The following is a 57,671-nucleotide window of genomic DNA, read 5'->3' as shown; positions in this document are numbered from 1 at the left end:
GCTTTGGATGCTATGATTTCTTACTTTAATGGTGTTGCGCAACTGAGACAACACATTAAGAAAGGTCAACGTGTGCATGGTGTCATTCTTGATGGAGGTAAAGCGGCAAATATTATACCTGACTTTACACATGCACGATTCTATACACGTGCGAGAACGCGTAAAGAGTTAGATGTGTTAACTGAAAAAGTCAATCAAATTGCTAGAGGTGCTGCGATTCAAACAGGATGTGATTATGAATTTGGACCTATACAAAATGGTGTGAATGAGTTTATTAAGACGCCTAAACTCGATCAACTTTTCGAAAAATATGCGAATGAAGTAGGCGAAGATGTAAGTCATGATGATTTTGGTTTCGGTTCTACAGATACGGGTAATGTCAGTCATATAGTACCTACGATTCACCCTCACGTGAAGATTGGGTCTAGAAATTTAGTTGGTCACACGCATCGATTTAGAGAAGCAGCTGCAAGTGTTCATGGTGATCAAGCATTAATTAGAGGTGCTAAAATAATAGCTTTAATGGGCTTAGAATTAATTGAAAATAAGGGATTGTTTGATGATGTTGTTCAGCAGCACTCTCATATAAAGGGGCAAATCAAATAATGACAGAGAACACTAAAAGACCTATGTTGACGTTAAGTGATTTATATGATGAAAAAATTGTGTATAATTCAAGACCTTCATATATAGCAAATCCGTGGCTTAAGCCTGAAGAACATCAATCTAATTTTTTAACGGGAAGAGAAATGATTATTGCGAATAAGATGCCGATGATTGTTCATGAAGCAAGTGTTACGGATAAATTACAACAATTGTTTGATCTTATTGGGAAATCTATTCCTAAACATATTTATAAGTTTCATAATCATGAAACTTATGAACATTTATTAAATGAAATTGCTGAAGATAAAGATAAAAAGATTTATTTCCAATATGTTCATAGTGATGATGTGATTGATGAAGAGAAGTATGCTGTGAATAAAGAGGTATTTATCGCATTAAATAACAAAGCGCGTATATCAGAATGGACAAACAATAAATATTTACCAGATCGTGAAATTGTAGCTATTAACGATTTTAAAGCACGTATCAAAGATTGGTCATTTCCGTTTGTTATTAAACCAGGTGATGAGTTACCGACTGCTGGTGGATATGGCGTAATGATTTGTTATAACGAAGAGGATTTAGAAAAAGCAACAAAACGCATTTTTGATGCGACTGATGCAACGGATAATTTAATTATTGAACAAAAAATTGAAGCGGTTAAAAATTACTGTGTGCAATTTGCTTATTCAAAAGAATTAGGGATTAAATATCTTGGTACAGCACATCAAATTACAAATGAATATGGTTTTTATGCAGGGAATGAAAATGTTCATGATGTACCCCAAAATGTGATTGATGCTGGTCGGGAGATTATGGAAAAAGGTGTAGAACTAGGGTTCTTTGGTGTAGCAGGGTTTGATTTATTATTAGATAAAAGTGGCGATGTCTTTGCTATCGACTTGAATTTTAGACAAAATGGTTCTACAAGCATGCTCTTACTACAACATGAGTTAAACCCTAATTATCAGAAGTTTTATAGTTATTTCTCTCGAGGAGATAATGAACACTTCTTTAATGTCATTCTTAAATATGTGAAAAAAGGTGTGCTTTATCCATTATCTTATTACGATGGAGAATGGTTCACTATAGATAAAGTAAAATCACGTTTTGGTTGTATTTGGCATGGTGATTCAAAGGAAGAAGTGGAAGAATTAGAAAAAGCATTTATAGCAGAACTTGAGCAATCAGAATTATAAGAATATTCGAACTTGCAGATTTATAATAAAAACGTTCTAGAAAAAATTTCTTTTCTAGAACGTTTTATATTTATTCTCCTAAATATAATGCCCCTAATGCACCTGAAAATGCGCCATGCTCAATATAAAAAGGTTTGCATCCTCTTAAAACAGTGTAATCTTCAATCACTTCACGTAATAAAGAATTGTTATTGAACGATGAACCAATGTAAACTACGTTCTCAGTTTTATATTCACGTGCTACTGTAATCGCCATTGTTGTAATAACTTCTCCTACTACGCCGACAACTGATGCTAATTTATTAGACGCAGTGAAATCTACATCCATATTATGAAGTACGTTACCAAAGTTAGCTGCTGTAAGCTCTCCAGAAATAGGAGGTTCAGTGTCTTTATAAATATGTTTAACTTTAAGATCTATCGTATCTCGATCACCAGCTTGAGCAAGATTTGTTAACTGCTCATAATCTGAAATTTGAGTTAAAAGATAGCCTAAACCTTGAATCATACCTCCGCCAGTACCAATACCACCAACACGTTGTTGCTGTTGACCATCAAAATAGTGTAAAGAGGTTCCCGTACCAACATTCGCGAAGATATATTCTGTAATATCGTGACCTTGTTCTTTAAGTAATATGCCAAGGCCTTTAGATGAAGCGTCAAATTCCACAAAAGTATTAGAGGAAGTATTTAAATTTTCAGCAATCACGCCTGCGTTTCCGCCAGTTAAACTAATTGCTTCAAACGTTTCATTATTTAACCATGTGATAACTTTATGTATATCAGTAGTAAGTTCAGTATGGTAAGTACGTTCATTATCTTGTTCTTGAACGATTTTTATTAACGTACCTCCTGCATCAATACCTACTTTCATTTTATTCACCTCGTGATTTTATATGTCATACTAATAGTAAATGAAATTTGCCGAATTACAATAGCTTAATTTTAAAAAAATAATAGTTCAAAAAGTTATATCTAAATAGAATATGATAAAAATTGGAATAACTAAGGAAAACATCTATAATAATATGTAACTTAATTGGAAGATTTAGGGGAGAAAACATGACTATTAAAAAGAAGTTTGAAAATATTGAAATTCAAGAATTTGAAGAGAAATATCGCCAAGATGTTATGAATTTTGAATTGAGCGAACGTCAACAAATTTATTCATCATTACCTAAAACAGTATTGGAAGAAGCGTTAAATGATGATAATAGAATTGCGAATATTGCAATAAATGAAGAGGGAGATGTCGTAGGGTTCTTTGTGTTGCATCAACATTATCAACATGAAGGATATGATACCCCGGAAAATGTCGTCTATGTGCGTTCATTATCAATTAATGAAAAGTTCCAAGGACATGGCTATGGCACAACAATGATGATGTACTTACCTAAATATGTCCAAGCACTGTTTCCAAATTTCAATCATTTATATTTAGTGGTAGATGTTGAAAATAAAGGCGCGTGGAATGTTTATGAGCGTGCAGGATTTATGCTTGCCGCTACGAAAGAAGAAGGACCTATCGGAAAAGAAAGGTTATATTACTTAGATTTAGATTCAAAGCATGTCTCATCACTACGATTAGCTGAGAATAAAGATTCAAGTATTGCTTCTTATAAAGTTGTAGATTTATTAAAAGACAACCAAAAAGCAGGATTCATTGCGCTTGAACAACATGAAGATCGAGTGAATATTGCGGCAATTGAAGTTAACAAAGATCAGCGTAAAGAGGGAATAGCTGAGAGTGCACTGCGTCAATTACCTACATATATACGTAAACATTTTAAAGGTATTAAGACAATTGTCATCACATTGTTCGGTGAAAATAATGAATTAAAATCTTTATGTATTAATAGTGGATTTGTTGAAATGAATCAATGTGAGGATTTAGTGATTTTTGAAAAATATATTAATTACTAAGATAATAGCAATTGCGAAATCACTTGTTGTCATTTATAATTTATCTTTGTTACTATTAATTAATGAAAATTAACGAGTTATTATAAAATCCTTCGAAAGGAAGTTAAGTTATAATGAAAATTCAAGATTATACTAAAGAAATGGTTGACGAAAAATCATTTATCGATATGGCTTATACTTTGTTACATGACAAAGGTTCAACAATGAACTTATATGATATCATTGATGAATTTAAAAACTTAGGCGATTATGAATATGAAGAAATCGAAAATCGTGTAGTACAATTCTACACTGATTTAAATACTGACGGACGTTTCTTAAATGTTGGTGAAAATCAATGGGGTCTTCGTGACTGGTATTCAGTAGATGACATTGAAGAAAAAATCGCGCCAACAATTCAAAAATTCGACATCCTTGATGATGACGATGAAGAAGATAAAAATCTTAAATTATTAGGCGATGACGAAATGGATGATGACGATGATATTCCAGCTCAAACGGATGATCAAGAAACGTTAAATGATCCAGAAGATGAAGAAGTTGAAGATGAAATCAATGACTCTGATATCGTGATTGAAGAAGACGATGATGAAGACCTCGATGAAGAAGAGGAAGAAGCATTTGAAGAGGAAGAAGATTTCAACGACTAAATTTTAGTTTTGATTGACTTTTATTAAAAAGATGTTAAAATTTTATTCGGGCTCCTTTAAATAGGACACGTGTATAAATTTTATACGCTCCCCTTGCATCTATGTGAGAGGGAGCGATTTTTTTATTTTATTAACTTTTAAGTATGAGTAATTGTTTAGTAAGGAAGCATCCCTTTATTAATTAGGAGGTCAGGAAATGACAAAATTTATTTTTGTAACAGGCGGAGTAGTGTCATCATTAGGTAAAGGTATCACAGCCGCTTCTCTAGGAAGATTGTTAAAAGATAGAGGTCTTAAAGTAACGATTCAAAAGTTTGATCCATATTTAAACGTAGACCCAGGTACAATGAGTCCTTATCAACACGGAGAGGTATTTGTTACAGACGATGGCGCTGAAACTGACTTAGACTTAGGACATTATGAACGTTTCATAGACATTAATTTAAATAAATATTCAAATGTAACAGCTGGTAAAGTTTACTCTCACGTATTGAAGAAAGAACGTCGCGGTGACTACTTAGGTGGTACTGTACAAGTTATCCCACATATTACTAACGAAATTAAAGAAAGATTATTATTAGCTGGAGAAAGTACAAATGCTGATGTAGTAATCACTGAAATCGGTGGTACAACTGGTGATATCGAATCATTACCTTTCATTGAAGCGATTCGTCAAATTAGAAGTGACTTAGGTCGTGAAAATGTTATGTACGTGCACTGTACATTATTACCATACATTAAAGCAGCAGGCGAAATGAAAACGAAACCTACACAACATAGTGTAAAAGAATTACGTGGATTAGGTATTCAACCAGACCTAATTGTCGTACGTACAGAATATGAAATGACGCAAGACTTAAAAGATAAAATTGCTTTATTCTGTGATATCAATAAAGAAAGTGTTATTGAATGTAGAGACGCTTCTTCATTATATGAAATTCCATTACAATTAAGTGCACAAGATATGGATGACATTGTTATCAACCGTTTAGATTTAGATGCTAAATACGAAACACAATTAGATGAATGGCAATATTTATTAGATACAGTCAACTCATTAGATGGCACAATTACAATTGGTTTAGTAGGTAAATACGTAAGCTTACAAGATGCTTATTTATCTGTCGTAGAATCATTAAAACATGCAGGTTATCCATTGAAGAAAGACGTTGTCGTTAAATGGATTGATTCTAGTGAAGTTACAGATGAAAATGTAGAAAGCTACTTAAGCGATGTAGACGGTATCTTAGTGCCTGGTGGTTTCGGATTTAGAGCAAGTGAAGGGAAAATTTCAGCGATTAAATATGCGCGTGAAAACAACGTACCTTACTTCGGTATTTGCTTAGGTATGCAATTAGCAACAGTTGAGTATGCAAGAAATGTATTAGGCTTAAAAGGAGCACATTCAGCAGAGTTAGATCCAAATACACCTTATCCTATTATTGACTTACTTCCTGAGCAAAAAGACATTGAAGATTTAGGCGGTACATTACGTTTAGGATTATATCCATGTGCTATTAAAGAAGGCACTTTAGCACATCGTATTTATGATGCTACTAATATTGAAGAAAGACATCGTCATCGTTATGAATTTAACAATGAATACAGAGAGCAACTTGAAGAGAAAGGTATGGTATTCTCAGGAACTAGCCCAGATGGTCGTTTAGTAGAAATGGTAGAAATTCCTGAAAATGACTTCTTCGTAGCTTGTCAATTCCATCCAGAGTTCTTATCAAGACCTAATAGACCGCAACCAATCTTTAAAGCATTTGTAGAAGCGGCTTATCAACATCAAAATCAAAAGTAATATTTAGATTTAAAAAGCACCTCCTTTCTTAAACGTGAGAAAGGAGGTGCTTTTTTCGTTACAGTTATAGTTCTAAATCGCGTGTCATTTCAATCATTTGCGTATAAATCTCATAATAAATGTAATTAAAAGCCATAGTATGAGGTTGAACGATCTTATCATAATCTTCTGTATAGACAATTGGACGAGGTGTAGCTAAATTAACAAAGTGCAGAAGATGTTCAGGGAAATCTTCTTGTTTAGGACGATTACAAATTAAAACAAAATCAATATCTTGAGCGAGTAATTCATGCACATCTTTAGCGACTTCCTCTGTATAAAAAGGAGAAAAGAGTAAAACACGATCTGTAGAATCAATGTCAGAAATAGAATTTATACTAGATAGTCGCTTTGAAGATTTTAAGTGTTCTTCACTTTCTAAGATAAAGGGCTCAAAGAAATTTAAATCTCCATAACCTTTAATATAAACATAGCCTTCACCGCCAATTGCTTGTATTAAACATTGTGCTGCCATTTGAATATCTAATGCTTGATCTTCTAAACGATTAAATATACCAGTTAATTGTGTATGTAATATTTTAGACATGTTTATCCTCCATTTCATAAGTATTGTAATGAAATGAGTGAGGTTATGCAATTGTCTGAAATGACAATTTTGCTTACTAAATAATGTTCTTTAATGATTTATATATTTGAACGAGTATAAACATGCATTTAAAATTCTTTTCTGATATAATGATTTTGAAAAATTAGTGCAATTGCACCCAAGGAGGAACTTTCATGCCATTAGTTTCAATGAAAGAAATGTTAATAGATGCAAAAGAAAATGGTTATGCGGTTGGTCAATACAACCTAAATAACTTAGAATTTACACAAGCAATTTTAGAAGCTTCACAAGAAGAAAATGCTCCAGTAATTTTAGGTGTATCAGAAGGTGCTGCTCGTTACATGAGTGGTTTCTATACAGTAGTAAAAATGGTTGAAGGTTTAATGCACGACTTAAATATTACTGTACCAGTAGCAATTCACTTAGACCATGGTTCAAGTTTCGACAAATGTAAAGAAGCTATCGATGCAGGTTTCACATCTGTAATGATTGATGCTTCACATAGCCCATTTGAAGAAAACGTTGAAATTACTTCTAAAGTAGTTGAATATGCACATCAACACGGCGTATCAGTAGAAGCTGAGTTAGGTACAGTAGGTGGACAAGAAGATGACGTTGTTGGCGGAATCATCTATGCTGACCCTAAAGAATGTCAAGAATTAGTAGAAAGAACTGGTATCGATGCATTAGCACCTGCATTAGGTTCAGTACACGGTCCTTACAAAGGCGAACCTAAATTAGGTTTCAAAGAAATGGAAGAAATCGGTGCTTCAACTGGTTTACCATTAGTATTACATGGTGGTACTGGTATCCCTACAAAAGATATCCAAAAAGCAATTCCTTATGGTACTGCTAAAATTAACGTAAATACAGAAAACCAAATTTCTTCTGCTAAAGCAGTAAGAGAAGTTTTAAATAACGACCAAGATGTTTACGATCCTCGTAAATATTTAGGACCTGCTCGTGAAGCAATCAAAGAAACAGTTAAAGGTAAAATTAGAGAATTTGGTACATCAAACCGTGCTAAATAATTAAACTTTTAATACGTTGACTAAATAATTTAAATGGAGTGGACTTGAATTCATTATCGAATTCAAATCCACTCCATTTTTTATTTATAGCAATTATGAATTAATAAATTTTTGAAAATGATTTATAATACTATTATACATAATATCTTTTAAAGGTTTTATACGATTACCGGATATTATTTTTGAAAATTATTTTTACTTAAATAACTAAGTAATTAACGTTTTACAAATAAATAAAATGTAATTTATAATACTTATAATGTACAATTTGAAAAATGACAAACAAAGGAGATAAAACTTATGACTCAAGAGGTAATAAAAATCCGTGGTGGTCAAACGCTTAACGGTGAAGTCACAATAAGTGGTGCTAAAAATAGTGCAGTAGCTATTATTCCAGCGACGTTATTAGCTCAAGGCCAAGTAAAGCTAGATGGGCTTCCACAAATTTCTGACGTCGAAACATTAGTAAGTTTATTAGAAGATTTAAATATTAAAACAAATTTGGATGGTAAACGTCTAGATGTTGATACTACTGATATACAAAATGCACCATTACCAAATAATAAAGTAGAATCTCTTCGTGCGTCTTATTATATGATGGGAGCGATGTTAGGTCGCTTTAAAAAATGTGTCATTGGTTTACCAGGCGGTTGTCCACTAGGGCCTCGACCAATTGATCAACACATTAAAGGATTTAAAGCACTTGGTGCTGAAATCGATGAGTCTAGTGAAACATCTATGAAGATCGAAGCTAAAGAACTTCATGGTGCTAATATCTTCCTTGATATGGTAAGTGTAGGAGCAACTATTAATATTATGTTAGCAGCCGTGCATGCTAAAGGCCAAACGATTATTGAAAATGCCGCAAAAGAACCTGAAGTTGTAGATGTGGCCAACTTCTTAAATAGTTTAGGAGCAGATGTTAAGGACGCAGGTACAAGCACACTAAAGATTAACGGTGTAGAAACATTACATGGTTCTGAATACCAAATTATTCCTGACCGTATTGAAGCAGGCACTTATATGTGTATAGCTGCTGCTTGTGGTAAAGAAGTAACGATTAATAATATCGTACCGAAACACGTAGAAGCATTAACTGTAAAATTAAAAGAATTAGGCGTAGATATCGATATAAATGACGATGCAGAAAAAGCGACAATTAGAGGTCATAAAGATTATAAAAATGTAGATATTAAAACATTGGTATATCCTGGCTTTGCCACAGACTTACAACAGCCAATTACACCATTATTATTTATGGCAGATGGTCCTTCATTTGTTACTGAAACAATTTACCCAGCTCGTTTCAAACATGTAGATGAATTAAAAAATATGGGTGCTGATATTGAGGCAGACATGTCGACTGGTACAGCTACTATCAAACCATCTTCATTACAAGGTGCTGATGTTTATGCAAGTGACTTGCGTGCAGGGGCATGTTTAATCATTGCTGGATTAATTGCTGAAGGTGTAACAACAATTTATAAAGTTAAACACATTTATCGTGGATATACTGATATCGTCAAACACTTAAAAGAATTAGGTGCAGATATTTGGACTGAACAAGCGTAAAAATATTTGGTATAATAATTATATTAAAGACAAAAAGTAAATGAAGTATAGTGTAAATTCAAGCTACTTCATAGCCTGTAGCATTCCATAGATAAGGCTACAGGCTCTCTCTTTTTGTAAAAGATGTTTGGATTAGAGGTGAAGACAATGGAAATCTGTCCATATCTTGAAGAAACCTTTAAAATTGTTGGTAGAAGTTGGAACGGTTTAATCATTAACTACCTATCTCGATGCACTGATTATACTGCACACTTTTCCGATATGAAAAGGGATTTAAAAACGATTACCCCTCGTGCTTTGAGTATTAAATTAACAGATTTAGGTGAATGGGGATTAGTAGAAAAAAAGATAGTTTCAACTAGTCCGGTTTCAATTATTTATGAATTGACAGAAAAAGGAAGAGCTCTAGCTGAAGCTTTAAAACCAATGGAAGATTGGGCTAGAACTTATATAGAGCTTGAAAATGAAGTTAAAGCTAAATAATAAAGACAAGGTTCTGCGATAATGCATTATGACGTAAATAATGTAAAGCAGAACTTTTTTTATGTTAAAAAGGCTATGTTTAAATTTTTCTAAAAAGGATAAACAGTAGACAGATGTAATAACGATGATTAAGGAGTGAATCATTGATGAGAAATTATACTCAACAATATATCAATGGTGAATGGATTGATAGTGAAAGTAACGAAACAATTGATGTAATTAATCCTGCAACTGAAGAAGTTATCGGTAAAGTAGCTAAAGGTAACGAAAAAGACGTAGATAAAGCTGTAGAAGCTGCTAATGACGTATATTTAGAATTTCGCCATAGCTCAGTAAAAGAAAGAAAAGAATTATTAGATAAAATCGTTGAAGAATATAAAAATAGAAAACAAGATATCATCGAAGCTATTACAGATGAATTAGGTGCACCACTTACTATTTCTGAAAATGTTCACTATGAAATGGGCTTACAACATTTCCAAGAAGCTAGTAAAGCATTAGATTCATTTGAGTTTGAAGAACGCCGTGGAGATTCACTAGTAACAAAAGAAGCAATTGGTGTCACTGGGTTAGTCACGCCTTGGAACTTTCCAACTAACCAAACTTCATTAAAACTTGCAGCCGCATTTGCAGCTGGTAGTCCAGTAGTACTTAAACCATCTGAAGAAACACCATTTGCTGCAATTATCCTAGCTGAAATCTTTGATAAAGTTGGCGTACCTAAAGGTGTATTCAACTTAGTTAACGGCGATGGTGAAGGTGTAGGTAATCCATTAAGTGAACATCCTAAAGTGAGAATGATGTCATTTACTGGTTCAGGACGCACTGGTTCTAAAATCATGGAAAAAGCTTCTAAAGACTTCAAAAAAGTATCACTTGAATTAGGTGGTAAATCACCTTACATCGTATTAGATGATGTAGATATTAAAGAAGCAGCAAAAGCTACAACAGGTAAAGTAGTTAACAATACTGGTCAAGTTTGTACTGCAGGTACTCGTATCTTAGTACCAGAAAGCATTAAAGAAGAATTCCTAACAGCATTAAAAGAAGAATTCAGTAATGTTAAAGTGGGCGATCCACGTGAAGAAGGTACACAAGTTGGACCAATTATTAGTAAAAAACAATTCGATACAGTGCAATCATATATTGATAAAGGTATTGAAGAAGGCGCTGAATTATTCTATGGTGGCCCAGGTAAACCAGAAGGATTAGACACTGGTTACTTTGCAAGACCAACTATCTTTATTAATGTAGATAATGATATGACAATCGCTCGTGAAGAAATCTTTGGTCCAGTAGCATCAGTTATCACTTATAATGATGTAGATGAAGCGATTAAAATTGCTAATGATACAGAATACGGCTTAGCTGGTTATGTCATTGGTAAAGATAAAGATACGCTTCAAAAAGTAGCGCGCTCAATCGAAGCTGGACGTATCCAAATTAACGAAGCAGCAAACACACCAGACTTACCATTCGGTGGTTATAAACAATCTGGTATCGGTCGTGAATGGGGCGATTACGGAATTGAAGAATTCTTAGAAGTTAAATCAATCGCTGGTTATTTCATTTAATTTAAAAAATTAATTTAATTATGATTTATAACAGTGCATGGGACTTTTATAGTTCCATGTGCTGTTTTAATTTTTGAAATTTAATAAAATCATTTTGTAATTAAAATGAAAATTTGCTATATTAATTCTAGTATTTAAGACTCACAATTTTTTGATAAAATCATTTATGATTTATTTGGTGCTGCATTTTCAGAAAAGCAGAAAATAAAACAAATTAATAAACTATGTTAAAAATGAGTCTTCATAAAAATATAAGAAATGGGTGCAGTTTATGCCTGAAAGAGAACGTACATCACCGCAATATGAATCTTTTCATGAATTATATAAGAATTACACAACCAAAGAGTTAACGCAAAAAGCTAAATCTTTAAAACTTACTAATTATAGTAAATTGAATAAAAGTGAATTAGTCTTAGCCATCATGGAAGCTCAAATGGAAAAAGATGGCAATTATTACATGGAAGGTGTATTAGATGATATTCAGCCAGATGGTTACGGTTTCTTAAGAACTGTTAACTATTCTAAAGGTGAAAAAGATATTTACATCTCTGCTAGTCAAATTCGACGTTTCGAAATTAAACGAGGTGACAAGGTCACTGGTAAGGTACGTAAGCCTAAGGATAACGAAAAATATTATGGTTTATTACAAGTAGACTTTGTAAATGATGAAAATGCTGAAGTAGTCAAAAAACGCCCTCACTTCCAAGCTTTAACACCTCTTTACCCTGAGGAAAGAATTATATTAGAAACAGATCCTCAAAACTACTCAACGCGTATTATGGATTTAGTTACCCCAATCGGTTTAGGTCAACGTGGACTTATCGTAGCTCCTCCAAAGGCTGGTAAAACTTCATTACTTAAAGAAATCGCTAATGCAATTAGTATAAATAAACCTGATGCAAAATTATTTATTTTATTAATTGGTGAGCGACCAGAAGAAGTCACAGATATAGAACGTTCAGTTGAATCTGCAGAAGTGGTACATTCAACGTTTGATGAGCCACCTGAACATCATGTAAAAGTGGCGGAATTATTACTTGAAAGAGCGAAACGATTAGTTGAGATTGGACAAGATGTGATTATCTTAATGGATTCTATTACGCGATTAGCACGTGCATATAACTTAGTGATCCCTCCTAGTGGTAGAACGTTATCAGGTGGGTTAGATCCAGCCTCATTACATAAACCGAAAGCATTCTTTGGGGCAGCACGTAATATTGAAGCGGGCGGAAGTCTTACAATCCTCGCGACAGCGTTAGTTGAAACAGGTTCACGTATGGACGATATGATTTATGAAGAGTTCAAAGGAACAGGAAATATGGAGTTACACTTAGATCGTAAGTTATCTGAGCGTCGTATCTTCCCAGCAATTGATATTGGTAGAAGCTCAACACGTAAAGAAGAATTATTAATTAGTAAATCTGAGTTAGATTCATTATGGCAACTGAGAAATATGTTTACAGATTCAACAGACTTTACGGAACGCTTCATTAGAAAATTAAAAAAATCTAAAAATAACAAAGAGTTTTTCCAACAACTTCAAAAAGCAGCCGAAGAGAGTACTAAAACTGGTAAACCGATAATTTAATGAATATCAGTTTTAGGGTTGCGTTTTATAGTTATAACTATTATAATTGCTAAGTATTGGGTAAAAACTCACAAATAACTCTGTTCCAGATGGTTCAGGGCAAAGGAGCTGAAAATAATGAAACAAGGAATTCATCCTGATTACCACAAAGTTATCTTTTTAGATACTACAACAAACTTTAAATTCTTAAGTGGTTCTACAAAAACATCTTCAGAAACTATGGAATGGGAAGATGGAAATGAATACCCAGTTATTCGTTTAGATGTATCTTCTGATTCACACCCATTCTATACTGGACGTCAAAAATTCGCTGCTGCGGATGGTCGTGTGGAACGTTTCAACAAAAAGTTTGGTCTCAAATCAAACAACAACAACTAATTGTAAGTTTAAACTGTCTGCCTAATCTATGCTATATAGAGTTAAGTAGGCAGTTTTTTTATATTATTAAATCGAGTAAGTGTCATACTAAATAAAGTATGGGGGCTAAATACTTAAAAATTATGAACATTCTAGATATACATAAAGTCGTTTATAAACAATTAAAATATGATATAATTAAGCGATTATGTTTTGAAAAAGGTGGAACTTATAATGTATGAAACTTACCATTCTGGTTGGATTGAATGCATTACTGGAAGTATGTTTAGTGGCAAATCAGAAGAATTAATTCGTCGATTGCGCCGAGGTCTGTATGCTAAACAAAAAATAGTAGTGTTTAAACCGGCTATAGACAATCGTTACCATGATGAAAAAGTTGTATCTCATGATGGAAATGAATTAGAAGCCATTAATATTACCACAGCACGAGATATTTTATTACAAGATTTATCACATGTAGATGTGATTGGCATTGATGAGATTCAATTCTTTGATAAAGAGATTGTTAATATCGTTGAAAAACTTGCTGAAGAGGGCCATAGAGTTGTAGTTGCTGGATTGGATATGGACTTTCGTGGAGAACCGTTCGAACCTATGCCTCAACTTTTGGCAGTCAGTGAACAAGTAACTAAGTTACAAGCGGTATGTGCTGTTTGTGGTTCATCTTCAAGTAGAACCCAACGATTAATTAATGGACAACCAGCTAAAATAGATGATCCTATTATTTTAGTGGGAGCGAATGAAAGTTATGAACCTAGATGTAGAGCACATCACATTGTTGCACCGAGTAATAATGAGAAGGAGGAAATGTAGTGTTTGATCAATTAGATATTGTTGAAGAAAGATATGAACAATTAAATGAAATGTTAAGTGACCCTGAGGTTGTTAATGATTCAGATAAATTACGTAAATATTCTAAAGAACAAGCTGATTTACAAAAAACAGTAGATGTTTATAGAGATTATAAAAGCAAAAAAGAAGAAATCGATGAAATCGATGAAATGTTAAATGAAACAGATGATAAAGAAGAAATTGAAATGTTAAAAGAGGAAAGTACTAGTCTTAAAAGTGCTATTCCTGAATTAGAAGAACAACTTAAATTCTTGCTTATCCCTAAAGATCCTAATGATGAAAAAGACGTTATCGTTGAAATCAGAGCAGCAGCAGGTGGAGATGAAGCTGCAATTTTTGCAGGCGATTTATTAAGAATGTATACCAAATATGCAGAATCTCAAAACTTTAAAACTGAAATTGTAGAAGCAGCTGAAAGTGACCATGGTGGTTATAAAGAAATCAGCTTTTCAGTTTCAGGTAGCGGCGCATATAGTAAATTAAAATTTGAAAATGGTGCACACCGTGTCCAACGTGTGCCTGAAACAGAATCAGGTGGTCGTATTCATACTTCAACTGCTACAGTAGCTGTATTACCAGAAGTTGAAGATGTTGAAATTGAAATTCGCAATGAAGACTTAAAAATTGATACGTACCGTTCAAGTGGTGCTGGTGGTCAGCACGTAAATACTACAGACTCAGCTGTACGTATTACTCACTTGCCAACAGGTGTAATTGCTACATCTTCTGAAAAGTCTCAAATTCAAAACCGTGAGAAAGCATTAAAAGTGTTGAAAGCACGTTTATATGATATGAAATTACAAGAAGAACAACAAAAGTATGCTGCACAACGTAAATCAGCTGTCGGTACAGGTGACCGCTCTGAGCGTGTAAGAACATACAATTATCCACAAAGCCGTGTAACAGATCACCGTATTGGTCTAACATTACAAAAGTTAGATCAAATCATGGAAGGTAAATTAGACGAGATTATCGATGCACTTACACTTTCTGAACAAACTGAAAAACTGAAAGAATTAAATAATGGCGAGCTTTAAGGATAAATTAACTGAAGCCATTCAACTAGCAAAGAATAAAGGTTTCGAACAATCTCGTGCAGAATGGTTAATGCTTGATTTATTTGGTTGGTCTAGAACGGATTACCTTATGCATATGTATGATGAAATGAATGAAGCTGAGGAAGCTAGATTTTCATTGGCTGTTGAACGCATGCTACTAGGTGAACCTATTCAGTACATTGTAGGTTTTCAAATGTTCTATGGTCTTCAGTTTCAAGTCAATTCACATTGTCTAATTCCTCGACCAGAAACCGAAGAAGTAATGCTTCATTTCTTGGAACATGTGAAAGAGGGAGCGACAGTTGTAGACATTGGTACAGGAAGTGGCGCGCTTGCTGTATCACTTAAGAAATTAAATCCTAAATTGAACATTATTGCGACTGATGTCGTTCAAGAAACCATAGATTTAGCTAAGGATAATGCCTATCATCATAATGCTGATATTGAATTTATGCATGGAGATGCTTTAAAACCATTGATTAAAAATAATATTAAAGTAGATGGTCTCATTTCCAATCCACCTTATATAGACTATGAAGAGGTTCATAGTATGGCGGATACAGTCGTGAAATATGAGCCTCATGTTGCCCTGTTTGCGAAAAATAAGGGCTATGCAATATATGAATCTATATTAAATGATTTGCCAAAAGTCCTTAATGAAAATGCATATGTTACATTTGAAATAGGGTATAATCAAGGCGAGATATTAAAGGAACTAATTTTAAAAAAATATCCGAATTTATTAGTTAATGTAATCAAAGATATTAATGGAATAGATAGGATCGTGTCATTTGAATGGCAATAAGCGATGGGGGAGGCTGAGACATATTATTTTGTCCCAGCCTCTTTATCACTCATCATCACGATAATTAAAGGAAAGGTGTGAGGTGAATGGAGAGTAAAATATGGGATATGCGCAACTATAGTGAAGCGCCACTATCATTTCCTAAAATGAATGAAATAAAAACAATATTTGAACAAGGTGGCTTAATCGCTATTCCTACTGAAACTGTATATGGTCTTGGTGCAAATGCAAAAGATGAAGAAGCGGTTTCTAATATTTATAAAGCCAAAGGACGTCCCTCTGACAATCCTTTAATCGTGCATATTCATAGTTTAGAACAATTAAATGAGTTTGTTACTCATATACCTAATGAAGCCAAAGTACTAATGAATGCCTTTTGGCCTGGACCGATTTCATTTATCTTACCTCTAAAAAAAGGTTACCTGTGTGATAAAGTGAGCGGTGGTCTAGATTCAATTGCAGTGCGTATGCCGAGTCACACGTTAGGACGCGCTATTTTACAATATGTAAACTTACCTATAGCTGCACCAAGTGCTAATTTAAGTGGACGTCCATCACCTACAACGTTTCAACATGTCTATCATGATTTAAATGGTAAAATTGACGGCATTGTCAACGGGGATCAAAGTGAAGAAGGCTTAGAAAGTACCGTGCTTGATTGTACGCAATATCCCTTTAGAATCGCTCGTCCAGGCGCCATTACTCAAACCATGTTGAATGAGGTGCTTCCTGGTAGTGTCGAGCATTTTAATTATAATAATGTCGAAAAACCCATTGCTCCGGGTATGAAATATAAACATTATTCACCAGAAACACCAGTAACGATGCTAAAAGATTTAACCAATCCTATTGCAAATCATAAAGATTGGTCAAATGCTGCTTTTATTGTGCCAGAAAGTTTACAGTCACTTGTTCCTGATAGCTCATGGTTTATTCCTTTATGTCAAGATGAAGATGATATTAAAGGAGCAAATCATAATTTATATGCCATTTTGCATGATATTGACAAGAATGAAATGATTAATGAAGCATATATCTATGCTTTTGAAAATGCAGAATCCGCGGAAGCCGTGATGAATCGAATGTCCAAAGCAACTGCTAATCGTATCATTAGAGGTGAAGAGTTATGAAAATAATATTTGTATGTACGGGTAATACATGTCGTAGTCCTATTGCAGAAAGCATAGGTAAAACAATACTTCCAAACGATACGATTGAATCGAGAGGGTTATTTGCTGTAAATGGCCAATCAGTGACACCAGAGTCTCTAGAAGTTATTTTAGAACATGATTTACCAGAGCCAACTTCAGCACAGCAATTCAGTGAGAGTGATCTTGACAGTGATTTAATTTTAACAATGACGCAGTCTCATAAAGCACAACTTATCAATGCATACGGTGAAAACATTCCTGTTTATACTTTAAGTGAATATGTTGGGGAAAATGAGGAAGTGGACGATCCATTTGGTGGCAGTATTGATACGTACCGATATACGTTTAATCAACTTTATAGTCTCATCCACAAATTGCAAGGCTTTTCATAAAACGAAAATATTACATTTAGTATAAGTTATGAATTAAATACGTTATAATGAAGAAGTATAGCTAGTTTGCTATGCTTCTTTTAATTATGTAAGTAAGGTGGAGATTTCTATGCAAGAACTTACAACTTTATTAGATGAATTGAAAGCACAATCATTCTTTAAAAAAGGTGAAATATGCATCATTGGTTGTTCAACATCTGAAGTTATAGGAGAAAAAATAGGTTCTGTAGGTTCAATGGACGTAGCTAAAGATATTTTCACTACCTTAGAAAAGGTACAACAAGAAACAGGTGTATCATTTGCATTTCAAGGTTGTGAACATATTAATAGAGCGGTCACAATTGAAAGAGAACAATTTAATCCTTTAACAATGGAAGAAGTGACAGTCGTACCAGATGTTCATGCAGGTGGGAGTCTAGCAACTTATGCTTATCGACACATGAAAGATCCAGTAGTTGTAGAGCATATTACTGTTCCTAAAGGTATTGATATTGGCCAAACATTAATTGGCATGCATATTAAACATGTTTGTGTACCGATTAGAACTAGTGTCAAAAAAGTTGGAGAAGCAATAGTAACAATTGCTACTTCAAGACCTAAAAAAATCGGTGGTGAACGAGCTAAATACGAATAGGTTTGAAAGGAAGAGGGGATTTTAATGTCATATATCCAAAATCAAGATAAAGCTGTCTATGAAGCGATTCAAAATGAATATAATAGACAAAATAATAACATCGAATTAATTGCATCTGAGAATTTTGTTTCTGAAGCTGTTATGGAAGCTCAAGGTTCTGTAATGACGAATAAGTATGCGGAAGGTTATCCTGGACGTCGTTATTATGGTGGATGTGATTATGTAGATGTGACTGAGACAATTGCTATCGAACGTGTTAAAGCATTATTTGGCGCTGAACATGCTAATGTTCAACCTCATTCTGGTTCACAAGCTAACATGGCTGTTTATTTAGTAGCACTTGAAATGGGTGATACTGTATTAGGAATGAATTTAAGCCATGGTGGTCATTTAACGCATGGTTCGCCTGTTAACTTTAGTGGTAAATTTTATAATTTTGTTGATTATGAAGTGGATAAAGAAACAGAGAAGATTGACTATGAAGCAGTTCGTAAATTAGCACTTGAGCATAAACCTAAATTAATTGTGGCTGGTACTTCTGCATATTCAAGAGAACTTGATTTTAAAAAGTTCAAAGAAATCGCTGATGAAGTAGGCGCAAAATTAATGGTAGATATGGCGCATATCGCTGGTTTGGTAGCAGCAGGTTTACATCCTAATCCAGTAGAATATGCAGACTTCGTTACAAGTACAACTCATAAAACTTTGAGAGGACCACGTGGTGGATTAATCCTGTGCAAAGAAGAATATAAAAAAGATATAGACAAAACAATCTTCCCTGGCATTCAAGGTGGTCCATTAGAACATGTGATTGCTGCTAAAGCCGTTGCTTTCGGTGAAGCGTTAGAACCAGAATTTAGAGCGTACCAAGAACAAGTAGTTAAAAATGCTAAAGTTTTAGCAGAGACGCTACAAGAAGAAGGCTTTAGAATCGTTTCTGGTGGTACAGACAATCATTTAATAGCCGTTGACGTTAAAAACTCAGTGAATGTGACAGGTAAAGAAGCCGAATCTACACTAGATTCAATTGGCATTACTTGTAATAAAAACACTATTCCTTTCGACCAGGAAAAACCATTCGTTACAAGTGGTATTCGTTTAGGTACACCTGCAGCCACTACTAGAGGCTTTGATGAAGAAGCATTTAAAGAAGTTGGGAAAATTATTAGCTTAGCGCTTAAAAATCCTAAAGATCAAGCTAAATTAAAAGAAGCAAGTGAAAGAGTAAGTAAATTAACAACAAAGTATCCACTATATGAGTAATTTTTAATTAAACTGGAGGAAATAGATAATGAGTAAAGTACACGTATTTGATCACCCTTTAATTCAACACAAATTAAGTTATATTCGTGATATGAATACAGGAACAAAAGAATTTAGAGAGCTTGTTGATGAAGTAGGTATGTTAATGGCTTATGAAGTAACAAGAGATTTAGAACTTCAAGATGTCGAAATTCAAACACCAGTTACTAAAATGACAGCGAAAAGATTAGCAGGTAAAAAATTAGCTATCGTACCTATTTTAAGAGCAGGTTTAGGAATGACTGATGGTGTATTAAGCTTAGTTCCTGCAGCACGTGTAGGTCACATTGGATTATACCGTGATCCTGAAACATTAAAAGCTGTTGAATATTTCGTGAAGTTACCTCAAGATATTGATGAAAGACAAATTATAGTTGTAGATCCTATGTTAGCAACAGGGGCATCTGCTATCGAAGCAATTAATTCATTGAAAAAACGTGGCGCTAAAAATATTAGATTTATGTGTTTAATCGCAGCTCCTGAAGGCGTTGAAAAAATGCAAGAAGTGCACGATGATGTAGATATTTTTATAGCTGCTTTAGATGAAAAATTAAATGATAAAGCATACATCACACCTGGTTTAGGTGATGCTGGGGATAGACTATTTGGTACTAAGTAGTTGAGAAGTTTAAAGTTAGTTCGTTGTAGGAGTAAATAATATGAAAAAAATTATGACAGTCTTTGGTACAAGACCAGAAGCGATTAAAATGGCACCCTTAGTTAAAGCACTTGAAAATGACGACGAATTAGAGCCAATGATTGTTGTAACTGCTCAACATCGAGAAATGTTAGATTCAGTTTTAAAAACATTTAACATCCAACCACACTATGATTTGAATATCATGAAAGAAAATCAAACATTATCTGAAATTACGTCTAGCGCTATGATACAACTTGAAAATATCATCAAAGATGAACAACCAGATATGGTACTTGTGCATGGAGATACTACTACTACATTTTCTGGTGCTTTAGCTGCTTTTTATAATCAAATAGCTGTAGGTCATGTAGAAGCAGGGTTGAGAACTGGCGATAAATATGCGCCATTTCCCGAAGAAATTAATCGACAAATGGTAAGTAATATTGCCGACTTGCATTTTGCACCTACAATAAATGCGGCTGAAAATTTAATCAAAGAACAAAAAGATAGAGATTCTATTGTTGTAACTGGAAATACAGCTATTGATACGTTGAATCTTACGATTAAAAATGACTACATGTCAGATATTTTAAATAAGCACGAGAATAAAAAAATAATTTTATTAACAATGCATCGTAGAGAAAATATAGGTCTTCCTATGAGAAATGTTTTCAAAGCGATAAATAGAATTGTTAGTGAATATGAGGATGTAGTAGTAGTTTATCCTCAGCATTTGAATCCAAAAGTTAGAGATTTAGCTAGTGAATATTTTAGTGACCAAACGCAAGTGGAAAGAATAGAGCCCTTAGATGTGATAGATTTCCACAACTTTGCCAATAAGGCACATTTCATATTAACGGATTCTGGCGGTGTTCAAGAGGAAGCACCTTCGTTAAATAAACCGGTCTTAGTACTAAGAGATGTTACAGAGCGACCTGAAGGGGTGGCAGCTGGAACGTTAAAAGTGATAGGCACGGAAGAAGATAATGTTTATACTGAAATAAAAACGCTTTTAGATGACTCAACAGTATATAAAAAAATGGCATCAATACAAAATCCTTATGGAGATGGAATGGCGTCATTAAGAATATGTGAAAGTATAAAATACTATTTTGGTTTAATTATTGAAAAACCAAAAGAATTTAAAATGTGAATATTTTGTGACAAAATTGTATGGATTTTTTACAACAATTTGAATAGAATTGACACGATATATACGCTATATTATTATTAAAATTGTATGAGTGGAACGGTTTACATGATACTCATAAGTAATTTTGGAGGCACTATGAATGAAGCGTTTTAGTATTATTTTCAAACAATTCATTCAATATTATATCTATTTTTTAATTTTGTTAAGTGTTTTGTACATTATTAAACCTAATCCTTTTACTTTAGGATTAATAATAGGAACGTTTGGCGCTTTAATTAATACATATATCTTTGAATTTTATTTATCTCGGGCAAAGCAACCAGATAATATACATATTTCTACGGGCAATATCTGGAGGTATTTAGTCGCTATTGTTGCGTGCTTGATTTGGTTTTTCTTTAAAGAGTATGTAAACATTATAGGAATAATGATAGGCCTTATGATTTCTTATGTACTAATCATCATACGTCCTTTATTACAAAGGGAGTAAAATTTTCGAAAAGAAAGAGGTGAGTACATGGATCACAAATCCCCACTCAGAAGTTGGAATGTATTTGGTTTTGATATCGTTTTCAACTTATCAAGTATCTTGATGTTAGTTATTACTGCAATTATTGTTTTTTTAATAGCTATTATTTGTACGCGTAATCTAAAGAAAAGACCTACAGGTAAACAGAACTTTATTGAATGGGTCTTTGATTTTGTAAGAGGCATCATTGAGAGTAACATGGCTTGGAATAAAGGTGGTCAATTTCACTTCTTAGCAGTAACATTGATTTTATTTATCTTTGTAGCCAATATGTTAGGCTTACCATTTGCTATAGTGACAAAAGATCATTACTTATGGTGGAAATCACCAACAGCTGATGCTACTGTGACATTAACATTGTCAACAACAATGATTTTATTAACACACTATTATGGTGTGAAAATGCGCGGTACGAAAGCTTACATAGGTAATTACTTTAAACCGTTCTGGCCATTAGCTATCATTAATGTATTTGAGGAATTCTCTTCTACATTAACGCTTGGTCTACGTTTATACGGTAATATATTTGCCGGTGAACTATTATTATCACTATTAGCTGGTCTGTTCTTCCAAAATGGATGGGGCTGGATAATTAGTATTCCAGGTTTAATTGTATGGCAAGGTTTCTCAATCTTTGTTGGTTCTATCCAAGCATATATCTTTATTATGCTTTCAATGGTTTATATGTCCCATAAAGTAACGGACGCACATTAATTTAAATAAAAATTTTAGGAGGAAATATTAATATGGGTTTAATCGCAGCAGCAATTGCAATCGGTTTATCAGCACTAGGTGCAGGTATCGGTAACGGTCTTATCGTTTCTAGAACAGTTGAAGGTGTAGCACGTCAACCAGAAGCACGTGGTCAATTAATGAGTATTATGTTCATTGGTATTGGTTTAGTTGAGGCATTACCAATCATCGGTGTTGTAATTTCATTCATGACTCTTTTCAGATAAGAAATGTTTTGAGGCGAAGTCTCTTTGATCTTCGCCGTTCGTTTTATTTAATGCAAATATGATGATTAATAATGAAAGGAGTGTCGAATGCCAGTGAATGCATTAGCTAATTCATATGTTTTGGGTGCAGCAGCCGGTGGTGTTGAGTGGGGAACAGTTATTGTTACTGTTGTAACATTTGTTATCCTCTTAGCATTATTGAAAAAATTTGCTTGGGGTCCATTGAAAGAAGTAATGGATCAACGTGAAAGAGATATTAATAGAGATATCGATGAAGCGGAAGAAGCAAAACTTAATGCACAAAAACTTGAAGAAGAAAATAGAAAGACACTTAAAGAAACACAAGATGAAGTTCAACGTATCCTTGAAGATGCTAGAGTTCAAGCTCGTAAACAACATGAAGAAATCATTCATGAAGCTAACGTTCGTGCAAATGGTATGATTGAAACTGCTCAAAGTGAAATTAACAGTGAAAAAGAACGCGCACTTGCAGATATTAATAATCAAGTTTCTGAACTATCAGTATTGATTGCTTCTAAAGTACTTCAAAAAGAAATTTCTGAACAAGATCAGAAAGCATTAGTTGATAAGTATCTTAAAGAGGCAGGCGATAAATAATGGCAGATGTAGCAAAAAAATATGCTAAAGCATTATTTGATGTTTCTATTGATAAAGATAGATTAGATTTAATGTATGAAGAGTTAAAAGTAGTAAATGATGCTACACAACAATATCAACAAGAATTAAAAGCTATTGATTCAAATCCTAGCAAACCTGCTTCTGAAAGACGTAAATTTGTAGGAATTGTATTCGGTGAGGCAAATTATTACTTAAAAAATATGTTAATGATTTTAGCAAATAACCGTCATTTAGCGTTAATTAATTCTATCTTCAAAGAATTTAATGACTTTTATAATGCCCATTATAATCAAGATACGGCAATAGTAGAGTCAGTATATCAATTAACTGAAGAAGAACTAGAAAGAATTAGAAATCTAATTATTAACCAAACTAAGTTGTCAAATGTACATATTATTACGAAAATTAACCCTGATTTAATTGGTGGTTTCAGAGTTAAAGTAGGCACAACTGTATTAGATGGCAGTGTTAAGAACGACTTAGAACAAATTGAACGTAAATTTAGAAGAGTTAACTAAAATAAGAGGAGTGACATAGATGGCCATAAAAGCTGAAGAAATCAGTGCATTACTTCGCTCACAAATTGAAAATTATGAGTCTGAGATGTCTGTAACTGATGTTGGTACTGTACTTCAAATCGGTGATGGTATCGCATTAATTCACGGATTAAATGACTGTATGGCTGGTGAGCTTGTAGAGTTCCCTAATGGTGTTCTTGGTTTAGCACAAAACCTTGAAGAATCAAATGTGGGTGTAGTTATTTTAGGACCTTACAGTGAAATTACTGAAGGTGACGAAGTAAAACGTACTGGTCGTATTATGGAAGTTCCAGTAGGTGAAGAACTTATTGGACGTGTGGTTAACCCACTAGGCCAACCTATTGATGGTCAAGGTCCAATTAATACGACTAAAACACGTCCTGTTGAACAAAAAGCTACAGGTGTAATGGCTCGTAAATCAGTTGATGAACCATTACAAACTGGTATTAAAGCGATTGATGCCTTAGTACCAATTGGACGTGGACAACGTGAGTTAATTATCGGTGATAGACAAACAGGTAAAACTACAATTGGTATCGATACAATCTTAAACCAAAAAGGTTTAGACACTATTTGTATCTACGTAGCTATTGGTCAAAAAGAATCAACAGTACGTGCTAATGTAGAAAAATTACGTCAAGCTGGTGCATTAGATTATACAATCGTAGTATCAGCGTCAGCGTCTGAACCATCACCATTGTTATATATTGCACCATACTCAGGTGTAACAATGGGTGAAGAATTCATGTTTAATGGTAAACATGTACTTATTATTTATGATGATTTAACTAAACAAGCTGCCGCTTATCGTGAATTATCATTATTATTACGTAGACCTCCAGGCCGTGAAGCTTATCCTGGTGACGTATTCTACTTACATAGTAGATTATTAGAAAGAGCAGCGAAATTAAACGATTCATTAGGTGGCGGATCTATTACTGCCTTACCAATCATCGAAACGCAAGCGGGAGATATTTCAGCATACGTTCCAACTAACGTAATTTCAATTACAGATGGACAAATTTTCTTACAATCTGATTTATTCTTCTCAGGTGTTCGACCAGCGATTAATGCGGGACAATCTGTATCACGTGTAGGTGGTTCAGCTCAAATTAAAGCTATGAAGAAAGTTGCTGGTACACTTCGTTTAGACCTTGCTTCATATAGAGAATTAGAATCATTTGCGCAATTTGGTTCTGATTTAGATGAATTCACAGCTAGAAAATTAGAACGTGGTAAACGTACTGTTGAAGTTTTAAAACAAGACCAAAACAAACCGTTACCAGTTGAAAACCAAGTATTAATCATTTACGCATTAACTAAAGGATACTTAGATGATATTCCTGTAGTAGACATCACTCGTTTCGAAGATGAATTAAATAGTTGGGCTAAATCAAATGCTTCTGAATTATTAGGTGAAATCAGAGAAACTGGTGGTTTACCTTCTGATGACAAATTTGATAGCGTAATTAACGAATTCAAGAAAAGTTTCAGTAAATCTGAATAATTAAACTTTAAATCGAAAAGGTGGTGAGATAATGGCTTCTCTAAAGGAAATAGATGGTCGTATAAAATCGACGAAAAAGATGAAACAGATTACCAAAGCAATGAACATGGTATCTAGTTCAAAATTACGTCGTGCTGAAAAGAATACTAAGCAATTCGAACCTTATATGGAAAAAATGCAAGATGCTATTACAGCAATTGCAGGTGCTAGTAAAAATTCAAGCCATCCTATGTTAAGACCAAGACAAGTTCAACGTAGTGGTTATTTAGTTATTACAAGTGATAAAGGTTTAGCTGGCGCATATAGTTCCAATGTGCTTAAAAAATTAATCAATGACATTAAAGAGAAACACTCTAGTAACGACGATTACAGTATTATAGTATTAGGTCAAACTGGTGTTGATTTCCTTAAAAATAGAGGTTATGAAATAGAGAATTCACTTGTTGATGTTCCTGATCAACCTTCATTTAAATCAATACAAGCTATTGCAAAATATGCCATTGACTTATTTAGTGAAGAACATATTGATGAATTGAAGATTTATTATAGTCACTATGTTAGTGTTCTTGAAAATAATCCGACGACTAAACAAGTTCTTCCATTATCTCAAGAAGATTCTAGCCAAGGCCAAGGCCAAATGTCTTCATATGAATTTGAACCAGATAAAGAATCTATCCTAAGCGTTATACTTCCACAATACGTTGAAAGTTTAATTTACGGAACGATTCTAGATGCTAAAGCTAGTGAACATGCAGCTCGTATGACTGCAATGAAAAATGCTTCTGATAATGCAACTGAACTTATTGATGATTTATCATTACAATACAATAGAGCAAGACAAGCTGAAATCACTCAACAAATCACTGAAATTGTTGGTGGTTCTGCAGCGTTAGAATAATATTTTAAAGGAGGAAACAACATGAGTAATGGCCGTGTAACTCAGGTTATGGGTCCTGTAATCGACGTTCGTTTTGAACATAATGAAGTACCTGAAATTAATAACGCCCTTATCATTGAAGTCCCTAAAGAAGATGGAACTTTCGAATTAACACTTGAAGTTGCTTTACAATTAGGCGATGACGTCGTACGTACAATTGCTATGGATTCAACTGATGGTGTGCAACGTGGTATGGAAGTACAAAATACTGGCAAAGACATTAGTGTTCCAGTTGGTGAACAAACATTAGGACGCGTATTCAATGTTTTAGGTGATACTATCGATTTAAATGATAAATTAGATAGCTCAGTTAGAAGAGATCCTATTCACCGTGAAGCACCAAACTTTGACGAATTATCTACTGAAGTAGAAATTTTAGAAACTGGTATTAAAGTAGTAGACTTATTAGCACCTTACATTAAAGGTGGTAAAATTGGTCTATTTGGTGGTGCTGGTGTAGGTAAAACCGTTTTAATCCAAGAGTTAATTAACAACATTGCTCAAGAACATGGTGGTATCTCAGTATTCGCGGGCGTTGGTGAACGTACACGTGAAGGTAACGACTTATACTATGAAATGAGCGATAGTGGCGTAATTAAAAAGACTGCAATGGTATTCGGTCAAATGAATGAGCCACCTGGTGCACGTATGCGTGTAGCTTTATCAGCATTAACAATGGCGGAATATTTCCGTGATGAACAAGGTCAAGACGTACTTTTATTCATTGATAATATCTTCAGATTTACACAAGCTGGTTCTGAAGTGTCAGCGTTATTAGGACGTATGCCTTCAGCCGTTGGTTACCAACCAACATTAGCAACTGAGATGGGTCAATTACAAGAACGTATTACATCTACGAATAAAGGTTCTGTAACATCTATTCAAGCCGTATTCGTACCAGCCGATGACTATACTGACCCAGCTCCAGCAACTGCTTTCGCACACTTAGATGCGACAACAAACTTAGAACGTAAATTAACAGAAATGGGTATCTATCCAGCGGTAGATCCATTAGCATCAACTTCTAGAGCGTTAGAACCATCAATCGTTGGTCAAGAACACTATGAAGTTGCGCGTGATGTTCAATCAACACTTCAAAAATATAGAGAATTACAAGATATCATTGCTATTCTTGGAATGGATGAGTTATCTGAAGAAGATAAACTTACTGTAGAACGTGCACGTAGAATTCAATTCTTCTTATCTCAAAACTTCCATGTAGCTGAACAATTTACTGGTCAAAAAGGTTCTTATGTACCTGTTAAAACAACAGTATCTGATTTCAAAGATATCTTAGATGGTAAATATGATCACATTCCTGAAGATGCTTTCCGTTTAGTAGGAAGCATGGAAGATGTAATTGCTAAAGCTAAAGATATGGGTGTTGAAGTCTAAACTAATTAGGAGGAATAGATAATGAGTACTTTAAATCTTGATATTGTCACTCCTAATGGTTCAGTCTACGAAAAAGATGACGTTGAACTGGTTGTTTTTCAAACGACAGCTGGGGAAATGGGTGTCATGAGTGGACATATTCCGACAGTTGCCGCATTAAAAACAGGCCATGTTAAAGTAAATTATAAAAATGGTTCTGAGTATATAGCTGTTAGTGGTGGCTTTGTTGAAATTAGACAACAAAAAGTATCTGTAATTGTACAAACAGCTGAAGCTGCTAGTGAAATTGACGTTGAAAGAGCTAAATTAGCTCGTCAAAGAGCGCAATCACATTTAGAAGATGAGGATAATAGTGATATTAACCGAGCTAAACGTGCATTAGCAAGAGCAGAAAACCGCTTACGCGTAGCTGAATTAAAATAAAATGATAAAGGTGAAACTGACTTGGTTTCCAAACCTTTTTTTATGTTTATAATGATTATCTTGAGTATCATTCTATACATATTTAATGTACAATATAATACAGTAATCTTTAAGGAGAGTTAGTTATGGACTATATAGGTCAATTTGCAGTTATACATTTAATATTACATGTCATTTGTATTTGTATTGCTTATTGGGCATTAAACTCTCTTAGATTAGATAACCTATTTAAAAAAGGTTATGCTACTCAAGTTCAAGTTTGCCTGATATTTATGGCAATTTTATTAGGAACTGCAGTAAGCAACTTTTTAATTGATTTATTACAGTATTCAACACAAGTAAAATATTTGTTTTAATAAATCAATATCTGTTAATTAATTTGAAAAGTAGATATAATTAATAAATAAAACAATTTGAAATAGGGAAATGATGAAAATAGTTGGAGTTTAAAGTGGAGGATTAAAATGGATAAAATAGTTATAAATGGAGGCAATCGCCTAACTGGAGAAGTTAAAGTAGAAGGAGCAAAAAATGCAGTATTACCTGTACTTACTGCTTCATTATTAGCTTCTGAAGGACAAAGTAAACTAGTTAACGTTCCAGATCTAAGCGATGTCGTTACAATTAACAATGTCTTATCAACATTAAATGCTAAAGTTGACTACAATAAAGAAGAAGGCGCAGTAACAGTAGATGCGTCATCTACATTGAATGAGGAAGCACCTTATGAATATGTAAGTAAAATGAGAGCTAGTGTCTTAGTTATGGGACCTTTATTAGCTCGTCTAGGTCATGCTATTGTAGCGCTACCTGGTGGTTGTGCAATTGGAGCACGCCCTATCGAACAACATATTAAAGGATTTGAAGCGTTAGGAGCAGAAATCCATCTTGAAAACGGTAATATCTATGCTAGTACTAAAGATGGGTTAAAAGGTGCCGATATTCACTTAGATTTCCCAAGTGTAGGTGCAACTCAAAACATTATTATGGCGGCTTCACTAGCTAAAGGGAAGACTGTTATTGAGAATGTTGCTAAAGAACCTGAGATCGTAGATTTAGCTAATTACATTAATGAAATGGGTGGTAAAGTTACTGGCGCTGGTACAGATACTATTACTATTCACGGTGTTGAGAAACTTAAAGGTGTAGAACACTCAATTATCCCTGATAGAATCGAAGCAGGTACATTAATCATTGCTGCGGCGATTACAAGAGGGGATGTCTTTGTGCGTGATGCAGTTAAAGAACACATGACAAGCTTAATCTACAAATTAGAAGAAATGGGTGTCAATCTTGATTTCCAAGAAGATGGTGTACGCGTAACTGCAGAAGGTGAATTAAAACCAGTAGATGTTAAGACTTTACCTCATCCTGGTTTCCCAACTGACATGCAATCTCAAATGATGGCTTTATTATTAACAGCTGAAGGTCATAAAGTCGTTACTGAAACTGTCTTTGAAAATAGATTCATGCACGTAGCAGAATTTAGAAGAATGAATGCTAATATCACTGTAGAAGGTAGAAGCGCTAAAATTGCTGGTAAGAGTCAATTACAAGGTGCGCAAGTTAAAGCAACTGACTTAAGAGCAGCAGCTGCATTGATTTTAGCAGGCTTAGTAGCTGATGGTACGACTCAAGTGACTGAATTAAAACACTTAGATCGTGGTTATGTTAATTTCCATGAAAAGTTAAAATCACTTGGTGCAGATATTGAACGTATCAATGACTAATTTTTAACATCAAATGATAAATTATTGCTGGAGGTAGTTTCAAATGGAAACAATCTTTGATTACAATCAAATTAAACAAATTATCCCACACAGACAACCGTTCTTATTAATTGACCGAGTGGTTGAATATGAAGAAGGTAAACGTTGTGTAGGTTTAAAACAAGTTTCAGGAAATGAACCATTTTTCCAAGGACATTTTCCAGACTACGCTGTAATGCCTGGTGTATTAATTACTGAAGCATTAGCTCAAACAGGCGCAGTAGCTATGCTTAATAGTGAAGAGAATAAAGGTAAAATTGCCTTATTCGCAGGTATTGATAAATGTCGCTTTAAAAAACAAGTGACACCTGGTGATACTTTATTATTAGAAGTTGAAATCACTAAAATTAAAGGGCCAATCGGAAAAGGTACAGCGAAAGCAACTGTTGATGGTCAACTTGCTTGTAGTTGTGAACTTACTTTCGCAATTCAAGATGCATAGCAATAATCGGTAGAGATAAAATGTGTTAAAAGGGAGTGGGACAGAAATTAAATAAATTTCGTCATCCAACCCCAGCTTGCTTTATTAGTGGAATTTCTTTATGAAATTCTCTGTGCTGGGGCCCCGCTCCCCGGCAAGGATGACTAGATTTGAAAAAGCTTGATTCAAGCGCATTTTCAAACCAGTCAGCTACTGCCAATATATTAGTAAAGGCTGAGACATTTTAATTTGTCTCAGCCTCTTTTAATATATATTCATCTATGAAGGAAACGTAGTTCATAATTAAAGTAATAGTAATAATAGAATAGGTAGAAAAATGACTATAAAAATCGTAGATAAACAACCCATTAGACAACCGCTGCCATTTTTAGAACTTCTTTGACTCATTACTACTAACCTTCAATTTAACTATTAAAGTAGGCTCAAAGTTTCTTAATCTTTATTCGTCTCTGTCAAATTTTTCTTCCTTTAATTTAGGTTTAGATTGCATCATACGATTAAATGTAACTTTTAATTCTTCACCAGATAAGCCTTCATCAATTAATTGTTCCAATAAACTTTCGGCATATACTTGGCGTAAAGTATAAATATGGCATTCGAATACAATAGACATGGTAGTATCAAACGTTTTAATACTTTTGATTGTCGCATCAAATAGAGCAGGATCATTCGAAGGTCTAGTAATTACGACACGAATATCTAATAACGTTTGATCATCATAATATTTTTTCATAGTCTCATGATGAGCATTAGAAATAACGACTTCTAATAACCAACCTGTTCCACTATTTTCTTTATTAATAATAACGCCGTCTTCTAATTCAAATTCTGTAATTCCACCATTTTCATTCACAATTTGAAAACGCACCGCTTTAAAAGTCTTCACCTAATCACATCCTAAAAATTTTGAAAATATGCAATAAATTAGAAATTATTTAATTGAACATTCAAGTTTTAACTATTTTCTTTAAATATAACAAATTTTGATTATAAATAGTAAATTTTTATTAAAAATGGCGTTTTGACGTACATATGAAATGTGATTAAGATAGTTTTTGAAGGAGGTGACACATGCTAAATAAGATAGTTATCGTGGGTCGTATGACTAAAGATGCACAAATCTATGAAAAAGAGGAGGTGAAAATTGCTACCTTTAGTGTTGCTACTGAACGTAATTATAAAGACGACAATAATGAAATCGCTTGTGATTATATTTTTTGTAAAGCTTTTGGCAAAACAGCAACGAATATCGAAAAATATACCAGTCAAGGTTCATTGGTAGGTATAACAGGACAAATGCGTTCACGTAAGTATGAAAAAGAGGGACAAACGCATTTTGTAACAGAATTATATGTAGAAACAATTAAATTTATGTCCCCACAATCAAAAAACAACGAAATTCTCTCAAATAGCTCATTTATGGAAGACACTTATCCCCTAGATAATTTAGACATTATTAATATCAATTAAAATTAAATCAACTCTCTAAACTTTAACTCCAATCTTCTCTATTTTATATATAACATCTTTCAATTATACTCAGAATCTCTCTTTATTAATTCAAATTAATGGGGAGAGGTTCTTAATTTTTAAGATAAATATCTGAAAGATTTCAAGAATATTACATACATAACAAGCTAACGTAAACACTTTAAAACTGCCATGAAAGGGTTGAATGAATATTTTGAAGTAATTTAAGGTCTCATTTCTTGTAATTTCCATGTAAAAAAGAGGCTTCTTTTTTTATTTGGCTGTAACCTGCGACGCTTTTTCAGATGTTAGAGTATTACCTGTAATTAATTTGATTAGGAAAAAAATTAAACAGGAGGACTTTTAAACTATGAAAAAGACTATTATTGCTTCAACATTAGCAGTAGGCTTAGGAGTAGTAGCTGGTAATGCAGGTCACGCAGATGCAAGTGAGTCACAAATTAATAAAGCTGAATTAGCACAATTAGCTCAATCAAATGATCAATCATTAAATAATAGCCCTATCCAAGAAGGCGCTTATAACATAACATTTGATTATGATGGTTTCACTTACCATTTTGAATCAAATGGTACGCATTGGGTTTGGAACTATGCTCAAACAGGTCAAACAACTGGTCAATCTACACCAGTAGCTCAAACATCACAAGCAACTCAAACTGAGCAACCACAACAACAAAATGTTAGTGAACAAGCTTCAGCTTCTAACAACCAAACATCAGCTGAAACAGTAGCTTCACAACAACAATCTAATCAACAACAACCAGTTCAAACTCAACAAGCACCACAAACTGAGCAAACTCAACAACCACAACAAGCATCAACAAGTAACAACAACACAGCTTCAAGTGGTTCTTCAGTACACGTAAATGGTCATTTACAACAAATTGCTCAACGTGAATCAGGTGGCGATATTCACGCTATCAATCCAAGCTCAGGCGCAGCTGGTAAATATCAATTCTTACAATCTACATGGGATTCAGTAGCACCTGCTCAATATAAAGGTGTATCACCAGCGCAAGCACCTGAACACGTTCAAGATGCTGCAGCTGTAAAACTTTACAACACTGCTGGCCCATCACAATGGGTAACTGCATAAATTAATATTTACTGAGATGTTTCGATTAATGAAACATCTCAGTTTTTTTAATTGAAAAATAATATACTGTTTGATAATGTAAAATTAATAAAATAAAACTACTAGGGGAGCCAAAAACTATGGCTGAGATGATTTTTTCAGACCCTTATAACCTGATTTGGTTAGTACCAACGTAGGAAAGTAGTTATGTAATTTTACATACCTTCTATTGAGGATGACTACATTTCTGCGTTGATACGTTGAAATGTAGTTTTTTTAATTTAAGGAGGAATTATAATGAGCTTTTCAACTGAGTTAAAAGAAGCAGCACAACCTATTATTGAACAAATTTATAAAGATGGATTTATTCAAGATTTATTAAAAGGTCAATTATCTAAACAAGCAGTTCGTCAATATCTACGTGCAGATGCTTCATATCTAAAAGAATTTACTAATTTATATGCACTATTAATTCCTAAAGCGCCTACTATGACAGATGTAAAATTTTTAGTAGAACAAATTGAATTTATGTTAGATGGTGAAGTAGAAGCGCATGAAATTTTAGCAGATTATATAAATGAACCGTACGTAGAAATCGTTCGCGAAAAAGTATGGCCACCAAGTGGAGATCATTACATCAAACATATGTATTATCATGCTTATGCTCATGAAAATGCGGCATATACAATCGCAGCAATGGCGCCATGTCCATATGTGTATGAAGTAATCGCAAAAATGGCTTTAGAAGATCAAAATTTAAATAGAGATGTCATTACTGCTCGATGGTTCGATTTTTATAGTACTGAAATGCGTCCTTTAATTGAAGTATTTGATCGTATGTTAGATGAACTAACTGAAAATTGTACTGATCAAGAGAAACATGAGATTAAAGAAAGTTTCTTGCAAAGTACTATCCATGAACGTAATTTCTTTAATATGGCTTACATAAACGAACAATGGGACTTTGGAGGGAAAGAACATGAATAAACCAAAAATTGCATTAACAATCGCAGGTACCGACCCATCAGGCGGTGCTGGAGTAATGGCAGATTTAAAATCATTTCACGCTTGTGGTGTCTATGGCATGGCTGCTATCACGAGTATTGTGGCTCAAAACACTAAAGGTGTTCAACACATTCATAATTTAGAAACAAGTTGGGTTAAAGAACAACTTGATAGTGTATTTGATGATGAATTACCACATGCAATTAAAACAGGTATGATTGCTACGCATGAGACAATGGAACTTGTACAAGAATATTTAAAACAACATTCTGATATTCCATACGTGATAGACCCTGTTATGTTAGCTAAAAGTGGTGATTCATTAATGGATGATGCTACTAAAAAACATTTACAAAGCACGTTATTGCCATTAGCTGACGTTGTCACACCTAATATTCCTGAAGCAGAAGAAATTACTGGTCTAAAAATTGATACTGAAGAAAGTATTCGTAAAGCAGGGCACATCTTTATTAATGAAATTGGTAGTAAGGGTGTAGTAATTAAAGGTGGACATTCAGCTGATTTAAATAACGCTAAAGACTTCTTATTGACTAAAGACGACGTTTATACATTTGAAAATAAACGCTTTGATACACCACATACGCACGGTACTGGTTGTACATTTTCAGCAGTAATAACTGCAGAACTTGCTAAAGGTAAATCAATTTATGAAGCGGTTAAAAAGGCTAAGGAATTTATTTCACTAAGTATTGAATATACACCTGAAATTGGTCAAGGTCGTGGTCCAGTGAACCACTTTGCTTATATGAAGAAAGTAGGATTAGATGATGAATAATTTAGAGAAATTAAGAAATGAAAATCCATTAGTTGTTTGTTATACCAACGATGTCGTAAAAAACTTTACTGCTAATGGTCTATTGAGTATTGGCGCAAGCCCAGCAATGAGTGAAGCACCTGAAGAGGCTGAAGAGTTTTATAAAGTGGCAGGTGCATTATTAATAAATATTGGTACATTAACTAAAGCTAATGAAGAAGATATTCTAGAAATTGGGAAAATCGCTAACCAACAAGGTACGCCAATTGTATTTGATCCAGTAGCAGTTGGAGCTTCAACTTATCGTAAACAATTTTGTCAAAAATTCTTATCTGAAGTTGAAGTGGCAGTAATTAAAGGAAACGCTTCAGAAATTTTAACGTTAGTTGATGCGAATACAACAATGAAAGGTACAGATGGAGACGCAAATCTAGATTCTATTACTATCGCTAAGAAAGCATATGAGAAGCTAAACACAGCGATTGTATTAACCGGCAAAGAAGATATCATTGTCCAAGATAATAAAGTTGTACAGTTATCAAATGGGTCACCGCTTTTAGCGAAGATAACTGGAGCAGGATGCTTATTGGGTGGTTTAGTAGCAAGTTTCTTATTCCGAGAAACACATCCTTCACTACAAGTTCTTGAAGAAGCAGTAAGTTTCTATAATATTGCTGCAGAAATTGCTGAAAAGGATGAACAAGTTAAAGGGCCAGGCACATTTTTACCTCATTTATTAGATGAAATGTATCAATTAGAGTATTCAACTTATGAACAACACGTTAAACGTTTAGAGGTGAAATAAATGTTTAAAGCTAGTGATTTAAATGTTTACTTTATATGTGGAACACAAGATGTGCCAGAAGATAATGATATTCAAACGATTTTAAAAGAGGCACTTGAAGCGGGAATTACTTTATTCCAATTTCGTGAAAAGGGGCCAAATGCACTAATAGGTGAAGATAAAGTCAAATTAGCACAACAATTACACGCATTATGTCGTGAATATAACGTGCCATTTTTAGTTAATGATGATGTTGATCTAGCAGAACAAATTGACGCTGATGGCATACATGTCGGTCAAGATGATGCTAAAGTTGCTACATTTGCTCAACGCTTTAATAAAAAGATTATTGGTTTAAGCGTAGGGGATGAGGAAGAATACAACCATTCAGATTTAACTCATGTAGATTATATTGGTGTAGGTCCTATGTATGCTACACCTTCTAAAGTAGATGCTAGTGAGCCTGTAGGACCAGAAATGATTAAAACATTAAAAGAGCTAAATCCATCGTTACCTATGGTGGCTATCGGTGGTATTACTGAAGATAACGTGGGTGAAATCGCAGAAGCAGGCGCAGATGGTATCTCTGTTATTTCGGCAATTGCACGAAGTCATAATATTGACAAGACTGTTACCAAATTTAAGAGTTATTTCAAATAAATATTAGTTTTTTTCTTTTTTTGTTTTCTAGTACACTCTGATTATGATAAAATAAGCCCTATGTGAATATATCAATAGAGGTGTAAAAATGAAGAAGAAAGCGTTACTACCTTTGTTATTAGGGGTAATGGTCTTTTTAGCTGGATGTGATTATTCTAAATCTAGTAATAGAGATGGATTTTTCTATAACACATTCGTAGAACCAATGTCTAAAGTGTTACATTGGTTAGGCCATTCAGTATTTAATGATGATTATGGTATTGCCATCATCGTGTTAGTATTAATTATCCGTATTATCTTATTACCTTTCATGCTTTCAAACTACAAAAATAGTCATATGATGCGTGAAAAAATGAAAGTTGCTAAACCTGAAGTAGATGGCGTACAAGAAAAAGTTAAACGTGCGCGTACTCAAGAAGAAAAAATGGCAGCTAACCAAGAAATGATGGAAGTTTATAAAAAATATGATATCAATCCTATGAAGAGTGCTTTAGGCTGTTTACCTGTACTAATTCAAATGCCAGTCGTAATGGGATTATACTTTGTATTGAGATATCGTATTGGAGGCGGAATTGCCGAACATCCTCACTTCTTATGGTTTAACTTAATACATCCTGATATTTGGATTACGATTATTGCCGGTATTTTATACTTTATCCAAGCATGGGTTTCAAGTAAACAAATGCCACAAGAACAACGTCAAATGACGTACATGATGATGATTATTTCACCAATTATGATTATTTGGATTTCATTAAGTTCAGCTTCAGCATTAGGTTTATACTGGTCAGTCAGTGCGGCGTTCTTAATTGTCCAAACGTTCTTTGCGAACATGCATTATGAAAAGGTAGCAAAAAGAGAAGTTGCGCCAATGATTGAGAAATTTGAACAAAAAAATGACTCAAACAAAAAAGGCAAAAATACTCAAGTTGTTTCTAAAAACAACAAAAAGAAAAAATAAATATACTAGCATTTAATCAAAAGAGGTTGAACAAAAATATTGTTCAACCTCTTTTTAGATGTTATTAATTTGAAATATGCCATTCACTATAAAACTGATTTAAAAATTGTTCCATAAAATCATGACGTTGTTGTGCAAGTTCTCTACCAGTAGCAGTATGCATTAAATTTTTTAACTTTAATAATTTATCATAAAAATGACGAATTGCTGATGGAGGTAGCGAAGGGATTGTTTCTATTGCTGGTGCATTATCTATTGGAGATTCTGTCCACATTGGCTCATCGAAATGACCAGCAAATTGAAATGCTCTTGCAATACCTATTGCACCAATGGCATCTAAGCGATCAGCATCACGAACGATCTGACCTTCAATAGATAATTCAATATTATTATTTTTACCATTGCGGTAACTTAAGTTTTGAATGATATATAGAATGTTATTTTGAGTATTCTCATCTAATTCCAGTGTGTTCAAAAATTCTAACAACTGTTGAACCGCTTCATCTTTATTAGTTAATTTATCATCTATAACATCATGTAGAAGAGCAGCTAATGTAATCGTTAATTCATCACCTTGTTGTTCTTGTTCTCTGATACGTTGGGCAAGTAGTGTTACTCTTTCTACATGAGCAATATCATGACCTGAATAGTCATCCTTATGAAAGTTCTGCATATATTTTCGGGCTAGGGTAACTGTTTGATGATAATCCATAATTGACCTCTTTTCAAAAATAATAAAATAAGAGGCTAGGAAACCTAAGCCTCTAAAATATAAATACTAAAGTATTGGAGAAAGTAATTGAGAAATACCTTCTTTAAACTTAATCCAAGTACTTCGTTTAGCATAAAGCTCTTTAGTTAAGCGATAAGACACTTTCATATCTTGGATAAACGCTTCTTTTAATTGACGTGCTACTTCATCATCGTAAACAAAAGCATTAACTTCAAAGTTTAAAACGAAACTACGATTATCCATATTTGCAGTTCCTACTGAAGCTATTTCATCATCAATAATGAGCGTCTTAGAATGTAAGAAACCATTATCATATTGATAAATCTTAACGCCCGCATCTAATAAAGAAGCTGCATTCTTTAATGTAGCCCAATAGACAAATGGGTGGTCGGGCATACTAGGAATCATTAAATTAACTTCTACGCCACCTAACGCTGCAATCTTAATTGCGTCAAGGAAAGCTTGGTCAGGAATGAAATAAGGAGATTGAATATAAATGGATTCTCTAGCAGATGAAATCATTTTTAGATATCCATATTTAATTTGTTCCCAATCTTCATCAGGGCCACTTGATGCAATTTGCACCCCAATAGAGCCACCTGAATCCACATCAGGGAAATAACGATCCTCATATTCAATAGAGTCACGACTTGATTGTGAATTCCAATCTAAAATAAATCTTAACTCAAGCGCGTTGACTGAGTCACCTTCAAGACGTAAATGTGTGTCTCTCCAATATCCAAATTTCTTATCTTTCCCAAGATATTCGTCACCTACGTTAAATCCACCGACGTATCCAATTTTACCGTCAATAATCACGATTTTTCTGTGATTACGGTTGTTCATTCGTAAATTGATTAAAGGCAACTTAGAAGGGAAGAAAGATTCCACATGCGCACCCTTTGCTCTAAAATGTTTGATATCTTTCTTACGTAATGTTCGAGATCCCATATCATCGTACAACATTTTAACTTCAAGGCCTTCGTCAAGTTTAGCTTCAAGCGCAGAAAGTACACGACGACCTAAACCATCACTTTTAAAAATATAGTACTGAATATGTATATAATCTTTGGCATTTTTAATATCATCAATTAGTGCATCGAATTTGTCATGTCCATCTGTAAAAATTTTAACGTGATTATCTGTCGTTAAGAATGCTGCATTATTAAATAATAGCATGCGCACCATTTCTTTAAACTTAACAATTTGATGATTACCTTTTGAAAAATCAGCTTTTTCTAAAGCGTCGATTTGTTCATCAACAATCATTGCTAATCCTTTGCGGTCTTCTTTATCCAATTTGAAAATTTGTTTTTTTTGAATTTGACGTCCTAATAATAAGTATAATATGAAGCCGATAATTGGCAGAAATACTAAAACTAGAAGCCATGCCCAGATAGAACCAGCAGTACGGCGTTCCATAAAGATGATAATGAACGCGAAAATTAAGTTTAAAAGAAAGGCAGAAATTAAAATTATATTAATAATAAAAGTTGAATGTGCAAAAGCCATTGAAAAAAGTTCTAACATTATGTGCCTCCCTTTATAATTTCTATTCTTGTAAAAAGTATAAGTTTTTTATTACTTTTCTTAATAAGTATTGTATCATGCAGAATTCAAAATGACACAATCAATTTTAAGGTATATAAGTTAATGCATTTGACGAAAAGTATCGTTAAACTATACGATATTATAGAATAAAAGAAAGGGTGAACGACCTTGTCGAGTGAAATGCATGCACACCATTCTGAACAGATGAAATTGAATTTAAAATCAAGACTCAACCGCATCGAAGGGCAAGTGAGAGCAATCAATCGCATGATTGAAGGCGATGTATATTGTGATGATGTGCTGACTCAAATAAGAGCTACAAGATCAGCACTTAATAGTGTTGCGACGAAATTGTTAGATTATCATATGAAAAGTTGTATTATGGATAAAGTTAACAACGGCGCGCAAGAAGAAGCAATGGAAGAATTATTAGTGACTTTTCAAAAGTTAATGAAAGATTAGGAGAATTAAAATGGCTAAAAGTACTATAAATATTGAGGAATTAGAAACAAATGAACAAGCTTCTCAATTACACCATCGCTTATCTCAAATGATTGGTGTGAAAGAAGTTGAAGTAAGTGCAAAACATAAATCTGTAATAATTGAATATGAAACACCTACAAATTTAAATACTATTGAAAAAGAAATTTATGATGATGGATTTAAAGTGTTAAATTAATTTACGAATTTCTTAATAAAAAATTAAAAATTATTTTTAAAATTGTATGGTAAACTTAATTTAATTGGGGTAGTATAACCTTGAAAGTCAAAAAACGAGGTGATTACCAATGAGTAAATCGGATAAGATACAAAATGTAGTCAAATTATTATCATCTTTAGGTGTGAATATTAAAAAAACAAAATCTCGTTTAGACATCATCAACACTTTGCCTACATCATCACAAGTACGACACGAACTAAAATAGTTTAAACTAAAAGACGCTTAATCATAAAATGACATGATTAAGCGTCTTTAATTTTTATATTATTTATTAGGCAAGGTTTGACGTTGATGATAGTGAATAGAAAGTACGATACCTATACCTACCATTAAACTCCATAATGAACTCCCACCATAACTTATAAATGGAAGTGGAATACCTGTAATCGGTAAAAGTTGAATGGTCATACCAATATTTTGAAGAATATGGAAGACAAGCAATGAGATATAGCCAACGATAAAAATTTTACTGAATGGTGATTCCACTTTAGTAGCTAGTCTTATAAGATGGAAGATTAAAGCTAAAAAGATGAGCAATAAGACAACTGCGCCCAGGAATCCCATTTCCTCTCCGATAACAGAGAAAATAAAGTCTGTATGATTCTCTGGTATATAAACTTCACCGTGATTATATCCTTTACCAAATAATTGTCCAGAACCAATCGCTTTTAATGATTCTGTTAAGTGATAGCCATCTCCATTACTATATGAATATGGATCTAACCACGAATTAATACGACCCATTTGATACATTTTAACGCCTAATAAACTTTCAATTAAGCTAGGTTTATAAATAATAGCTAAAATAATGCTACCACCAATTACTGCTGCAGCAATTAGCATTGGAGCAAGTAAACGCCAAGTGATACCACTTACTAACATAATCCCTAAGATAATGGCACAGATGACTAATGTAGTACCTAAGTCATTTTGTAATAAAATTAATGCCATAGGTAAGATAGAGACACCAATAATTTTTAGGATTAACATTAGATCAGTTTGAAGTGACTTATTAAAAGTAAAACGATTATGATTTGCTACAGTCTTAGCAAGCGCAAGTATTAATATTACTTTCATAAACTCAGATGGTTGAATACTTACTGGACCAAAGGAATACCAACTTTTAGCGCCGTTAATAATTGGCGTAAAAGAAGATTCAGGAAGGATTAATAATCCTACGAGTAAGATACATAAAAAGATATATAATATGTATGTGTTATTTTTAATTTTTTTAGGTGAAAACAACATGATGATTAAAGCAATGATAGCGCCTAATATGTAGTAAATAATTTGGCGAATGCTAAAATTGGCACTATATTGGCCGCCACCCATAGCTGAACTAATAGTTATAACGCTTATAATAGCTAAGATAGTCAATAATGCTATGAGTACCCAGTCGATTTTTCGTAGCCAATGTTTTGGAGGCTGTTGACGGGATGAATATTTCATAAAAAACTCCTTAAAAACTGTAATATCACGATTCTTAATATATATCGATTTTACATGACTTTATGTGAATTTGCTAGAGAATAACTAGGGAGTTAACTAATTTGAATTTTCTAAAACCAAATATAAAGTAATGAAAATCAGCAAAAAAGAAGTCGGTATTTTACTTGTTGAGAAATGCAAAAATAGCACATACTGTGATAATATTGATTTTTAGGAAGAACTAAATAAACTACATAAAAATAATAAATGTTTAATCTAAAACTTAAAATCAGTGATTAATCATATTATAATATGATGAAAGAGACTAAGGCATTAACAATTTATATATTAAGAAACTTTGAATTTTTGAGAAATTAAAATTCTTGAGAATAAAAGTATTATTTAAATTTATAACGCTTTTGTTCTAATCTTTCTCAATGGAGGAAATTGAATATGGTAAAAGAAAATATTTGTATCGTATATGGTGGTAAAAGTGCTGAACATGATGTTTCGATTTTAACTGCGCAAAATGTATTAAATGCGATAGATAAAGATAAATATTTAGTAGATATTATTTATATCACTAATGATGGACAATGGAAGAAAAAAGATAATATAGTTGAAAAAATTGAATCGGTAGAAGAGCTTCATTTATCAGATGTAGATGCTGGAGAAATCACATTATTACTAAAAGAAAGTAGTAATGGCAACGACTATGACGCTGTATTCCCATTATTACATGGTCCTAACGGTGAAGATGGTACAATCCAAGGTTTATTCGAAGTGCTTGACTTACCTTATGTAGGAAATGGTGTATTAGCCGCTTCAAGTTCTATGGATAAATTAGTAATGAAACAATTATTTGAACATCGCGGTTTACCTCAATTACCTTACATTAGCTTCTTAAGAAGTGAGTATGAAAAATATCAAGGTAATATTATCAAACTTGTTAATGATAAACTTACATATCCTGTCTTCGTTAAACCAGCTAACCTTGGTTCAAGTGTAGGTATTAGTAAATGTAATAATGAAGAAGAGTTAAAAGCAGGTATTGCTGAAGCATTCCAATTTGACCGTAAATTAGTCATTGAACAAGGTATCAATGCACGTGAAGTTGAAGTAGCCGTTTTAGGTAACGATTATCCAGAAACAACATGGCCTGGAGAAGTGATTAAAGATGTCGCTTTCTATGACTATAAATCTAAATATAAAGATGGCAAAATTTCATTACAGATTCCTGCAGAATTAGATGAAGAAGTTCAAACAACTTTACGAAATATGGCACTTGAAGCTTTCAAAGCTACAGATTGCTCTGGTCTAGTGCGTGCAGATTTCTTTGTTACTGAAGATAATCAAATTTTCATCAATGAAACAAATGCAATGCCAGGTTTCACAGCATTTAGTATGTATCCAAGTCTTTGGGAGAATATGGGCTTATCTTACTCAGACTTAATCACTAAATTAATCGACTTAGCTAAAGAGCGTTACGAAGATAAAAAGAAAAATAAATACACAATCGATTAAGAGAGGAATTCACTTATGATAGAAGTTTCATTAAAAGATATTCAAAACTGGATACCTTGTGATATTGATGACCAATATTTAAATCAAACTATCAAAGGTGTCACAATCGATTCACGTGCGATTAAAGAAGATATGCTATTTATCCCATTTAAAGGAGAGAACGTTGACGGCCATCGTTTTGTTGCACAAGCGTTGCAAGATGGTGCCGGAGCTTCTTTTTATGAAAAAGGGCATGACATTGACGCCAACATTAGTGGACCAATTATTTGGGTGGAAGATACATTAACTGCGTTACAACAATTAGCGAAAGCTTATTTGAAACATGTTAATCCTAAAGTTATCGGGGTTACAGGATCAAATGGTAAAACAACTACGAAAGATATGATTGAAAGTGTGTTGCATACTGAATTTAAAGTTAAAAAGACACAAGGTAATTATAATAACGAAATTGGTTTACCATTAACTATCTTAGAATTAGATAAAGATACAGAAATTTCAATTCTAGAGATGGGTATGTCAGGATTCCACGAAATCGAATTGTTATCTACGATAGCAGAGCCAGATATCGCTGTGATTACCAATATTGGAGAATCACATATGCAAGATTTAGGATCACGCGAAGGTATTGCTCAAGCTAAATCAGAAATCACGATTGGCTTAAAAGAAGGCGGTACATTTATCTATGACGGTGATGAACCACTGTTAGCGCCTCATGTTGAGAAAGTTAAAAATGCAAAATTAATTAGTATCGGCTTAAATTCGGATAATGTATTAGTGTGCGAAGTGAAAAATAGCAAAAATGATGGTATCGCATTTGATATTAATGGAGATGAACATTACGAACTACCTATTCTAGGTATCCATAATATGAAGAATGCTGCAATCGCCATTGCAATAGGGCATGAACTTGGATTAAATTACGAAACGATTCAACGTAATATTAATAACGTTCAACTTACTGGTATGCGTATGGAACGTCACGTGACAGATAATGATATCACAGTAATTAATGACGCTTACAATGCGAGCCCTACAAGTATGAAAGCTGCCATTGATACATTGAGTAATATGGATGGACGTAAAATCTTAGTGCTTGCTGATTCATTAGAATTAGGTGAGAATAGCCAACGTATGCATGAAGAGGTTGGTGCGCACCTTAAAGATAAAGGTATTCATACTTTACTTACTTACGGCACAGATGCCCAATATATTAGTGACGTAGGTGGGCAGTTTGTTGAAAATGTGGCACACTTCTCAAACAAAGATGAATTGACAACGTATTTAAAATCTCATTTAGTTTCTCAAGACAAAGTCTTAGTTAAAGGCTCAAGAGGAAATAAACTTGAAGAAGTTGTAAATCAAATTATTTAATCAACTCTATATATTTATAAATTAACTTGCAAGCCATTGTGTATGTTTAAATCGCACAATGGTTTGTTTTTTTATGCCCTTTTCCCAAAAGAGAAGCTAAATAATGTAAACGCTATTATATAGTAATTAGCTGGATATTGGAGAAAAGTAAGAAATTGCTTTATTGCGATATATATTTTTAGGTGGTACTATATAGAAGTTGACGTAATAAGAGGACCTTATATACACAGACGTATATTGATAAAAAAGTTAGTTTAAAGGAGAATTATATTGCAAAATTTTAAAGAATTAGGGATTTCGGATAAAACGGTAGAAACCCTTGAAGCAATGGGGTTTAAGGAACCTACACCGATTCAAAAAGAAAGTATCCCTTACACATTAGAAGGAAGAGACATCCTTGGACAAGCTCAAACTGGTACAGGTAAAACAGGCGCTTTCGGGATTCCTTTAATTGAAAAAGTAGTTGGTAAATCAGGCGTGCAAGCTTTGATCTTAGCACCAACTAGAGAATTAGCTATGCAAGTAGCAGAACAGTTACGCGAATTCAGTCGTGGACAAAATGTACAGGTCGTTACAGTATTTGGTGGTATGCCAATCGATAGACAAATTAAAGCATTAAAACGCGGACCACAAATCGTAGTAGGTACGCCTGGTCGTGTCATTGACCATTTAAATCGTCGTACACTTAAAACAAATGATATTCATACATTAATCTTAGATGAAGCGGATGAAATGATGAACATGGGCTTCATTGATGATATGAGATTTATTATGGATAAAATTCCAGCTGAGCAACGTCAAACTATGTTATTCTCAGCTACTATGCCTAAAGCAATCCAAACTTTAGTACAACAATTTATGAAATCTCCGCAAATTGTTAAGACAATGAATAATGAAATGTCTGATCCACAAATTGATGAATACTACACAATCGTAAAAGAACTTGAGAAATTCGATACTTTTACAAACTTCTTAGATGTTCACCAACCTGAATTAGCAATTGTCTTCGGTAGAACAAAACGCCGTGTTGATGAGTTAACAAGTGCTTTATTATCTAAAGGTTATAAAGCTGAAGGTTTACACGGAGATATCACTCAAGCAAAACGTTTAGAAGTATTAAAGAAATTTAAAAATGATCAAATTGATATTTTAGTTGCGACAGATGTAGCTGCACGTGGACTTGATATTTCAGGCGTAAGTCACGTATATAACTTCGATATTCCTCAAGATACTGAAAGTTATACGCACAGAATTGGCCGTACGGGTCGTGCAGGTAAAGAAGGTATTGCCGTTACATTTGTTAACCCAATTGAAATGGATTATATTCGCCAAATTGAAGAAGTAAATGGTAGAAGAATGAATGCTTTAAGACCTCCTCATCGTAAAGAAGTACTTAAAGCACGTGAAGAAGATATCAAAGATAAAGTTAAAAACTGGATGTCACGTGAAAGTGAAGCGCGTCTAAAACGTATTTCAAGTGAATTATTAGATGAATATGATAGCACTGAATTAGTTGCATCATTATTACAGGAATTAGTTGAAGCAAATGATGAAGTTGAAGTTCAATTAACTTTCGAAAAGCCTTTAGCACGTAAAAGCCGTCAAGGTAAAGGAAATAATTCACGCCGTGGTGGTAAACGTAATAATAAATTCGATAATAAAAATAAACGTTCAAAAGGTAACTTCAATAAGAAAAAAGGCAAAAAATCAGATCGTCGTGATAGACAAGATAAAGGTAAATCATCTATGAAAGCTCGTACGTTCGCAGACTTACAAAAATAGAATTTAAAGATAAGCTTAAACACCTCAATGAGTTGAGGTGTTTTTTTGTATAGTTAGAGTAGATATATTGAAGCTATCATGTTTAATTAAATCAGTATGCTATAATTAAGAAAAAATACAAAGGAGTTTATGATGCAATTAGAAGATTCATTTCATAAAAGCCCTAAAAATGCATACGCTTTTCATTGGATATCAAGCAGTATTACATTCTTAATCGAGTTAGTTATAGTAGGTGCTTTGTATTCAATGTGGAACTATTTTAATTGGTATCATTTTATTTTCTACATTTTAATCTTCTTACTCATTTTGAGTTGTCTTCGTCTAGTTATACAACCGTATGCACGTTATCGTTTCCGTTTTTATAGCGTTGATACTAAAAATGTAGAAGTTAAGTCTACATTTATCATTAAGCATCATCAGATGACTAAAATTGAAAGATTACAATATCTTCAAATCAAAACCAATCCACTGTTAAAAGCTTTTCACCTTAATACTGTCGTGTTTGTAACAGCAGGACACGAAGTAAAATTACCATTGATGTCTGACTTACAAGCAGACCGTTTATCACAACATATTCTAGAAACATTGAGAGGTGCAGATTCTGATGTATAATCCTCAAAAATTGCATCCTATTTCATATGTAGAAGGCTTAATTAAAGTTATTAAACAAAATATTTTTCCATTTATTATATTTGTAGTGTTTAATAGTTGGAACTTTGATTTTACAAATATAAGAAATTACATTAGCCCAGCTATATTTTTACTTATCTTTCTAGTTACTTTTATTCATCATTTTTTAGAAGTATATGTAACACGATATTGGATAGAAGATGAGCATTTTATAGTGACATCTGGATGGATAAACAAGAAGCGTAAAGAATTAAATATTAGCAGAATTCAGTCACTAGATACTACTCAAGGATTAATTAATCAAATAGTGGGTGGCGTGAGTTTACAAATCAAAACCCCAAGTGATGGAGTAGAGTTAGCTTCTATTTCAAAAAAACAGAGTGACTTAATTGAACAAACTATTCGCGAACATCAATTGCAATTAAATGAAGAGCAGAAGGAAGAAGTTATAACAAGTGAACAAAATGAAGTTGATGAACAGCTTATTCAAAACACTGATAATAGTGCTTCTAGCACAATTCAAAGCGAGTCTACCATTTATAAAATGTCATGGCGTTCATTATTGCTTATGGCTATGACGAGTGGTGCTATTGGGGTAGCTTTAGCAACTGTGTCACCTATACTAGGGGCATTTCAACACATGATACCATGGGATAAATGGACATCTAACCTTTGGCACTGGATTAATTCAGTATTTTTTATTGTACTGTTTATAGTTGGAGTGGTGTTATTAGTTAGTTATATCATAGGAACATTAATTACAATCGTTCGTTATTATAATTACACGGTTACGCAACAAGACAGTCAACTTAAAATCAGTTATGGGTTATTAAATGTAAAAAATATTACTGTGCCTACAGATAGATTACAAGCTGTTCTTGAAAAGCAATCTTATATTAGAAAAATGTTCGGTTATACATCAATACACTTTATTATTACCAGTGATTTAGATATTACTTCAGATGAAGATGCTAGTGATAATGGTAAAATTATGATCTTACCGTTTATTAAACAAAAAGAGGCATATCAAATTATAAAATCACTTGTTCCAGAAATGCAGTTTAATGATATAAAAAGCGATATGCCATGGCGTGGTTATCATAGACATTTTTTAATTCCAAGCATAGTTTTAATGATAGGAGCAGGCATTGGGATTTATTTCTGGAGCGCTTGGAGCTTTATGATTGCTATTTTAATTATTGGCATCATGGCATTGGAGGCTTATATTTATATTCATGCTGCAGGATTAAATTTTAAAAATAACGAAATTGCACTTCGTGAAGTAAATACATTTAGTTTCAATACATATCATTTTAAAACGGATAAGATTATTGGCATGGAAACTAAACAACATCCATTCCTTGAGAGAGCACATTTAAGAAATATTAGTTTTCTAATTGCTAAAGGATCAGTATTTGAAGATATAAATTTAAAATTTGTAGATGACAATAAAGTAAATCAATATGTAAATGGCTATTTACGAGGTGAGTACAATGAATGAATATAAATATATGCATGAGCATGGCCCTAAAGTTATGCGAATAGCCGCGTTGATTACATTTTTCGTGTTTTTACTAATAATAAGTGTTGTAACTTATGTAGATATTGCTTATATGCATTTGATGCGTCCGCTTTGGACAATAGTATTAGCAATGAGTGTTTTAATATTATTTGTCATATATTTTATATTTGTGGGACCATTTTTAAAATATAAAAACTTTCGTTACTATTATAAAGATAACGAAATTTACATAAGAAGAGGTATTATCTTTATTCAAACGACCATCATCCCATTCTATAGAATACAAAATATTGATATTGAAGAAGGGTACTTCATGAGGAAATATAGCTTAGCCAGCCTACATTTATCAACTGCTGGTGGAAATGCTGAAATTGAATTAATTAATAAAGAAGAAGCTTCAAAATTAAAAGAAATTCTTCAGCTAAAAAAAGCTAATGAAAATGAAGAAGTCGAAGAATTGGATGAGGAAATATAAAAAGTGAAGTGAGGATTTGAAATGATTTATGGCCTGGGTGTCGATTTAATTGAAATAGATCGCATTGAAAAAGTCTATCAAAAACAACAAAATAAGTTAGTTGAACGTATATTGACGACTCAAGAGCAAGAAAAATTTAATTCATTTAAAAATGAAAAAAGAAAAATAGAATTTTTAGCAGGCCGTTTTGCTACAAAAGAAGCATTTAGCAAAGCGCTTGGCACAGGATTAGGTAAAACTGTAGCCTTCAATGATATTAACTGTTATAACGATGAAAAAGGAAAACCATGTATCGAATATCCTGACTTTATCGTGCATGTTTCTATTACACATACTGAAAATTATGCAATGAGCCAAGTTATATTAGAAAAGCAAGATTAACAGTACTATAATGAATAGTACAAATTAAGTTATATAGATTTAAATAATCAAATTTTATTGAGGAATAATTCTAAAGTGTTGAGGAGGACTTCTTATGTCAGACAAATTTTATAGAGCAACCTATTTAAACGTAGATTTAGACGCTATTCAAGAAAATTATCATACTATTTCTGAAATGCATCCGAATAAAACGGTGATACCGGTCGTAAAAGCAAATAGCTATGGATTAGGTAGCGTTAAAATCGCTCAATTCTTAATGCAGCAAGGTGCTAATTTCTTTGCAGTGGCAACATTAGATGAGGCGATTGAATTGCGCATGCATGGTGTTAATGCTCAAATATTAATCTTAGGCGTTATTCCTTTAGAAGATATTAATAAAGCGATTCAACACCGTGTTGCTCTGACAGTTCCATCTAAAAAATGGTTAATAAGTGCGATGCATTCAATCAATGAGGATAATCAAAAACGTTTATGGTTACATGTAAAATTAGATACAGGCATGGGAAGATTAGGAATTAAAACTCAAGAAGAATATCAAGATGTTATAGATACTATAGAATCATCTGAAAATCTAGTGTTCGAAGGTGTGTATACTCATTTTGCTAATGCGGATGAACCAGGAGATTCAATGGATGAACAATACGCTTCATTTGAAAAGTTGGTTAACAACGCACCTAAACCTAAGTATATTCACGCACAAAATTCAGCGGGTTCACTACTTAGAAACTGTGAATTATGTAATGCACTACGACTAGGTATATCGCTTTATGGTTATTACCCATCAGATTACGTGAAAAATATTGTTCAAACTAAGCTAAAACCTAGTGCTAAATTAACTACTGAAGTTGTGCAAACAAAATATTTAAATCCAGGTGAATCAGTAAGCTACGGTAGTACATATACTGCCACAGAAAATATTAAAATAGCTATCTTACCAATCGGATATGCTGATGGATATTTAAGAGCAATGCAAGGTACAACCGTAAATATTAATAATCACCAATGTGAAATTATTGGTAGAGTATGTATGGATCAAACGATAGTTAAAGTGCCAGAAGATGTTCAAGAAGGAGATAAAGTGGTTTTACTAGATAACCAATTTGATACACCTCAATCTGTCGAAGCTTTAGCAAATAAGCAAAATACGATAAGTTATGAAGTCTTATGTAATTTTGGAAGACGTGTACCTCGCATATATTATATAAATAATCAGAAATATGTAATAAATGAATTATTAAAATAGTATAGTCACTAGATATAAAATTTGTTATTATAAAATTAAATAAAGGTTTACAATGCCTTATTTGGTATCCGATGGAGGTTCATAGTATGTTAACTTTTAATCAGAATAGAAGCCACAGTCTTGAACAATCTTTAAAAGAAGGCTACTCACAAATGGCCGATTTAAACCTCTCCCTAGCAACAGAAGCTTTTCCTTTAGAATGTGAAGCTTGTGATTGCAACGAATCGTACATCATTTCGAATTATAAAAGTGAATGATTAAAAGAGGCGATGTATATTTAGCTGATTTGTCACCAGTACAGGGATCTGAACAAGGGGGAGTAAGACCTGTAGTCATCATTCAAAATGACACTGGTAATAAATATAGTCCTACCGTAATTGTCGCTGCTATTACGGGGAGGATTAATAAAGCCAAAATACCAACACATGTAGAAATTGAGAAACAAAAATATCGATTGGATAGAGATTCAGTCATTCTACTTGAACAAATTCGTACTTTAGATAAAAAAAGGTTAAAAGAAAAATTAACTTATTTATCTGAGGAAAAAATGAAAGAAGTAGATGAAGCGCTAGATATTAGTTTAGGGTTACATGAGGTTCGACCTCAAAAAACTTGAGTTTTTTTATGCATATACCAAGTATATATTTAACAAATAATTAAAGAAAAAAGCATTAGCATAATGATTAATTGATTTTTTTCAAAATTGCAATTATAGGTTATCATTACCTACAAAATAGTACATTCAAATCGATACTATTAAATTGATGACTTAAGTTGTTGACTTTAGGTAATTCCTAAAGTCTTTTTTAAATAGTAGTATTTTTTTGGAATATATTAAATAATTCATTAATAAAATTTGTGAATAAATACTATTAATAATAACGACATTTAAATTTAAGTTATGCAACTATGAAGTAAGGAGGCAGATTCGTGGAAGAATTTAAAAAACACTATAAACAACTTATAGATGAAAGCTTGGTTACAAAAGATAAAAAACGATTTTTAGAAAAGTGTCACGATTTTACGGATGAAGTAATCAAAAAAGATATTCTGCCTGAAGATGTAGTTAAAATACATAAATCGTATGTTTCTTCTTTGCAACTCGAAGAATCTCAATTACTTGAAACACTTGATATCTTACAAGAGGTAGTTAAAGGGTTTGGGTATAGCTATAGAGATTACCAAAAATTAGTTGATAAAATGCAATTCCACGATAAAGAAATTGATTTAGCCTCTAGACTTCAACAAACAATGTTGAAAACAGATATTCCTCAATTCGATAGCATTCAAATTGGCGTTATTTCAGTAGCAGCACAAAAAGTAAGTGGAGATTATTTCAATTTAATTGATCATAGAGATGGGACGATGAGCTTTGCAGTAGCTGACGTTATTGGAAAAGGAATTCCTGCGGCTTTAGCCATGAGTATGATTAAATTCGGAATGGACTCATACGGACACTCACAATTACCAAGCGATGGACTTAAAAGATTAAATCGAGTAGTTGAAAAGAACGTAAATCAAAATATGTTCGTTACTATGTTTTATGGTTTATATGAAGAAATGAATCATCTACTTTATTGTAGTTCAGCTGGGCATGAACCTGGGTATGTCTATCGTGCCGAAACTGAAACATTTGAAGAAATTGATGTAAGAGGACGTGTTTTAGGCGTTAGTCAACATACGCGTTATAGTCAACAAGAGATTCAAATATGTCTCGATGATCTTGTTATTATATTTACAGATGGTGTTACAGAAGCACGTAATTCCGATGGAGAATTTATTACGAAAGAAACGTTGCTCAATTTAATCCGTAAATATAAACATATGCACCCGCAAGATATTGTACAAATCTTGTATGAAGCGATACTAAAAGTGCAAAATCCTAATAAACGTGATGATATGACAATTCTAATTATAAAAAGAGTAAATTAGATATTAAATTTTTTGGTTATATTATAATAGTAATGGGTATACTTAGTAGAGTATACATATTTGTAAAGATAAAGAGTAGGAGTGTCAAACTATGAACCTTAATATAGAGTCGATAACACATGATGAATATTATGAAGTTATCGTAGCAGGAGAATTAGACGTTTATACAGTGCCAGAACTTGAAGAGGTGCTAGTTCCAATGCGTCAAGAAGGTACACATGATATTCATGTTAATTTAACTAATGTAAGTTATATGGATTCAACAGGTTTAGGTTTATTTGTAGGAACATTAAAAGCGTTAAATCAAAATGGTAAGGAATTATATATCTTTGGAGCTTCAGATAGAATTAATAGATTATTTGATATCACTGGCTTAAAAGACTTAATGCACGTTAATGAAGGAACGGAGGTAGATTAACTTGCCTAAAAATGATTATATTGAAATGAAACTACCTGCCTCTGCAGAATATGTTAGTTTAATTCGCTTAACATTATCAGGTGTATTTTCAAGAGCCGGAGCTTCATATGATGATATTGAAGACTCAAAAATTGCAGTAAGTGAAGCGGTTACGAATGCAGTTAAACATGCATACAAAAATGATGAAACTAATGGTATGATTAATATATGTTTTGAAGTATTTGATGATAAAATTAAAATCATCATTTCTGATCAAGGTGAAAGTTTTGATTACGAAACTACTAAGTCTCAATTAGGGCCTTATACCGAAAATGAAAATATAGACTTTTTACGTGAAGGCGGTTTAGGATTATTCTTAATCGAATCGTTGATGGACGAAGTAAAAGTTTTCAAAGAATCTGGTGTGACTATCAGCATGATTAAGTATATAAAAAAAGAGCAGGTGCCAAATAATGACGAAAGAGTCGAAATCAGTTAATGATGTATCACCTGAACAAATTAACCAATGGATTAAAGAACACCAAGAAAACGCAAATACAAATGCTCAAGATAGACTTGTAACACATTATCGCAAGTTAATTGAGTCTTTAGCTTATAAATATTCAAAAGGACAATCACATCACGAAGATTTAGTTCAAGTTGGTATGGTTGGTTTAATAGGTGCTATTAACAGATTTGATTTATCTTTTGATCGCAAATTTGAAGCATTCTTAGTACCAACTGTTATTGGTGAGATAAAAAGGTATTTAAGAGATAAAACTTGGAGCGTCCATGTTCCACGTAGAATTAAAGAAATTGGGCCAAGAATTAAAAAAGTGAGTGATGAACTTACAAATGAACTTGAACGTTCTCCCTCAATTTCTGAAATCGCTCAACGTCTAGAAGTTTCTGAAGAAGAAGTTCTAGAGGCTATGGAAATGGGCCAAAGTTATAATGCATTAAGTGTAGATCATTCTATAGAAGCAGATAAAGATGGATCGACTGTAACGCTATTGGATATTATGGGTCAACAAGATGATAATTACGATTTAACTGAAAAACGTATGATTCTTGAACGTATTTTACCAATTTTATCTGATAGAGAACGAGAAATTATTCAATGCACATTTATTGAAGGATTAAGCCAAAAAGAAACTGGCGAGCGTATTGGTCTAAGCCAAATGCACGTTTCAAGGTTACAGCGAACGGCAATTAAAAAATTACAACAAGCTGCTAAACAATAACTAAATATTAATATTATAAAAGACTATCAGACATCTATCTTGATAGTCTTTTAATTATGGTGTTAGTGAAAGAGTAATTGTTGAATGTAGTTTAAATAAAATGATTTATTATTATATGCTAAAATTGAAAATGAAATTTTGAAAAAGTGTGGTTATATAATGGATAAAAATTTAATTGATGAAATAGTAGCAAAATATCAATTTTCAGAGAAACAAGTTAAAGCAGTCTTAAATCTATTAGAAGAAAATAATACAGTTCCCTTCATTGCCAGATATAGAAAAGAGGCTACTGGTGGACTAGATGAAGTACAAATAAAGCAAATTTCTGATGAATATCAATATGTTGCAAATTTACAAAAAAGAAAAGAAGAAGTTATTCATAATATTGAGCAACAAGGTCTATTAACAGATGAGCTTAAACAAGACATTTTAAAGCAAACTAAATTGCAAAGGGTAGAAGATTTATATAGACCTTATAAACAGAAAAAGAAAACAAGAGCAACAGAAGCAAAACGTAAAGGTCTTGAACCTCTTGCTCAATGGATTCTTGAAGGAAAAGGCTCTGATATCGAACAACAAGCCATGCAATACTTAACCGACGAAGTTGAAAAAATCCAAGATGCAATAGCAGGCGCGCAAGATATTATTGCCGAACATATTTCAGATAACCCTAAGTATCGAAATCGAATTTTAAAAGATGTCTATCATCAAGGGCAAATTACTACTGCTAAAAAGAAAAAAGCTGAAGACGAAAAAGAAACGTATGCCATGTACTATGATTACTCTGAACCAATCAAGCGTGTAGCTAATCATAGGGTTTTAGCCATGAACCGTGGTGAAAAAGAGAAAGTATTATCAGTAAAAATTGAATTTGATACGGCTCATATAGAAACTTTTATTGAAAAAAATGAAGTTAAATCTGCAAATTCTCAATTGCAATACATTAAAGAAGCCATTCAAGATAGTTTGAAACGTTTAATTATGCCTTCAATAGAACGTGAAATACGAGGAGACTTAACTGCAAAAGCTGAAAATCATGCAATTGAAGTTTTTAGCGAAAATTTAAAGAATTTATTATTACAACCTCCTATGAAAGGAAAACAAATTTTAGGCGTTGACCCGGCTTTCAGAACTGGATGCAAACTTGCAGTTATCAATCCATTTGGAACATTTGTGGCTAAAAGTGTTATCTATCCACATCCTCCAAAAGCTAAAGTTCAAGAAGCTGAAAATGAATTAACACGCATCATTAAAGAGAATAATGTAGAATTAATTGCAATTGGTAATGGAACAGCAAGTCGTGAAACAGAACAATTTGTAGCAAATGTTATCCAAAAATATAAATTAGATGCACAGTTTATTATAGTAAATGAAGCGGGTGCTTCTGTTTATTCTGCTTCTGAAATTGCTAGATCAGAGTTTCCTGATTTCCAAGTAGAAGAGAGAAGTGCTGTTTCAATAGGTAGACGTGTGCAAGACCCATTAAGTGAATTAGTTAAAATAGATCCTAAATCCATTGGGGTAGGCCAATATCAACATGATGTGAATCAAAAAGAATTAGAAAACGCATTAACATTTGTTGTTGAAACGGCGGTTAACCAAGTTGGCGTAGATGTTAATACTGCTTCTAAATCATTACTTCAATATGTTTCTGGCTTATCAGGTACTATAGCTCAAAATATTATTGATTATCGTGAAGAAAATGGGGCTATTAAACATAATAAAGAAATTAGTAAAGTTAAACGATTAGGTGCTAAGACATTTGAACAAAGTATTGGTTTCTTAAGAATAGTAAATGGTACGGAGCCTTTGGATAATACATCAATTCATCCAGAAAGCTACGCAGCAACATATAGCTTATTAGAAAGTATGAATTTGTCTATATCAGATTTAGGTTCTGAAAAGTTAAAACAAGAACTAGCTAATATCAATATAGAAAATACTGCTACTAAACTAGAATTAGGAATTCCAACATTAGAAGATATTATTCAATCATTAATGGCACCAAACCGTGATCCACGTGATGAATATGAAACACCAATTTTAAAATCCGATGTGCTATCAATTGAAGATTTAACAGAGGGTATGAAATTAAGCGGTACTGTTAGAAATGTAGTAGACTTTGGAGCGTTTGTAGATATAGGTGTAAAACAAGATGGCTTAGTCCATGTTTCAAAACTATCTAAGAAGTTTGTTAAGAATCCTATGGACATTGTAAGCGTAGGAGATATAGTTGATGTGTGGATATTAAATATTGATAAAAATAAAGACAAAGTTGCATTAACTATGATTAATCCTAATGAATAATAATGAATTACAACAATTAGTTGAGACAATCTCTCTTGAAAATTTTAATATGAAATTTAACCATGATGCCTACTTTAATAAAAGATTAAGAACTACAGGCGGTAGGTATTTATTAGCATCTCATAATATCGAAATTAATCCTAAACAATATATAAATTATGGACGAGATGCACTTATTGACATTATTAAACATGAATTATGTCATTACCATTTACATTTATTAGGTAAGGGATATCAACATCGAGATGAGGATTTTAAAAAACTAAGTAAAAAAGTTGAAGCACCTCGTTATTGCAAAGCACTAGAAAGCTATGAACAACGTGCAAATTATATTTACTGGTGTACGTCTTGTAAAAAAGAATATTTAAGAATTAAAAAAGTAAATATTAGCAAGATGAGATGTGGCAAATGCAGGGGGAAATTAAAACTAAAGAAACTTCTAAAAAAGTAAATGTTATATCATTAATTGAAGATCAAAAGATAATGATTGGAAAATAATCGAATAGCAAGGAAAGCACTTTATCATTAGTAACAGTTGTAGATAAAGTGCTTTTTAAATTTTTATGAGATAAGTATTGACTTTAATGTAATAGGCGTGTATTATATATATCGTTGCTTTAATAAAAGCGCTAAACATTAAAAGTTAGTAAATTTGTTTAAATTAATATTAAAAAAGTATTGACTTTTGATTACAAAAGATTTACAATAAATATTGTTCTCGATAATTAATAAATATTAATTATGCGTTTTGCCAGCGGTCGTGGCGGAATGGCAGACGCGCTAGGTTGAGGGCCTAGTGGGAGAAATCCCGTGGAGGTTCAAGTCCTCTCGGCCGCACCAAATAATAAATTAAATATGCGGGTGTAGTTTAATGGCAAAACCTCAGCCTTCCAAGCTGATGTTGTGGGTTCGATTCCCATCACCCGCTCCATTAAAATGAAAAATGAACATTGAAAACTGAATGACAATATGTCAACGTTAATTCCAATAAATGTAACTATAAGTTACAACACTATTTAGTTTTATGAGCTAATCAAACATCATAAATTTTTTATGGAGAGTTTGATCCTGGCTCAGGATGAACGCTGGCGGCGTGCCTAATACATGCAAGTCGAGCGAACAGACGAGGAGCTTG

The 57,671-nt window shown here is 33.1% G+C and carries 64 protein-coding genes, 2 tRNA genes, 1 rRNA gene and 1 riboswitch (1 of these 68 running past the window's edge); of the genes, 61 read left to right on the top strand and 6 right to left on the bottom strand.

Annotation, left to right across the window (positions count from 1 at the left end):
- Together E2558_RS10810 and ldmS are read left to right on the top strand one after the other, a co-directional pair.
- On the top strand, positions 1-606 hold the 3' portion of the coding sequence (locus E2558_RS10810) for a M20 family metallopeptidase (protein WP_126564853.1). 579 nt of this gene lie to the left of the window's left edge; 606 of the gene's 1,185 nt are visible here — the last part of the coding sequence; the start codon falls outside the window, past its left edge; the stop codon is at positions 604-606.
- Complete coding sequence (gene ldmS / locus E2558_RS10805) at positions 606-1,805, top strand: L-aspartate--L-methionine ligase LdmS (RefSeq protein WP_126564854.1); 1,200 nt, start codon at positions 606-608, stop codon at positions 1,803-1,805. The genes E2558_RS10810 and ldmS overlap by 1 nt, the downstream gene beginning before the upstream one ends.
- 70 nt (positions 1,806-1,875) lie before the next feature.
- Here the strand turns inward: ldmS and coaW are convergent, their stop codons facing one another.
- Positions 1,876-2,679, bottom strand: coding sequence for a type II pantothenate kinase (gene coaW / locus E2558_RS10800; protein WP_126564855.1), 804 nt, complete (start codon positions 2,677-2,679; stop codon positions 1,876-1,878).
- A gap of 188 nt (positions 2,680-2,867) precedes the next feature.
- On the opposite strand from coaW, the gene E2558_RS10795 reads away from it, so the two are divergent.
- The 3 genes from E2558_RS10795 to E2558_RS10785 all read left to right on the top strand — a co-directional run bounded on the left by E2558_RS10795 (position 2,868) and on the right by E2558_RS10785 (position 6,185).
- The gene (locus E2558_RS10795; protein ID WP_126564856.1) at positions 2,868-3,728 is read left to right on the top strand and encodes a GNAT family N-acetyltransferase; all 861 of its coding nucleotides are present in this window, start codon (positions 2,868-2,870) and stop codon (positions 3,726-3,728) included.
- Between the two features lie 113 nt (positions 3,729-3,841).
- Positions 3,842-4,378 carry a DNA-directed RNA polymerase subunit delta gene (gene rpoE, locus E2558_RS10790; protein WP_126564857.1) on the top strand — a complete coding sequence of 179 codons (537 nt, stop codon included), beginning with the start codon at positions 3,842-3,844 and terminating at the stop codon, positions 4,376-4,378.
- Between the two features lie 196 nt (positions 4,379-4,574).
- Complete coding sequence (locus tag E2558_RS10785) at positions 4,575-6,185, top strand: CTP synthase (RefSeq protein ID WP_126564858.1); 1,611 nt, start codon at positions 4,575-4,577, stop codon at positions 6,183-6,185.
- A gap of 64 nt (positions 6,186-6,249) precedes the next feature.
- Here E2558_RS10785 and E2558_RS10780 read toward each other — a convergent pair whose 3' ends face one another.
- A complete protein-coding gene (locus E2558_RS10780; protein ID WP_126564859.1) occupies positions 6,250-6,771 on the bottom strand; it encodes a DUF2529 family protein in 522 nt (173 codons plus the stop codon).
- 194 nt (positions 6,772-6,965) lie between these two features.
- Here E2558_RS10780 and fdaB point away from each other — a divergent pair, with 194 nt between their 5' ends.
- From fdaB to fabZ, 27 genes are all read left to right on the top strand, one after another.
- The gene (gene fdaB / locus E2558_RS10775; protein WP_126564860.1) at positions 6,966-7,823 is read left to right on the top strand and encodes a class IIb fructose-bisphosphate aldolase FdaB; all 858 of its coding nucleotides are present in this window, start codon (positions 6,966-6,968) and stop codon (positions 7,821-7,823) included.
- A gap of 300 nt (positions 7,824-8,123) precedes the next feature.
- Positions 8,124-9,395: a UDP-N-acetylglucosamine 1-carboxyvinyltransferase gene (locus tag E2558_RS10770; RefSeq protein WP_126564861.1), complete on the top strand. Its 1,272-nt coding sequence runs from the start codon at positions 8,124-8,126 to the stop codon at positions 9,393-9,395.
- A gap of 147 nt (positions 9,396-9,542) precedes the next feature.
- On the top strand, positions 9,543-9,878 hold the full coding sequence (locus E2558_RS10765) for a winged helix-turn-helix transcriptional regulator (protein ID WP_126564862.1): 336 nt from the start codon (positions 9,543-9,545) through the stop codon (positions 9,876-9,878).
- 146 nt (positions 9,879-10,024) lie between these two features.
- Positions 10,025-11,452 (top strand): aldehyde dehydrogenase family protein, encoded by a 1,428-nt coding sequence (locus E2558_RS10760; RefSeq protein ID WP_126564863.1) that lies wholly within the window; start codon positions 10,025-10,027, stop codon positions 11,450-11,452.
- Positions 11,453-11,723: 271 nt separating this feature from the next.
- Positions 11,724-13,040, top strand: a complete 1,317-nt coding sequence (gene rho, locus E2558_RS10755; RefSeq protein ID WP_126564864.1) for a transcription termination factor Rho — start codon at positions 11,724-11,726, stop codon at positions 13,038-13,040.
- 117 nt (positions 13,041-13,157) lie between these two features.
- Positions 13,158-13,418, top strand: a complete 261-nt coding sequence (locus E2558_RS10750; RefSeq protein ID WP_103298956.1) for a type B 50S ribosomal protein L31 — start codon at positions 13,158-13,160, stop codon at positions 13,416-13,418.
- A gap of 213 nt (positions 13,419-13,631) precedes the next feature.
- Positions 13,632-14,231 (top strand): thymidine kinase, encoded by a 600-nt coding sequence (locus E2558_RS10740; protein WP_126564865.1) that lies wholly within the window; start codon positions 13,632-13,634, stop codon positions 14,229-14,231.
- Positions 14,231-15,307, top strand: coding sequence for a peptide chain release factor 1 (gene prfA, locus E2558_RS10735; protein WP_126564866.1), 1,077 nt, complete (start codon positions 14,231-14,233; stop codon positions 15,305-15,307). Before E2558_RS10740 ends, prfA begins: the two co-directional genes overlap by 1 nt.
- Positions 15,294-16,133 (top strand): peptide chain release factor N(5)-glutamine methyltransferase, encoded by an 840-nt coding sequence (prmC, locus tag E2558_RS10730; RefSeq protein ID WP_126564867.1) that lies wholly within the window; start codon positions 15,294-15,296, stop codon positions 16,131-16,133. Before prfA ends, prmC begins: the two co-directional genes overlap by 14 nt.
- A gap of 86 nt (positions 16,134-16,219) precedes the next feature.
- Positions 16,220-17,263 (top strand): L-threonylcarbamoyladenylate synthase, encoded by a 1,044-nt coding sequence (locus E2558_RS10725; RefSeq protein ID WP_126564868.1) that lies wholly within the window; start codon positions 16,220-16,222, stop codon positions 17,261-17,263.
- Complete coding sequence (locus E2558_RS10720) at positions 17,260-17,676, top strand: low molecular weight protein arginine phosphatase (RefSeq protein ID WP_126564869.1); 417 nt, start codon at positions 17,260-17,262, stop codon at positions 17,674-17,676. Before E2558_RS10725 ends, E2558_RS10720 begins: the two co-directional genes overlap by 4 nt.
- 109 nt (positions 17,677-17,785) lie before the next feature.
- Positions 17,786-18,310, top strand: a complete 525-nt coding sequence (locus E2558_RS10715) for a TIGR01440 family protein (protein ID WP_126564870.1) — start codon at positions 17,786-17,788, stop codon at positions 18,308-18,310.
- 24 nt (positions 18,311-18,334) lie between these two features.
- Positions 18,335-19,573, top strand: a complete 1,239-nt coding sequence (glyA, locus tag E2558_RS10710) for a serine hydroxymethyltransferase (protein WP_126564871.1) — start codon at positions 18,335-18,337, stop codon at positions 19,571-19,573.
- 28 nt (positions 19,574-19,601) lie between these two features.
- Positions 19,602-20,231 carry a uracil phosphoribosyltransferase gene (upp, locus tag E2558_RS10705; protein WP_126564872.1) on the top strand — a complete coding sequence of 210 codons (630 nt, stop codon included), beginning with the start codon at positions 19,602-19,604 and terminating at the stop codon, positions 20,229-20,231.
- Between the two features lie 40 nt (positions 20,232-20,271).
- Positions 20,272-21,405 carry a non-hydrolyzing UDP-N-acetylglucosamine 2-epimerase gene (wecB, locus tag E2558_RS10700; protein WP_126564873.1) on the top strand — a complete coding sequence of 378 codons (1,134 nt, stop codon included), beginning with the start codon at positions 20,272-20,274 and terminating at the stop codon, positions 21,403-21,405.
- Between the two features lie 139 nt (positions 21,406-21,544).
- Positions 21,545-21,895: an ATP synthase subunit I gene (locus E2558_RS10695; RefSeq protein ID WP_126564874.1), complete on the top strand. Its 351-nt coding sequence runs from the start codon at positions 21,545-21,547 to the stop codon at positions 21,893-21,895.
- Positions 21,896-21,922: 27 nt separating this feature from the next.
- Entirely contained in the window at positions 21,923-22,648 is a 726-nt protein-coding gene (gene atpB, locus E2558_RS10690; RefSeq protein WP_126564875.1) for a F0F1 ATP synthase subunit A, read from the top strand.
- Positions 22,649-22,680: 32 nt separating this feature from the next.
- Positions 22,681-22,893: a F0F1 ATP synthase subunit C gene (gene atpE / locus E2558_RS10685; RefSeq protein WP_002448651.1), complete on the top strand. Its 213-nt coding sequence runs from the start codon at positions 22,681-22,683 to the stop codon at positions 22,891-22,893.
- Positions 22,894-22,980: 87 nt separating this feature from the next.
- Positions 22,981-23,511, top strand: a complete 531-nt coding sequence (locus E2558_RS10680) for a F0F1 ATP synthase subunit B (protein ID WP_371869282.1) — start codon at positions 22,981-22,983, stop codon at positions 23,509-23,511.
- Entirely contained in the window at positions 23,511-24,050 is a 540-nt protein-coding gene (locus E2558_RS10675) for a F0F1 ATP synthase subunit delta (RefSeq protein ID WP_126564876.1), read from the top strand. Before E2558_RS10680 ends, E2558_RS10675 begins: the two co-directional genes overlap by 1 nt.
- A 19-nt stretch (positions 24,051-24,069) precedes the next feature.
- Complete coding sequence (gene atpA, locus E2558_RS10670) at positions 24,070-25,578, top strand: F0F1 ATP synthase subunit alpha (RefSeq protein WP_126564877.1); 1,509 nt, start codon at positions 24,070-24,072, stop codon at positions 25,576-25,578.
- Between the two features lie 31 nt (positions 25,579-25,609).
- Positions 25,610-26,476, top strand: coding sequence for an ATP synthase F1 subunit gamma (gene atpG / locus E2558_RS10665; protein ID WP_126564878.1), 867 nt, complete (start codon positions 25,610-25,612; stop codon positions 26,474-26,476).
- Positions 26,477-26,497: 21 nt separating this feature from the next.
- Positions 26,498-27,910: a F0F1 ATP synthase subunit beta gene (atpD, locus tag E2558_RS10660; protein ID WP_126564879.1), complete on the top strand. Its 1,413-nt coding sequence runs from the start codon at positions 26,498-26,500 to the stop codon at positions 27,908-27,910.
- A gap of 21 nt (positions 27,911-27,931) precedes the next feature.
- Positions 27,932-28,333: a F0F1 ATP synthase subunit epsilon gene (locus tag E2558_RS10655; protein WP_103298000.1), complete on the top strand. Its 402-nt coding sequence runs from the start codon at positions 27,932-27,934 to the stop codon at positions 28,331-28,333.
- Positions 28,334-28,458: 125 nt separating this feature from the next.
- Positions 28,459-28,689: a DUF1146 family protein gene (locus E2558_RS10650; RefSeq protein WP_126564880.1), complete on the top strand. Its 231-nt coding sequence runs from the start codon at positions 28,459-28,461 to the stop codon at positions 28,687-28,689.
- Positions 28,690-28,797: 108 nt separating this feature from the next.
- On the top strand, positions 28,798-30,063 hold the full coding sequence (murA, locus tag E2558_RS10645; protein WP_126564881.1) for a UDP-N-acetylglucosamine 1-carboxyvinyltransferase: 1,266 nt from the start codon (positions 28,798-28,800) through the stop codon (positions 30,061-30,063).
- 43 nt (positions 30,064-30,106) lie between these two features.
- A complete protein-coding gene (gene fabZ / locus E2558_RS10640) occupies positions 30,107-30,544 on the top strand; it encodes a 3-hydroxyacyl-ACP dehydratase FabZ (protein WP_103298003.1) in 438 nt (145 codons plus the stop codon).
- Positions 30,545-30,983: 439 nt separating this feature from the next.
- On the opposite strand, the gene E2558_RS10635 is transcribed toward fabZ, so the two are convergent.
- Positions 30,984-31,430, bottom strand: coding sequence for a YwpF-like family protein (locus tag E2558_RS10635; protein WP_126564882.1), 447 nt, complete (start codon positions 31,428-31,430; stop codon positions 30,984-30,986).
- 185 nt (positions 31,431-31,615) lie between these two features.
- Between E2558_RS10635 and E2558_RS10630 the strand changes: the two genes are divergently transcribed.
- The 7 genes from E2558_RS10630 to yidC all read left to right on the top strand — a co-directional run bounded on the left by E2558_RS10630 (position 31,616) and on the right by yidC (position 37,295).
- Positions 31,616-32,014 carry a single-stranded DNA-binding protein gene (locus tag E2558_RS10630; protein WP_103366337.1) on the top strand — a complete coding sequence of 133 codons (399 nt, stop codon included), beginning with the start codon at positions 31,616-31,618 and terminating at the stop codon, positions 32,012-32,014.
- Positions 32,015-32,384: 370 nt separating this feature from the next.
- A complete protein-coding gene (locus tag E2558_RS10625; RefSeq protein ID WP_126564883.1) occupies positions 32,385-33,131 on the top strand; it encodes a transglycosylase family protein in 747 nt (248 codons plus the stop codon).
- Between the two features lie 93 nt (positions 33,132-33,224).
- Positions 33,225-33,327, top strand: a riboswitch (TPP riboswitch).
- 80 nt (positions 33,328-33,407) lie between these two features.
- A complete protein-coding gene (gene tenA / locus E2558_RS10620; RefSeq protein ID WP_126564884.1) occupies positions 33,408-34,097 on the top strand; it encodes a thiaminase II in 690 nt (229 codons plus the stop codon).
- Positions 34,090-34,911, top strand: a complete 822-nt coding sequence (gene thiD / locus E2558_RS10615) for a bifunctional hydroxymethylpyrimidine kinase/phosphomethylpyrimidine kinase (RefSeq protein WP_126564885.1) — start codon at positions 34,090-34,092, stop codon at positions 34,909-34,911. The genes tenA and thiD overlap by 8 nt, the downstream gene beginning before the upstream one ends.
- Positions 34,904-35,695 (top strand): hydroxyethylthiazole kinase, encoded by a 792-nt coding sequence (gene thiM, locus E2558_RS10610; RefSeq protein ID WP_126564886.1) that lies wholly within the window; start codon positions 34,904-34,906, stop codon positions 35,693-35,695. The genes thiD and thiM overlap by 8 nt, the downstream gene beginning before the upstream one ends.
- A complete protein-coding gene (gene thiE / locus E2558_RS10605) occupies positions 35,696-36,334 on the top strand; it encodes a thiamine phosphate synthase (protein WP_126564887.1) in 639 nt (212 codons plus the stop codon).
- An 88-nt stretch (positions 36,335-36,422) separates the two neighbouring features.
- On the top strand, positions 36,423-37,295 hold the full coding sequence (yidC, locus tag E2558_RS10600; protein ID WP_126564888.1) for a membrane protein insertase YidC: 873 nt from the start codon (positions 36,423-36,425) through the stop codon (positions 37,293-37,295).
- Positions 37,296-37,359: 64 nt separating this feature from the next.
- Here yidC and E2558_RS10595 read toward each other — a convergent pair whose 3' ends face one another.
- Together E2558_RS10595 and cls are read right to left on the bottom strand one after the other, a co-directional pair.
- Positions 37,360-38,007 (bottom strand): HD domain-containing protein, encoded by a 648-nt coding sequence (locus tag E2558_RS10595; RefSeq protein ID WP_126564889.1) that lies wholly within the window; start codon positions 38,005-38,007, stop codon positions 37,360-37,362.
- A gap of 66 nt (positions 38,008-38,073) precedes the next feature.
- Positions 38,074-39,558 carry a cardiolipin synthase gene (gene cls, locus E2558_RS10590; RefSeq protein ID WP_126564890.1) on the bottom strand — a complete coding sequence of 495 codons (1,485 nt, stop codon included), beginning with the start codon at positions 39,556-39,558 and terminating at the stop codon, positions 38,074-38,076.
- Positions 39,559-39,759: 201 nt separating this feature from the next.
- On the opposite strand from cls, the gene csoR reads away from it, so the two are divergent.
- The 3 genes from csoR (at position 39,760) to E2558_RS10575 (ending at position 40,505) form a co-directional block, all read left to right on the top strand.
- Positions 39,760-40,041, top strand: a complete 282-nt coding sequence (gene csoR / locus E2558_RS10585; RefSeq protein WP_371869283.1) for a copper-sensing transcriptional repressor CsoR — start codon at positions 39,760-39,762, stop codon at positions 40,039-40,041.
- A 10-nt stretch (positions 40,042-40,051) separates the two neighbouring features.
- On the top strand, positions 40,052-40,258 hold the full coding sequence (gene csoZ / locus E2558_RS10580) for a putative copper chaperone CsoZ (RefSeq protein WP_126564892.1): 207 nt from the start codon (positions 40,052-40,054) through the stop codon (positions 40,256-40,258).
- A 109-nt stretch (positions 40,259-40,367) separates the two neighbouring features.
- On the top strand, positions 40,368-40,505 hold the full coding sequence (locus E2558_RS10575; RefSeq protein ID WP_103298016.1) for an Lmo0850 family protein: 138 nt from the start codon (positions 40,368-40,370) through the stop codon (positions 40,503-40,505).
- Positions 40,506-40,564: 59 nt separating this feature from the next.
- On the opposite strand, the gene rodA is transcribed toward E2558_RS10575, so the two are convergent.
- On the bottom strand, positions 40,565-41,749 hold the full coding sequence (rodA, locus tag E2558_RS10570) for a rod shape-determining protein RodA (RefSeq protein WP_126564893.1): 1,185 nt from the start codon (positions 41,747-41,749) through the stop codon (positions 40,565-40,567).
- 432 nt (positions 41,750-42,181) lie between these two features.
- Between rodA and E2558_RS10565 the strand changes: the two genes are divergently transcribed.
- The 19 genes from E2558_RS10565 to E2558_RS10475 all read left to right on the top strand — a co-directional run.
- Positions 42,182-43,252: a D-alanine--D-alanine ligase gene (locus E2558_RS10565; RefSeq protein WP_126564894.1), complete on the top strand. Its 1,071-nt coding sequence runs from the start codon at positions 42,182-42,184 to the stop codon at positions 43,250-43,252.
- Between the two features lie 15 nt (positions 43,253-43,267).
- Positions 43,268-44,623 (top strand): UDP-N-acetylmuramoyl-tripeptide--D-alanyl-D-alanine ligase, encoded by a 1,356-nt coding sequence (locus E2558_RS10560; RefSeq protein WP_126564895.1) that lies wholly within the window; start codon positions 43,268-43,270, stop codon positions 44,621-44,623.
- Between the two features lie 270 nt (positions 44,624-44,893).
- Complete coding sequence (gene cshA, locus E2558_RS10555; RefSeq protein ID WP_126564896.1) at positions 44,894-46,405, top strand: degradosome RNA helicase CshA; 1,512 nt, start codon at positions 44,894-44,896, stop codon at positions 46,403-46,405.
- A gap of 132 nt (positions 46,406-46,537) precedes the next feature.
- Entirely contained in the window at positions 46,538-47,017 is a 480-nt protein-coding gene (locus E2558_RS10550) for a PH domain-containing protein (RefSeq protein ID WP_126564897.1), read from the top strand.
- Positions 47,010-48,536 (top strand): PH domain-containing protein, encoded by a 1,527-nt coding sequence (locus E2558_RS10545; protein ID WP_126564898.1) that lies wholly within the window; start codon positions 47,010-47,012, stop codon positions 48,534-48,536. The genes E2558_RS10550 and E2558_RS10545 overlap by 8 nt, the downstream gene beginning before the upstream one ends.
- Positions 48,529-49,032: a PH domain-containing protein gene (locus E2558_RS10540; protein ID WP_126564899.1), complete on the top strand. Its 504-nt coding sequence runs from the start codon at positions 48,529-48,531 to the stop codon at positions 49,030-49,032. Before E2558_RS10545 ends, E2558_RS10540 begins: the two co-directional genes overlap by 8 nt.
- Positions 49,033-49,053: 21 nt before the next feature.
- Positions 49,054-49,413 (top strand): holo-ACP synthase, encoded by a 360-nt coding sequence (gene acpS, locus E2558_RS10535; protein ID WP_126564900.1) that lies wholly within the window; start codon positions 49,054-49,056, stop codon positions 49,411-49,413.
- 94 nt (positions 49,414-49,507) lie between these two features.
- Positions 49,508-50,656 (top strand): alanine racemase, encoded by a 1,149-nt coding sequence (gene alr / locus E2558_RS10530; RefSeq protein ID WP_126564901.1) that lies wholly within the window; start codon positions 49,508-49,510, stop codon positions 50,654-50,656.
- Between the two features lie 86 nt (positions 50,657-50,742).
- Positions 50,743-50,913: a type II toxin-antitoxin system antitoxin MazE gene (mazE, locus tag E2558_RS10525; RefSeq protein WP_126564902.1), complete on the top strand. Its 171-nt coding sequence runs from the start codon at positions 50,743-50,745 to the stop codon at positions 50,911-50,913.
- Positions 50,910-51,272 carry a type II toxin-antitoxin system PemK/MazF family toxin gene (locus tag E2558_RS10520; protein ID WP_103298027.1) on the top strand — a complete coding sequence of 121 codons (363 nt, stop codon included), beginning with the start codon at positions 50,910-50,912 and terminating at the stop codon, positions 51,270-51,272. The genes mazE and E2558_RS10520 overlap by 4 nt, the downstream gene beginning before the upstream one ends.
- A 314-nt stretch (positions 51,273-51,586) precedes the next feature.
- Positions 51,587-52,588: a SpoIIE family protein phosphatase gene (locus E2558_RS10515; protein ID WP_126564903.1), complete on the top strand. Its 1,002-nt coding sequence runs from the start codon at positions 51,587-51,589 to the stop codon at positions 52,586-52,588.
- A 91-nt stretch (positions 52,589-52,679) separates the two neighbouring features.
- Entirely contained in the window at positions 52,680-53,006 is a 327-nt protein-coding gene (locus E2558_RS10510; protein ID WP_126564904.1) for an anti-sigma factor antagonist, read from the top strand.
- Between the two features lie 25 nt (positions 53,007-53,031).
- Positions 53,032-53,484 (top strand): anti-sigma B factor RsbW, encoded by a 453-nt coding sequence (rsbW, locus tag E2558_RS10505; protein WP_229716423.1) that lies wholly within the window; start codon positions 53,032-53,034, stop codon positions 53,482-53,484.
- A complete protein-coding gene (gene sigB / locus E2558_RS10500) occupies positions 53,459-54,229 on the top strand; it encodes an RNA polymerase sigma factor SigB (RefSeq protein ID WP_126564905.1) in 771 nt (256 codons plus the stop codon). Before rsbW ends, sigB begins: the two co-directional genes overlap by 26 nt.
- Before the next feature lie 159 nt (positions 54,230-54,388).
- On the top strand, positions 54,389-56,536 hold the full coding sequence (locus tag E2558_RS10495; RefSeq protein ID WP_126564906.1) for a Tex family protein: 2,148 nt from the start codon (positions 54,389-54,391) through the stop codon (positions 56,534-56,536).
- On the top strand, positions 56,529-56,987 hold the full coding sequence (locus E2558_RS10490; protein WP_126564907.1) for a SprT family protein: 459 nt from the start codon (positions 56,529-56,531) through the stop codon (positions 56,985-56,987). The genes E2558_RS10495 and E2558_RS10490 overlap by 8 nt, the downstream gene beginning before the upstream one ends.
- Positions 56,988-57,290: 303 nt before the next feature.
- A tRNA-Leu gene (locus E2558_RS10485) sits at positions 57,291-57,376 on the top strand.
- A 17-nt stretch (positions 57,377-57,393) separates the two neighbouring features.
- A tRNA-Gly gene (locus E2558_RS10480) sits at positions 57,394-57,467 on the top strand.
- A 119-nt stretch (positions 57,468-57,586) separates the two neighbouring features.
- Positions 57,587-57,671 (top strand): 16S ribosomal RNA (locus E2558_RS10475); the annotation flags it as partial.

Source organism: Staphylococcus pragensis, from assembly GCF_004785665.1.
GTDB lineage: Bacteria > Bacillota > Bacilli > Staphylococcales > Staphylococcaceae > Staphylococcus > Staphylococcus pragensis.
The sequence above is the reverse complement of the archived record's forward strand: the minus strand, read 5'-3'. Positions and strand labels throughout refer to the sequence as shown.

Excerpts from the sequence above, each read along its gene's own strand:
- ldmS (WP_126564854.1), top strand. The coding sequence starts at position 606 with ATGACAGAGAACACTAAAAGACCTATGTTGACGTTAAGTGATTTATAT.
- coaW (WP_126564855.1), bottom strand. The coding sequence starts at position 2,679 with ATGAAAGTAGGTATTGATGCAGGAGGTACGTTAATAAAAATCGTTCAA.
- E2558_RS10795 (WP_126564856.1), top strand. The coding sequence starts at position 2,868 with ATGACTATTAAAAAGAAGTTTGAAAATATTGAAATTCAAGAATTTGAA.
- rpoE (WP_126564857.1), top strand. The coding sequence starts at position 3,842 with ATGAAAATTCAAGATTATACTAAAGAAATGGTTGACGAAAAATCATTT.
- E2558_RS10785 (WP_126564858.1), top strand. The coding sequence starts at position 4,575 with ATGACAAAATTTATTTTTGTAACAGGCGGAGTAGTGTCATCATTAGGT.
- E2558_RS10780 (WP_126564859.1), bottom strand. The coding sequence starts at position 6,771 with ATGTCTAAAATATTACATACACAATTAACTGGTATATTTAATCGTTTA.
- fdaB (WP_126564860.1), top strand. The coding sequence starts at position 6,966 with ATGCCATTAGTTTCAATGAAAGAAATGTTAATAGATGCAAAAGAAAAT.
- E2558_RS10770 (WP_126564861.1), top strand. The coding sequence starts at position 8,124 with ATGACTCAAGAGGTAATAAAAATCCGTGGTGGTCAAACGCTTAACGGT.
- E2558_RS10765 (WP_126564862.1), top strand. The coding sequence starts at position 9,543 with ATGGAAATCTGTCCATATCTTGAAGAAACCTTTAAAATTGTTGGTAGA.
- E2558_RS10760 (WP_126564863.1), top strand. The coding sequence starts at position 10,025 with ATGAGAAATTATACTCAACAATATATCAATGGTGAATGGATTGATAGT.
- rho (WP_126564864.1), top strand. The coding sequence starts at position 11,724 with ATGCCTGAAAGAGAACGTACATCACCGCAATATGAATCTTTTCATGAA.
- E2558_RS10750 (WP_103298956.1), top strand. The coding sequence starts at position 13,158 with ATGAAACAAGGAATTCATCCTGATTACCACAAAGTTATCTTTTTAGAT.
- E2558_RS10740 (WP_126564865.1), top strand. The coding sequence starts at position 13,632 with ATGTATGAAACTTACCATTCTGGTTGGATTGAATGCATTACTGGAAGT.
- prmC (WP_126564867.1), top strand. The coding sequence starts at position 15,294 with ATGGCGAGCTTTAAGGATAAATTAACTGAAGCCATTCAACTAGCAAAG.
- E2558_RS10725 (WP_126564868.1), top strand. The coding sequence starts at position 16,220 with ATGGAGAGTAAAATATGGGATATGCGCAACTATAGTGAAGCGCCACTA.
- E2558_RS10720 (WP_126564869.1), top strand. The coding sequence starts at position 17,260 with ATGAAAATAATATTTGTATGTACGGGTAATACATGTCGTAGTCCTATT.
- E2558_RS10715 (WP_126564870.1), top strand. The coding sequence starts at position 17,786 with ATGCAAGAACTTACAACTTTATTAGATGAATTGAAAGCACAATCATTC.
- glyA (WP_126564871.1), top strand. The coding sequence starts at position 18,335 with ATGTCATATATCCAAAATCAAGATAAAGCTGTCTATGAAGCGATTCAA.
- upp (WP_126564872.1), top strand. The coding sequence starts at position 19,602 with ATGAGTAAAGTACACGTATTTGATCACCCTTTAATTCAACACAAATTA.
- wecB (WP_126564873.1), top strand. The coding sequence starts at position 20,272 with ATGAAAAAAATTATGACAGTCTTTGGTACAAGACCAGAAGCGATTAAA.
- E2558_RS10695 (WP_126564874.1), top strand. The coding sequence starts at position 21,545 with ATGAAGCGTTTTAGTATTATTTTCAAACAATTCATTCAATATTATATC.
- atpB (WP_126564875.1), top strand. The coding sequence starts at position 21,923 with ATGGATCACAAATCCCCACTCAGAAGTTGGAATGTATTTGGTTTTGAT.
- atpE (WP_002448651.1), top strand. The coding sequence starts at position 22,681 with ATGGGTTTAATCGCAGCAGCAATTGCAATCGGTTTATCAGCACTAGGT.
- E2558_RS10680 (WP_371869282.1), top strand. The coding sequence starts at position 22,981 with ATGCCAGTGAATGCATTAGCTAATTCATATGTTTTGGGTGCAGCAGCC.
- E2558_RS10675 (WP_126564876.1), top strand. The coding sequence starts at position 23,511 with ATGGCAGATGTAGCAAAAAAATATGCTAAAGCATTATTTGATGTTTCT.
- atpA (WP_126564877.1), top strand. The coding sequence starts at position 24,070 with ATGGCCATAAAAGCTGAAGAAATCAGTGCATTACTTCGCTCACAAATT.
- atpG (WP_126564878.1), top strand. The coding sequence starts at position 25,610 with ATGGCTTCTCTAAAGGAAATAGATGGTCGTATAAAATCGACGAAAAAG.
- atpD (WP_126564879.1), top strand. The coding sequence starts at position 26,498 with ATGAGTAATGGCCGTGTAACTCAGGTTATGGGTCCTGTAATCGACGTT.
- E2558_RS10655 (WP_103298000.1), top strand. The coding sequence starts at position 27,932 with ATGAGTACTTTAAATCTTGATATTGTCACTCCTAATGGTTCAGTCTAC.
- E2558_RS10650 (WP_126564880.1), top strand. The coding sequence starts at position 28,459 with ATGGACTATATAGGTCAATTTGCAGTTATACATTTAATATTACATGTC.
- murA (WP_126564881.1), top strand. The coding sequence starts at position 28,798 with ATGGATAAAATAGTTATAAATGGAGGCAATCGCCTAACTGGAGAAGTT.
- fabZ (WP_103298003.1), top strand. The coding sequence starts at position 30,107 with ATGGAAACAATCTTTGATTACAATCAAATTAAACAAATTATCCCACAC.
- E2558_RS10630 (WP_103366337.1), top strand. The coding sequence starts at position 31,616 with ATGCTAAATAAGATAGTTATCGTGGGTCGTATGACTAAAGATGCACAA.
- E2558_RS10625 (WP_126564883.1), top strand. The coding sequence starts at position 32,385 with ATGAAAAAGACTATTATTGCTTCAACATTAGCAGTAGGCTTAGGAGTA.
- tenA (WP_126564884.1), top strand. The coding sequence starts at position 33,408 with ATGAGCTTTTCAACTGAGTTAAAAGAAGCAGCACAACCTATTATTGAA.
- thiD (WP_126564885.1), top strand. The coding sequence starts at position 34,090 with ATGAATAAACCAAAAATTGCATTAACAATCGCAGGTACCGACCCATCA.
- thiM (WP_126564886.1), top strand. The coding sequence starts at position 34,904 with ATGAATAATTTAGAGAAATTAAGAAATGAAAATCCATTAGTTGTTTGT.
- thiE (WP_126564887.1), top strand. The coding sequence starts at position 35,696 with ATGTTTAAAGCTAGTGATTTAAATGTTTACTTTATATGTGGAACACAA.
- yidC (WP_126564888.1), top strand. The coding sequence starts at position 36,423 with ATGAAGAAGAAAGCGTTACTACCTTTGTTATTAGGGGTAATGGTCTTT.
- E2558_RS10595 (WP_126564889.1), bottom strand. The coding sequence starts at position 38,007 with ATGGATTATCATCAAACAGTTACCCTAGCCCGAAAATATATGCAGAAC.
- cls (WP_126564890.1), bottom strand. The coding sequence starts at position 39,558 with ATGTTAGAACTTTTTTCAATGGCTTTTGCACATTCAACTTTTATTATT.
- csoR (WP_371869283.1), top strand. The coding sequence starts at position 39,760 with ATGCATGCACACCATTCTGAACAGATGAAATTGAATTTAAAATCAAGA.
- csoZ (WP_126564892.1), top strand. The coding sequence starts at position 40,052 with ATGGCTAAAAGTACTATAAATATTGAGGAATTAGAAACAAATGAACAA.
- E2558_RS10575 (WP_103298016.1), top strand. The coding sequence starts at position 40,368 with ATGAGTAAATCGGATAAGATACAAAATGTAGTCAAATTATTATCATCT.
- rodA (WP_126564893.1), bottom strand. The coding sequence starts at position 41,749 with ATGAAATATTCATCCCGTCAACAGCCTCCAAAACATTGGCTACGAAAA.
- E2558_RS10565 (WP_126564894.1), top strand. The coding sequence starts at position 42,182 with ATGGTAAAAGAAAATATTTGTATCGTATATGGTGGTAAAAGTGCTGAA.
- E2558_RS10560 (WP_126564895.1), top strand. The coding sequence starts at position 43,268 with ATGATAGAAGTTTCATTAAAAGATATTCAAAACTGGATACCTTGTGAT.
- E2558_RS10550 (WP_126564897.1), top strand. The coding sequence starts at position 46,538 with ATGCAATTAGAAGATTCATTTCATAAAAGCCCTAAAAATGCATACGCT.
- E2558_RS10545 (WP_126564898.1), top strand. The coding sequence starts at position 47,010 with ATGTATAATCCTCAAAAATTGCATCCTATTTCATATGTAGAAGGCTTA.
- E2558_RS10540 (WP_126564899.1), top strand. The coding sequence starts at position 48,529 with ATGAATGAATATAAATATATGCATGAGCATGGCCCTAAAGTTATGCGA.
- acpS (WP_126564900.1), top strand. The coding sequence starts at position 49,054 with ATGATTTATGGCCTGGGTGTCGATTTAATTGAAATAGATCGCATTGAA.
- alr (WP_126564901.1), top strand. The coding sequence starts at position 49,508 with ATGTCAGACAAATTTTATAGAGCAACCTATTTAAACGTAGATTTAGAC.
- mazE (WP_126564902.1), top strand. The coding sequence starts at position 50,743 with ATGTTAACTTTTAATCAGAATAGAAGCCACAGTCTTGAACAATCTTTA.
- E2558_RS10520 (WP_103298027.1), top strand. The coding sequence starts at position 50,910 with ATGATTAAAAGAGGCGATGTATATTTAGCTGATTTGTCACCAGTACAG.
- E2558_RS10510 (WP_126564904.1), top strand. The coding sequence starts at position 52,680 with ATGAACCTTAATATAGAGTCGATAACACATGATGAATATTATGAAGTT.
- rsbW (WP_229716423.1), top strand. The coding sequence starts at position 53,032 with ATGAAACTACCTGCCTCTGCAGAATATGTTAGTTTAATTCGCTTAACA.
- sigB (WP_126564905.1), top strand. The coding sequence starts at position 53,459 with ATGACGAAAGAGTCGAAATCAGTTAATGATGTATCACCTGAACAAATT.
- E2558_RS10495 (WP_126564906.1), top strand. The coding sequence starts at position 54,389 with ATGGATAAAAATTTAATTGATGAAATAGTAGCAAAATATCAATTTTCA.
- E2558_RS10490 (WP_126564907.1), top strand. The coding sequence starts at position 56,529 with ATGAATAATAATGAATTACAACAATTAGTTGAGACAATCTCTCTTGAA.